Origin of the sequence: Pseudomonas sp. MCal1 (genome assembly GCF_026341415.1) — a bacterium.
In the GTDB taxonomy this organism is placed as follows: domain Bacteria; phylum Pseudomonadota; class Gammaproteobacteria; order Pseudomonadales; family Pseudomonadaceae; genus Aquipseudomonas.
The window spans coordinates 1-57,671 of the sequence record NZ_JAKUMP010000021.1 but is presented as its reverse complement, the minus strand read 5'-3'; the positions used below and the strand labels follow the sequence as shown (position 1 = coordinate 57,671).

Sequence of the window (57,671 nt, the reverse complement as noted above, 5' to 3'; positions counted from 1 at the left end):
GCACCGCGCCGGCGCTCAAGGCCCTGGCCGAACACGGCGTGGCCGTGGAAGTGCTGACCGGCGACAACGAACTGGTGACCGCCAAGATCTGCCGCGAAGTGGGCCTGGCCCAGCAAGGCCTGCTGATGGGCAATGACATCGAACGCATGAGCGATGCTGAACTTGCGGTGGCGGTGGAAACCACCAACGTGTTCGCCAGGCTGACGCCGTCGCACAAGGAGCGCATCGTGCGCATCCTCAAGGGCAACGGTCATGTGGTCGGGTTCATGGGTGACGGCATCAACGACGCGCCGGCGCTGCGCACCGCAGACATCGGGATCTCCGTGGACAGCGCGGTGGACATCGCCAAGGAAGCGGCCGACATCATCCTGCTGGAGAAGAGCCTGATGGTGCTGGAGGAGGGCGTGCTGGAAGGGCGCCGGACCTTCGCCAACATGCTCAAGTACATCAAGATGACCGCCAGCTCGAACTTCGGCAACGTGTTCTCGGTGCTGGTGGCCAGTGCGTTCATTCCGTTTCTGCCGATGCTGCCGATGCACCTGCTGGTGCAGAACCTGTTGTATGACATTTCGCAGATCGCGATCCCGTTCGACAACGTTGACGACGAAATGCTGAAACAGCCGCAGCGCTGGCAGCCGGGTGATGTGGGGCGCTTCATGCTGTTCTTCGGCCCGATCAGCTCGATCTTCGACATCACAACGTTCGCCTTGATGTGGTACGTGTTCGATGCCAACACCCCGGATCACCAGACTCTGTTCCAGTCCGGCTGGTTCGTCGTGGGACTGCTGACCCAGACGCTGATCGTGCACATGATCCGCACGCCGAAGATTCCGTTCCTGCAAAGCCGTGCGGCCATGCCGTTGCTGGTGATGACCGCAATCATCATGGCCGTGGGCATCTTCCTGCCGATGGGACCGCTGGCGCACTACTTCAAATTGCAGGCGCTGCCGTCAATGTACTTCGTGTTCCTGCCGGTGATCCTGCTGGCGTACATGGCACTGACTCAGGCCGTGAAAGGCTTCTACATCCGCCGGTTCGGCTGGCAGTAACAGGCAAGTTTCCCCCCTTGTGGGAGCAAGGGGGGCGGTTTCAAGGAGTTCAACATGCAAGCCATCAACAATCTCAACCTCACCTCATTGCTCGACACCCTGGTCAGTCTCAGCGCGGCCTTCATCCTCGGCGGCCTGATCGGCTTCGAACGCCAGTACCGGCAACGCACGGCGGGTTTGCGCACCAACGTGCTGGTGGCGGTCGGTGCGGCGATTTTCGTCGACATGGCCAACCGTCTGGCCGGTGCCGAAGGTGCGGTGCGGGTGGTCGCCTACGTGGTGTCCGGTATCGGCTTTCTCGGTGCCGGGGTGATCATGCGCGAAGAGGGCAACGTGCGCGGCCTCAACACCGCCGCCACACTCTGGACCTCGGCAGCGGTCGGCGCCTGTGCCGGCGCCGACCTGCTGGCCGAAGCGGTGCTGGGCACCTTGTTCGTGCTCGCCGCCAACACCTTGCTGCGGCCGATCGTCAACAACATCAACCGTCAGCCGCTCGATGTGGTTTCGGCAGAAGTCACCAACATCGTTTACGTCATCGCCCGGCGTTCGCAGCAGAAAGCCGTGTTTGCGCTGCTTGAAGCCGAGCTGGAACGCAGCAATTACCCGGCCAGTGATGTCGATGTGCACGCTTTCGGAGCCGATGAAATCGAGATCGAAGCCACTCTGGCGACGACTTCGGTGGACGGTGATGAGCTGGATGCGCTGGTAGCGCGTATCTCGACCTCGGCGCTGGTGGTGCAGGCGTTCTGGAGTCCGAGTACCACGGAGTAACTTTTTTGTCCGGATGAGTGACATCTTTTTTCGGAAAAGTCCTACAGAGCAAGCCTCGGCGCTTGGGTAGTCTTGCCGCCACTTGAAGCGACTACCCGGACTTTCACGTTGACCGACAAAACCCTGCGCATCCTGATCGCCGACTTGCAGCACTTTCACCGGATGAAGATCGAGCGCCTGTTCAATGGGCTCGATTACTACCGCATTGCCCCGGTGCAAAACCTTGCCGAACTGCTGACGCTGGTCGATTACGGCTGTGAGCCATTCGATGTCCTGGTGATCAATGCCGAACTGGCGGGCGGGATAGCGGATCTTCGTGGTTTCCTGTTTGATCATCCGCAAGTCCGGCGGGCGCTGGTCTACGGTGAACCGGCGGACGCCTCAGGGGTTCCCGAGCACTTTGGCGCAAAGATCATCACCAGTCCTGCGCCTCTGCCTTCAATCCGCGCGATCGAGCAGTTGATGACTTCGGTCGAGGCTTCGTTTGGGCCCTCATCGCGTGCTCAATCACAGATCGCTCTATCGAACAACTGTCAGATCTGACAGGTGATCCAGCGTTCACACCGTGCAACAGTTGTAGCGCGGCTACCAATAGTCCCGTTCATGCAAGATCGGCGGCGTCATGGCATGTATTCGCCTCGGGAGTGGTCATGGGTTCAGCATTGATCGTCGATGATCATCCGGTGGTGGTGGGTGCCCTTCGCCTGGTTCTGGAGTCGGCGGGTTACCAACCGATTCATGTGACTACCAGCGGTGTCGATGTGGTGCCAATGCTCCGGGAGCACGCGCCGGAACTGGTCGTGCTCGACCTGAAGCTCAACGGATTCGGTGGTCTTGAGGTGTTGGCGCGCATCAGGGCCGTCGGGCTGGTCTGCAAGGTGGTGATTTTCACCTCGGCCGATCCTGAACACTATCTGATGCGCTGCCGACGTGCGGGGGCGATGGCTTTTGTCGCCAAGTCCGCCTCGATGCAGCATTTGCAAAATGCAATCAAGGCCGTGCGGTCGGGTTACACCTACTTCCCCGAAATGCCTGCGGTCAATACCGGGCAAACCGAAGCGCATCGCGATGAGCGAGAGCTGATCGCACTTCTGTCCACCCGTGAAATGGAGATCATGCTCAAGCTGGCCAGAGGCGAGTCCAACAAGCACATTGCTCTGGCGATGAACCTCAGTCACAAAACCATCAGTACCTACAAGACCCGCTTGATGCAGAAACTCGGAGTGACCTCGCTGGTGGTGTTGCGAGAGTTCGTCAAACGCAACGGCCTGTTTTGATCGGTTGCCCCATGATAGGTCGTCTGCGGGTTGTGCTTCTGTCGATACTGTTGCTTGCAAGCGCAGTGCACGCCTCCGAGGCGCAAAGGCTGGAAATCGTCTCCCGCACCCGTCTGGAGGGGGTGCAGATTCGTCTGGATGAGCAGGACAGACAGTGGCTGAGCGCGCACCGGGTATTGCGCATCGGTGCCTCCTGGCCGGATTACCCGCCCTTTGAACTGACCCGCAAACGCCATGAACTGGAAGGTCTCACGGCCGATTACGCCGACGCGATCGCCCAGATACTTAACATTGCCGTCGAGGTCTGGTGCTATCCCGACCGCGAAAGCGCCATGGCCGCGCTCAAGGCCGGGGATCTTGACCTGCTGGGCACGTCGAACAACTTCGAAATCGCCGATCCCCAACTGATGCTGTCGCGCGCCTATGCCGAGGATCAGCCGATGTGGCTGACCCGGCTCAATGAGGCGTTGCCGAGTGATCTCAACGGCAAACGCATCGCCATGGTGGACGACTATCTGCCCGCTTCGACCATCGAAGAGGCTTACCCGCAAGCTTCCCTGCAGCGCTATCGATCGATCCTCGATGCCCTCGGCGCCGTCGCGTTTGGCCGGGATGATCTGTACCTCGGCGATTTCATCAGCGCCAGCTACCTGATCAACACCCATTTTCAAAACGACCTGCAACTGGCCGGGCCCTCGGGCCTGGACGCCAACCCCTTCGGTTTTGCCCTGACCCGCAGCAACAACCGCTTGAAACGTCTGGTCGACAAAGCCCTGCTGGCGATTCCCATGGAGCAGCGGCTGGCGATGGAGTTGCGCTGGAGTGCCGGGCGCGCCGACAGGGCGGCGCAGTCGCGGGTAAGCCTGAGCGACAGCGAGCAACAATGGCTGGATCAGCATCCGGTAGTGCGGGTCGGTGCTGTCGATGACTTTGCGCCACTCGCGTTCTTTGACGCCGACGGTCGCTTCAGTGGGCTGGCGGCCCAACTGCTCAACCTGATCAGTCAGCGCAGCGGGCTGACGTTCGAGGTGGTGCGCGGTCAGTCTCTTGATCGTCAGGTCGAACAACTCAGAAGCGGAAAACTGGACCTGTTGTCTGTGATGACACTGAGCCGCGAGCGCGAAACAGAAATGCTGTTCACCCGGTCGTACGTCAACAGCCCCTTTGTGCTGATTGCCGATTCGAAGGCACAGGGGCCGCGTAGCCTGGACGACATGACGGGCAAGCGTGTGGCGCTTTATCGCGGCGATCCGTTGCGTGATTACCTGCTGGAGCATGTGCCGCAGATCAACCTGATCGAGTTGCCGAGTCCGGCCGATGGCACACGGGCGCTGCTCGACGGGCGGGCTGATGCGACATTGAGTTCGTTGTTGGTGGCGCGCTACCAGATCGATCACCAGTACCGCGATCGCTTGCGGATTGTCTCCACGCTGGGCGATCAGCCGGCCCGGGTTGCCATGGCCACGGCGCTCGACTCGCCTCAGTTGCAATCGATTCTGAACAAGGCACTGCTGAGCATCGCGCCGCAGGAAATCGACGGTCTGGTCGCACGCTGGAGTCGTAACGTGGTGCTGCAAGACAGCTATTGGCAGCGTCATCGCGAGCAAATATTGCGCGGGTTTGCCGTTGCTGCCGGGTTGCTGTTGCTGGCATTGGGCTGGATCGGTTTTCAGCGTCGGCAGATCCGCCAGCGTCAGCAATGGCTAAGTCAGTTGCAGGAGGCCAAGGAGGCGGCCGACGAAGCCAATCGTGCCAAAAGTACGTTTCTGGCGACCATGAGTCATGAAATCCGCACACCGATGAATGCCCTGACCGGCATGCTCGAACTGGCGCTCAAACGTGCCGATGAAGGCGTGACCGATCGCCAGGCTATCGAAGTCGCGTCCACTGCCGGGCAGCAATTGCTGGCATTGATCGGCGACATTCTCGACATCGCACGCATCGAGTCCGGGCATTTGTCACTGGCCCCCGAGCGCGCCAATCTGCGCGAAGTGGTCGTGTCGGTGTGTCGGATTTTCGAGGGTCTGGCCCGGCAGAAACAATTGTTGTGGCATGTCGAACTGGATGAGCTCAGCAACGTCGAGGTGATGCTCGATCCCCTGCGTTTCAAGCAAGTGCTGTCGAACCTGTTGAGCAATGCCATCAAATTCACCGACAACGGCGAGGTGAGCCTGCGCTTGCGCGTGTTTTCAGAACGGGACGGGCTGATTGAAGTGGGCGTGATCATCGAAGACAGTGGGCGGGGGATCAGCATTGAGGATCAGCAGCGACTGTTCAATCCGTTTGTACAGGTCGGCGATCATCAGTCCGTGGCGCATGGCGGTTCAGGTCTGGGGTTGGTGATCAGTCGCAACCTGTGCCGGATGATGGGCGGTGATTTGTGGATGAGCAGCGAGTTGAACCGCGGCACTCAGCTCATGCTGCGCCTGGAGCTGCCTGTGCTGGCGCCACTCGGGCAAGAAGCTGCACCGCCACCAGTGGCGACGACGGTGAAGTCGCTGAACGTGCTGGTCGTGGATGACCATCCGGTGAATCGCCTGTTGTTGTGTCGGCAGTTGAGTGAACTGGGGCATCGCGCCGTCGACTCCGGTGGCGGTGAAGAGGGGCTGGTGCTGTGGCGCAGGCAATCCTTCGATGCGCTGATCACCGATATCAACATGCACGGGCTCAACGGTTACGAGCTGGCGCGAGCAGTGCGCCAGGAAGAAGCCGCGACGGGCAGGGCGCCCTGCCTGATCCTCGGCTTTACCGCCAATGCACAGATGGAAGAAAAGCAGCGATGCCGGGCGGCCGGGATGGACGATTGCCTGTTCAAACCGGTGCTGCTGCACGAATTGAACCAGGCCCTGATAGCCGCCGTACCGGAGGGCGCGCAGGCGGCCAGCGTGGACGATTCGGCAGTGGCCGAGTTCGACCTGAGTGCGCTGTTGCAACTGGCAGGCGCCGACAATCCACTGATCGAACAGTTGCGTGGGGAAGTGCTGAGCAGCTTGCGCATCGACCTGCAGCGTCTGGACGAATCAGGCCGACACGGTGATCGCGCGGGATTGCGGGATCTGGCGCATCACGTCACGGGCGGGGCACACATGATCGGTGCCGAGCGCGTGATCTCGGCGTGTCGAGGACTTGAGCAAGCCTGCCATGACGATCAATCCGACGCGGCATTGACGGCCGCCATCGATTTGCTGCGCGTGGCCATGCAAGACCTCGCGCAGCAGCTTCAGGCCTGACCGGTCAGTCCCACTGCGGCGCGATGCCTGTGGGGCTGGTCAGGCGATGGCTGCGATCCAGTGTGGCGATCAGCGCCATGTCGGCGTCGCTCAGGGTCAACGCCGTGGCGCCCAGGTTGCCTTGCAGGTTGGTGCGTTTGGTCGACGACGGAATCACCGCGTATCCCGACTGCATCGCCCACGCCAGGGTGACCTGAGCCGGAGTGGCTAGCAGGCGCTCGGCGATCTGTACGATCAGCGGATCCTTCAGCACTTCACCATAGGCCAGGGTCATGTACGACGTGATCTGAATGCCCTGACTCCGGGCGAATTCCACGACCTTGCGGTTTTGCAGGTACGGGTGCAGTTCGATCTGGTTGGTGGCGATGTTCTGCGCACCGACCGCAGCAATTGCCTGTTTCATCAGGTCGATGGTGAAGTTGGACACGCCGATCTGCCGGGTCAGACCCAGGCGCTTTGCTTCCAGCAGGGCGCCCATGAATTCCTCGACCGATACCTGATCTTCCGGCGACGGCCAGTGGATCAGCGTCAGGTCGAGGTAGTCGGTCTGCAACTTTTGCAGGCTCTCCTTGAGGCTTTCAATCAGGCGGTCTTTGGCGAAGTTGGCGATCCAGATCTTGCTGGTGATGAACAGTTCGTCGCGGGCGATGCCGCTGGCAGCGATGGCCTCGCCCACGTCGGCTTCGTTTTCGTAGATCTGTGCGGTGTCGATGACCCGGTAACCGAGCTCAAGGGCAGTGCTCACCGAATCGATGACCACCTGACCTTGCAGACGAAACGTACCAAGACCGAAAGCGGGAACAGACATGCAGGACTCCAGGGGTTGCAGTGGGAATGAGCAGGAGTATCCGCGTCTGATTCCTTGGGAAAAACCGCTGTCGGCACAAAGTACTGTTGACTGAAAGTCACGAATCACCACGCTTGCTCATCGTTCCATTAATAGAACGATGAGGACGGTTTTGGCCGACTAGTGCTAAATACGTAGCGAATTTATGATCGGCCCCCACGATCAACCTGATGACGGAGTCCACCATGAAAAACCTTATCGGTATCTACACCAGCCCTCGCGGCCACTGGGTCGGCGATGGGTTTCCGGTGCGTACCCTGTTTTCCTACGACAACCTGGGCAAGCACATCAGCCCGTTCCTGCTGCTGGATCACGCCGGGCCTGCGCAATTCACCCCGACCACCGAACGTCGTGGCGTGGGCCAGCATCCGCACCGTGGCTTCGAGACCGTCACCATCGTGTACGAAGGCGAAGTGCAGCACCGCGACTCCACCGGCAGTGGCGGCACCATTGGCCCGGGCGATGTGCAGTGGATGACCGCGGCTTCGGGAATCCTGCATGAAGAATTCCATTCGGAAAATTTCGCCAGAACCGGCGGCAACCTGGAAATGGTGCAGCTGTGGGTGAATCTGCCAGCCAAGGACAAAATGGCCGCGCCGGGTTACCAGACCATTCTGGACAGTGATATCCCGCAAATCGCGCTCAAGGACGGCGCCGGCAGCCTGCGCCTGATCGCCGGCGAGTTCGACGGTCAGAAGGGCCCGTCCCGCACGTTCACGCCTATCGATGTGTGGGATCTGCGACTGAACACCGGCAAGTTGCTTTCGCTGGATCTGCACGAAGGCCGTAACACGGCGTTGGTGGTGTTGAAGGGGTCGGTCCGGATCAACGGTGTGGAGTCGATGCGCGAAGGGCAACTGGCGCTGTTTGAACGTGATGGCAAGCGAATCACCCTCGAAGCCAGCCAGGACGCGGTGGTGTTGCTGCTCAGTGGCGAGCCGATTGACGAGCCGATCGTCGGCCACGGCCCGTTCGTGATGAACACCGAGCAGGAAATCCACCAGGCTTTTGCCGACTTCCAGTCCGGCCGCTTCGGCCAGATGCACGGCTGAAAATCCCGGCAGGCGCCACGCGCGCCTGCCGGTTTTTTTCGCGCGTGCGCAGTGGCACTCATCCGGCCAAATCAATTACTCCTACACTGAGCCCAATCTGTGCGATCTTCTCGCGATTGGCCCCTGTCGGAGTTGTTTGATGCTGTCTCTGCTCACCGATCATCCGTTGTTTTGCGCCTTGATCCTGATCCTGATCGATCTCGGTCTGTGGCGTCTGATCAGCTCCCACGGCAGTGCGTGGAAACTGTTGGTACGGGTGCTGATCTTTGCTCTATTCAGCTTTCTGCTGTTCAACGAAGGGCTCAACCCGATGGAGCCTGCGCCGTGGGCCGACAACGTGCCGTTGCACCTGGCGGCGACCGGGTTGCAGATCGGCTGGTGGCTGTTCGGCGCGCGCACCCTGACGGTGTTGATCGGCGCGGTGATGATGCAGCGGGTCGGGCACACCGGGCGGCTGTTGCAGGATCTGCTGGGTGCGGTGATCTTCCTGATTGCGATCATCGCGGCGCTGGCCTACGTGCTGGACCTGCCGGTCAAAGGCGTACTGGCGACGTCCGGGGCGTTGGCGATCATCGTCGGTCTGGCGTTGCAGAGCACCTTGAGCGACGTGTTTTCCGGGATCGTGCTCAACACCACCAAGCCTTATCAACTGGATGACTGGATTTCCATCGACGGTACGGAAGGGCGGGTCACCGACATCGACTGGCGCGCCACGCGCCTGCAAACCAGTCAGGGCAGCATGGCGGTGATTCCCAACTCGCTGGCGGCCAAGGCCAAGATCATCAACTTCAGCCGGCCGAGCAATATGTTCGGGGTTGCCGTCAGCGTGCAGGTCAGCCCCCATGCGCGGCCCAGCTCGGTGATCGATGCCCTGGAACGGGCGATGCAGGGCTGTCGCCAATTGCTGGAGCGCCCCGCGCCGAGTGTCGCGCTGAAGAGCTCCAGCAGTGCCGGCACCGAATATGAAATCAGCGGGTTTGTCGCCTCGATGAGCGAAAAACGTATGGTGCGCAATCAGCTGTTTGATCTGGCGTACCGGCACCTGCAGGCGTCCGGGGTCAATCTGCTGTCGAGCGTTGAGCCGGGCGTGTCGAGCAATCTCTCGCGGCCACGGGCGTTGCTCGACAGCTCGCCGATTTTCTCTACGCTTCGTCAGGAAGAGAAAGAAACCTTCAGCCAGAACATGACCCTGCAAACTTTCCGTGCCGGCGAGGTGATTCTTGCGGGCGGCGAGGTCAGTGATCACCTGTTCATCATCGAATCCGGTGTGGTCTCGGTGACGCTCAAACGCCACGGCACGCCGTTCGAGTCCGGACGGATGGGACCGGGCGAAGTGATCGGCGAAGCGGGAATACTGTCCGATACGTCATTGCCGGCCGACTTCTCCGCCAAGACCTTCTGTGCGCTGTATCGCATCGAGAAGTCTTATCTCAAACCCTGTCTGGACGCCCGTCACGACATCAACGACGCGATGAAGGCGCTGCTCGATTTCCGCCTGCACAAGGCGCAATCACTGACGGAAGAAACACCGGTGACAGTGCCGAAAAAAGGTTTCCTGCAATGGTTGCGCAACCGCGTGTAAACGGAGGATCCAACGCAACCGTCGCGGTGCGCCTGGTGTCACAGTTTTTATCGGTCAATGGCAGGAACCCGGACGATGAAAAAAATGCGCATTGCCACGTTCAACGTCAACGGCCTGCGGGCCCGTCTGCCGAATCTGCTGGAGTGGCTGAGGCGCGAGCAGCCGGACATCGTCTGTTTGCAGGAACTGAAGCTGGTGGACAGCGCGTTTCCTGCCGCCGATCTGGAGGCCGCCGGTTACGGCGCCATCTGGCACGGTCAGGCGTCATGGAACGGCGTGGCAATTCTTGCCCGCGATGCGCAACCGCTGGAGAGCCGGCGCGGTCTGCCCGGCGATCCCGACGATAAACACAGCCGCTACCTCGAAGCGGCGGTGCACGGGGTGTTGGTGGGGTGCCTGTACCTGCCCAATGGCAATCCGCAACCGGGGCCGAAGTTCGACTACAAGCTGGCCTGGTTCGAGCGCCTGATCAATTACGCCCGGGATCTGCAAAGCAGCGATCACCCGGTGGTGCTGGCCGGCGATTACAACGTGGTGCCCACGGATCTGGATATCTACAACACTCGATCCTGGCTCAAGGATGCGTTGTTGCAACCGCAAAGCCGCGAGTGCTACCAGCGATTGCTGGATCAGGGCTGGACGGATTCGTTGCGGCATCTTTATCCCGAAGATCGGCTGTATACCTTCTGGGATTATTTCCGCCAGCACTGGCAGAAGAACTCCGGGCTGCGGATCGACCATCTGCTGCTCAATCCCAAGCTGAGCCCTTATCTGCATGAGGCCGGTGTGGATGCTTGGGTGCGCAACGAACCGCATGCCAGCGACCACGCGCCGACGTGGATTCGCATCGACTCCCGTAAACGACGCTAAAAAGGTGATTGGTTAATTCAATTGTCGATTCGATGCCCGGATCCCGTATACATGGCGACCATCGGCGGAACGATCCGCGCCCATGCAAAAGGACCCGGCAATGAGCGAGCCACGCCTGACGAATCTGAAACAGTACCTGCAACGCCTGGGATTCGATGCGCCTCCGGCACCGACCCTTGAAACCCTGCGCCTGTTGCAATTGCGCCATACCGGCGCCTTTCCTTTCGAAAACCTGTCGACGCTCAGTGGTGAACCCGTTCTGATCGATCTGCCCTCCATCGAACGCAAGGTCTTTAACGATGCCCGTGGCGGCTACTGCTACGAGCTGAACAATCTGTTTCTGGCGCTGTTGCTGGAACTGGGGTTCGAGGCGCGGGGCATCAGTGGACGTGTGGTCATTAATCGGCCCGAAGGCAGCTGGACGGAGCGCACCCATCGCTTGAGTCTGGTGACCCTCGACGGCGTGCGCTACATCACCGATGTCGGCTTCGGCGGCATGGTGCCGACCGCACCGCTGGTGCTGGATACCGACGCTGAGCAATCCACGCCGCACGAACCGTATCGCATCGAAGTGCAGGCCGATGGCTACATGCTGCGGGCCAGGGTCGCTGGCGAATGGCGGCCGATGTACCTGTTTGACCTGCAACGCCAGGAAGACATCGATTACACCCTCGGCAACTGGTATGTCTCGACTCACCCGGACTCGCCATTCGCCCAGCGCCTGATGGTCGCGCGGACCGGCGACGGCTGGCGACGTACGCTGAACAACGGCAGTTTCGCGATCCACCGCATGGGCGCCGAGAGCGAGCGGCGTGAGGTAACGGATATCGATGAGCTGATCGAACTGCTGGAACGGGAGTTCGGCCTGCGCTTGCCGCACCAGCCCGGTGCACGTCTGGCGCTGGCGCGCTTGATTCAGCCAGTCTGAAACCTAAGGTTTTGCCTCCGGCTCGAGCACCCGCCGGATCTCGTTCACCGCTGCCGACAGTTTTTTCTCGAGGCTCTTGAGGTCGGTGGCGCTGAATTGCCCGATTGAATGTTCGAGTTCCTCAGTGGCGCCACGGCTGTCGAGCAACGCGCGGCGCAGGGTGTTGTTGATTACCGTCTGATAGCCATAGCCCTCGCTCTCAGCGACCTCGCGCGCGGCTTCGATCACTGCGTCATCGAGCATGATGGTGATGCGGGTTTTGCCCTTGGTGGGCGCGATGGCGCCGCGTTTACCTTGGCTGAAATCGTACTCATCCTTCATTGATCACCTCTGCGCAAAGTTGCCCTCGCTTGCTGGGCTCGAATGCGTTGGCAGCATTCTTGCTTTTGTCGAACTGAATCTTGAATGACTTCATTATGCATACTTTATATGTATAAAAAAGGATGCGGCCGCGCCGTCGGTCGCCATGAACACTTCAGCCTGGGCGGATAAAACGTGGACTCGAATGAGGATGTGTTGCCGGATTTGTGGGGGATGAAAGCAGCGGGATAGAAGGTTGGGTGGCTAGCTAACCATTATGTGACTGATAAGTTGTATACAAGTCTATGGACATTTGTCCTGACTCTTGCATACAGTGTGCGCATAACAAAAACCAGGGAACTCCCCCACCATGAAAACGCCCCATGTTTCACACCAACGGCCCGAGGACGAGAATCTCGGGGTCGGCGCGAATATGGCTTACGGCCTGCAACACGTTCTGACCATGTATGGCGGTATCGTCGCGGTGCCATTGATCATCGGTCAGGCCGCCGGGCTTTCGCCTGCGGACATTGGTCTGTTGATTGCTGCTTCATTGTTTGCGGGGGGGCTGGCCACGTTGCTGCAAACCCTGGGTTTACCGTTTTTCGGCTGTCAGTTGCCGCTGGTGCAGGGCGTGTCGTTCTCCGGCGTTGCCACTATGGTGGCGATTGTCAGCAGTGGCGGGGAGGGCGGCTTCCAGTCGGTGCTTGGCGCGGTGATTGCGGCGTCGCTGATTGGCTTGCTGATCACGCCGGTGTTTTCACGAATCACCAAGTTTTTCCCGCCGCTGGTCACGGGCATCGTGATCACCACCATCGGTCTGACGCTGATGCCGGTGGCTGCACGTTGGGCCATGGGCGGCAACAGTCACGCGCCTGACTTCGGCAGCATGCAGAACATCGGTCTGGCGGCGGTCACGCTGGTGCTGGTGTTGCTGCTGAGCAAAGTCGGCAGCTCCACTATCTCGCGTCTGTCGATCCTGTTGGCCATGGTGATCGGCACGGTGCTGGCGGTGTTCCTCGGCATGGCGGACTTCTCCAACGTCACCCAGGGCCCGATGTTCGGCTTCCCGACACCTTTCCATTTCGGCATGCCGACCTTCCACTTCGCTGCAATCCTGTCGATGTGCATTGTGGTCATGGTGACTCTGGTGGAAACCTCGGCGGACATCCTGGCAGTCGGTGAAATCATCGGCACCAAGGTCGACTCCAAGCGTCTGGGCAACGGCCTGCGGGCGGACATGCTGTCGAGCATGTTTGCGCCGATCTTCGGCTCGTTCACCCAGAGCGCCTTCGCCCAGAACGTCGGGCTGGTGGCGGTGACCGGGATCAAGAGCCGTTATGTGGTGGCCACCGGCGGTATCTTCCTGGTGATCCTCGGCCTGCTGCCGTTCATGGGCCGGGTCATCGCGGCAGTACCGACTTCGGTGCTCGGCGGCGCCGGTATCGTGCTGTTCGGCACGGTGGCGGCTAGTGGCATCCGCACGTTGTCCAAGGTTGATTACCGCAACAACGTCAACCTGATCATCGTTGCCACCTCGATCGGCTTCGGCATGATCCCGATTGCCGCGCCGAACTTCTACGATCACTTCCCGAGCTGGTTCGCGACCATTTTCCATTCGGGCATCAGCTCGTCGGCGATCATGGCAATTCTGCTGAACCTGGCGTTCAACCACTTCACGGCGGGCAACTCGGATCAGCAGTCGGTGTTTGCGGCGGCAGAAGAGCGGACCCTGCGTTATCGCGATCTGGCAGCGCTGCGTGAAGGCGACTACTTCAGCGACGGCAAGCTGCATGACTGCGATGGCAATGAAGTGCCGGTGATCGATCCGGATTCGGATCACGTTCATGGCGCGCCAAAGGTACACGCCAAGAGCAGCGAGCACGTCTGACAGCTGTTGCTGAATAGAAAAGGGCCGACTTTTTCAATGCCGACAAAAAAGCCCCTGAATCTTTCGATTCAGGGGCTCTGTATTTGGCTCCACAACCTGGACTCGAACCAGGGACCCAGTGATTAACAGTCACTTGCTCTACCAACTGAGCTATTGCGGAATTGGTGCGTATGTTACTGATTTAAAAAGACTAGTCAAGCATCGGCGTGATTTTTTTACCGAACGGCTTTCAGCCACCGAAGGTAAAGGTCCCCATCAGCAGTTTTGCGTACAACGCCGTGGCCGCCAGTTGCACGAGCCACAAGGCCAGTCCGCCGAGAAACACCCCGGCCGCCACTTGCAGCACCAGGCTCTTTTCGCGTTTGCCCGAGGTGCGGGGTGGATAGTAGTCCAGCTCATCGCGGTCGGCGCGCAGGTCATCGTTTTTCATGTCGGCTCTCTGAAATATCGTCTGTGTGCAGTCTAGAGGGTGTAGCGGCATTTCTTCAGACAAATAAAAAACGGGAAGCCCGAAGGCTTCCCGTTTTCAGTGCGGCGCCGGATCAGATGACCTGAACGATGGCGTCTGTTACGGCTTCGATGTTGCTCTGGTTCAGCGCGGCCACGCAGATGCGGCCGGTGTCCAGGGCGTAGATGCCGAACTCGTTGCGCAGGCGGTGAACCTGTTCGGTGGTCAGGCCGGAGTAGGAGAACATGCCGCGCTGACGACCGACGAAGCTGAAGTCACGCTGCGGGGCTTTCTTTGCCAGCAGAGCAACCATCTGCTCGCGCATGCCGCGAATGCGCAGACGCATCTCGGCCAGTTCGGCTTCCCACTGGGCGCGCAGTTCCGGGCTGTTCAGCACGGCGGCGACCACGCTTGCACCGTGGGTCGGCGGGTTGGAGTAGTTGGTGCGGATCACGCGTTTGACTTGCGACAGGACGCGGGCGCTTTCCTCTTTCGATTCGCTGACGATCGACAGCGCACCGACGCGCTCGCCGTACAGCGAGAACGACTTGGAGAACGAGCTCGACACGAAGAAGGTCAGGCCGGATTCGGCGAACAGGCGCACGGCAGCGGCGTCTTCGGCAATGCCGTCACCGAAACCCTGGTAAGCCATGTCGAGGAACGGCACGTGACCTTTGGCCTTGACCGCCTCCAGCACGTTGTTCCAGTCCGAAGGGCTCAGGTCGACGCCGGTCGGGTTGTGGCAGCAGGCGTGCAGCACGATGATCGAGCCGTTCGGCAGGGCGTTGAGGTCTTCCAGCAGGCCGGCACGGTTCACATCGTGGGTGGCGGCGTCGTAGTAGCGGTAGTTCTGCACCGGGAAACCGGCGGTTTCGAACAGCGCGCGGTGGTTTTCCCAGCTCGGGTCGCTGATCGCCACAACGGCATTCGGCAGCAGTTGCTTGAGGAAGTCGGCACCGATTTTCAGTGCGCCGGTCCCGCCGACGGCCTGAGTGGTGACAACGCGGCCAGCTGCCAGCAGTGGCGAATCATTGCCGAACAGCAGCTTTTGCACGGCCTGATCGTAAGCGGCGATGCCGTCGATTGGCAGGTAGCCGCGCGAGGCGTGCTGAGCGGCGCGAATGGTTTCGGCTTCGATGACGGCGCGCAGGAGTGGAATTCGCCCCTCTTCGTTGCAGTACACACCCACCCCGAGATTGACCTTATTGGTCCGGGTATCGGCGTTGAATGCTTCGTTGAGGCCCAGGATTGGATCGCGGGGTGCCATTTCGACAGCGGAGAACAGGCTCATTTTTACGGCAGCTCTAATGGAGAGTGGAGGGACGTGTGGCGCTCCAGCCGAATGCACTAGAGCGGTGCACAAACGGGGAGCTAGTATAGAGGCCATCATCGATCAATGGCGACAGGCGAATCGGCTTTTAAGGTAAGTTTTTCCGATTATTTCTCGACCGTTAGTCGAATGGATTTGTCAGAAGCTTTACCGGATGTAGGACGTTTGCCTTGAAAGGCGAGGCAATCGGCTCCACATTCAGCACAATCTTCGTTTTTCCTTGCGCGACATCGGTCGTTTGCGGTCTTTCTCGTGGGCCTGCGCTTTGTCGTCGGCGTCGCGACTCCAGAGGTGTTTATGTCTGAATTCCAGCTCGTCACCCGTTTCGACCCCGCCGGCGATCAACCCGAAGCCATTCGCCAGATGGTCGAAGGCATCGAAGCCGGGCTGGCGCACCAGACGCTGCTCGGGGTGACCGGGTCGGGCAAGACCTTCAGCATCGCCAACGTGATCGCCCAGGTGCAGCGTCCGACCCTGGTGCTGGCGCCGAACAAGACCCTGGCTGCGCAGTTGTACGGCGAGTTCAAGTCGTTCTTCCCGAACAACGCCGTCGAGTACTTCGTTTCCTACTACGACTATTACCAGCCCGAAGCCTATGTGCCGTCGTCCGACACCTTCATCGAGAAGGATGCGTCGATCAACGACCACATCGAGCAGATGCGGCTGTCGGCGACCAAGGCCTTGCTTGAGCGCAAGGACGCGATCATCGTCACCACGGTGTCGTGCATCTACGGTCTGGGCAGCCCGGAAACCTATTTGAAAATGGTCTTGCACGTCGATCGCGGCGACAAGCTCGATCAGCGTGCGCTGGTGCGGCGCCTGGCCGACCTGCAATACACCCGCAACGACATGGATTTCGCCCGGGCGACGTTTCGGGTACGCGGCGACGTGATCGACATTTATCCGGCCGAATCCGACCTCGAAGCGATCCGGATCGAGCTGTTCGATGACGAAGTAGAAAGTATTTCCGCGTTCGACCCTCTGACCGGTGAGGTCATCCGCAAGCTGCCGCGTTTCACCTTTTACCCGAAGAGCCACTACGTGACGCCCCGGGAAACCTTGCTCGACGCCATCGAGGGGATCAAGGTCGAGTTGCAGGAGCGCCTGGAATACCTGCGCAATAACAACAAACTGGTGGAAGCCCAGCGGCTGGAGCAGCGCACCCGGTTCGACCTGGAGATGATCCTCGAACTCGGCTACTGCAACGGCATCGAGAACTACTCGCGCTACCTGTCGGGCCGGCCGGCTGGCGCGCCGCCGCCGACCCTCTACGATTACCTGCCGGCCGACGCGTTGCTGGTGATCGACGAGTCCCATGTCAGCGTGCCGCAGGTCGGCGCGATGTATAAGGGCGACCGTTCACGTAAGGAAACACTGGTGGAATACGGTTTCCGCCTGCCATCGGCGCTGGATAACCGGCCGATGCGTTTCGACGAGTGGGAAGGGGTGAGCCCGCAGACGATCTTCGTTTCGGCCACGCCCGGCAACTACGAAGCCGAGCACGCCGGTCGGGTGATCGAGCAAGTGGTGCGACCGACCGGTCTGGTCGATCCGCAGGTTGAAGTACGCCCGGCGCTGACCCAGGTCGACGATCTTTTGTCGGAAATCACCAAGCGGGTGGCGCTGGAGGAGCGGGTGCTGGTCACCACGCTGACCAAGCGCATGGCCGAAGACCTGACCGATTACCTGGCCGACCACGGCATTCGTGTGCGTTATCTGCACTCGGACATCGACACCGTCGAACGGGTCGAAATCATCCGCGACCTGCGTCTCGGCACGTTCGATGTGCTGGTGGGGATCAACCTGCTGCGTGAAGGCCTGGACATGCCGGAAGTGTCACTGGTGGCGATTCTCGACGCGGACAAGGAAGGTTTCCTGCGTTCCGAGCGCTCGCTGATTCAGACCATCGGCCGGGCGGCGCGTAACCTCAATGGCCGGGCGATTCTCTACGCGGATCGCATGACTGGTTCGATGGAGCGCGCCATCGGCGAAACCGAGCGCCGTCGCGACAAGCAGATCGCCTTCAACCTGGCCAATGGCATCACGCCCAAGGGTGTGTTCAAGGACGTCGCCGACATCATGGAAGGCGCCACCGTGCCCGGTTCGCGCAGCAAGAAGCGCAAGGGCATGGCCAAGGCCGCCGAAGAGAGCGCCAAGTACGAAGCCGAACTGCGCTCGCCGAGCGAGATCACCAAGCGCATCCGCCAACTTGAAGAGAAGATGTACCAGTTGGCCCGCGACCTGGAGTTCGAAGCGGCGGCGCAAATGCGCGACGAAATTGCAAAGTTGCGTGAGCGCCTTTTGGCCGTCTGAAGGTTTGCAGTGTTTGGTCGGGCCTCTTCGCGAGCAAGCTCGCTCCCACATTGGAGTTGTGTCGTTCACAAAAAAACTGTGGGAGCGAGCTTGCTCGCGAATGGGGCGACTCGGTCTTAATGAGACTCCCCGGCCTTCAGTCCGGCGGGCAGTTTCTTGGTGAGCAAGATCGCCAACATGCTGATCCCCAACGCAATCCCGACAAAATGAAACGCATCGTTGTAGGCCATGATCAGCGCCTGCTGATGAACGATCTCGCTTAATTTGCCCAACGCCGCCGTGTCACTGCCGAACCGATCGGTCATCGACGCCAGGCGTTCGGCCACCTGCGGATTGGTCGGCACCACCGCTTCACGCAAGTAATCGAAGTAAGTCTTGGTGCGCGCGTCCAGCAACGTCGCAAGCAGGGCGATGCCGATGGCGCCGCCGAGGTTGCGCAAAATGTTGAACAGACTTGACGCCGAGCCCGCGTCCTGCGGCAGGATGTAAGCCGTGGCGATCAGCGAAATGGTCACCATGATCAGTGGTTGACCGAGGGCGCGGATAATCTGGATCTGATTGAACTGCGGCCCGGCAAAATCCGGGTTTAGCACGCCAGATGAAAAACTCGCCAGCCCGAACAGGCCAAAACCGATCGTGCACAGCCATTTTGGCGAGACGAATTTCATCAGCTTCGGCACCAGCGGAATCAGAAACAGCTGCGGCACGCCCATCCACATGATCACCTCACCGATCTGCAGGGCGTTGTAGTTCTGGATCTGTGCCAGGTACAGCGGCAACAGATAGATCGAGCCGTACAGCCCGACGCCCATGCCGAGGCTGGAAATACTCGACAGACCGAAATTGCGGTTGCGCAGGATGCCCAGGTTGATCAGCGGATTGGGCTTGGAGATCTGCACGATCACGAAGGTGATCAGGCTCAGCAGGGCGATGCTGCCCAGCGTCACTATCAGATTCGATTCCAGCCAGTCCTTGCGATGGCCTTCCTCAAGGAAAACCTGCAAGCAACCGAGGCCGACGCCCAGCGTGAGAATGCCGGTGTAATCGGTGCTTTTCAGCAGTTCCCAGTGCGCTTCTTTCTTCTCCAGGCCGTACATCAGCCCGGCGATCATGATCAGTCCCGGCGGGATGTTGATATAGAAGATGTACTCCCAGCCCCAGTTTTCCGTGAGCCAGCCGCCGAGGGTCGGGCCGATGGACGGGGCGAAGGTGGCGGTCATGGCAAACATGGCCATGCCTTTGGCCCGGTGGTGTTCGGGGAGTTTGATCAGCGTCAGGGTGAACGCCAGCGGGATCAGCGCGCCGCCGGTGAAGCCTTGCATGGCGCGAAACACGATCATGCTTTCCAGGCTCCAGGCCATCGAGCACAGCAGCGACGAAATCAGAAAACCCAGCGAAACCCACACCGCCAGCCGCCGGGCCGACAGCAACTGCACCAGCCAGGCGGTCAGCGGAATCATGATGATTTCCGCCACCAGATAAGACGTCGAAATCCACGAGCCTTCTTCCAGCGTCGCCGACAGGGCGCCTTGAATGTCCTTGAGCGATGAGTTGGTGATCTGGATGTCGAGCACCGCCATGAAGGCGCCGAGCATCACGCTCATCACCGCGATCCAGTCCCGCCGGGTCGGTTCGCCGACCGGGCGGATCAGTGAATCACCGGCCATTGTCAGAGGCGTCTTTGATGTTCACGGTGGCGGTGACGGACATGCCCGGACGGATCTTACCGTGCAGCGGGTTATCCGCCTTGAAGGTCAGCTTGACCGGAATCCGCTGCACGACCTTGGTGAAGTTGCCGGTGGCGTTGTCCGGCGGCAACAGGCTGAACTGCGCGCCGGAGGCGGCGAACAGGCTGTCGACCCGGGCTTCAATCGGCGTATCACCATAGGCGTCGAAGAGCAGTTCGGCCTTCTGGCCCGGTTGCATGTGGCCGATCTGGGTTTCCTTGAAGTTGGCCTGGACCCAGATGTCTTCGTCCGGAACGATCGACAAAAGATAGGCGCCGGCCTGCACAACTTGCCCGTTGCGGGCGGCGCGCTGGCCGATCAGGCCGCTGATCGGTGCGTGGATTTCGCTGCGGGTCAGGTTCAGTTCGGCCTGGGCAAGGTCGGCGCGGGCGTTGGCGATCTGCGCGTCGAGGCGTTTGACTTCGGCGGTCAGTGCATTGACCTGCTGGCGCTGGCTCTGGGCATCGGCTTGCGCCTTGGCCACTTGCGAGCGGGCGATGTGGGCTTCGGCAGAAAGGGTGGTGACACGCTCCTCGGAAACGTAGCCGGGTTTGCGCAGGGTTTCTGCCCGCGACAAATCCACCTGCGAGCGGCCGAGTGTCGCCTGGGTGGTGGCCACTTGTGCGTCGCTGGCGGCGATCAGGCTGGCTTGCTGGGTCAGTTTGCTCTGGGCTTGCAGACGCTCGGCCTCGCGGGTGGCGAGGGCGGCGTTGGCCCGATCGACGGCAAGGCGAAAGTCATCGCCTTCGAGACGGATCAGCAATTGGCCTTTTTCCACGTGCTGATTGTCCTGCACCAGCACTTCGTCGATACGCGCGCTCAACTGGCTCGACACACGGGTGATTTCACCCTGGACATAGGCGTTGTCGGTGCTTTCATAAAAGCGGCCCTTGAAAAACCAATGGGCGAAAAAGCCCCCGGCAATCAACAGGACCAGCAACAGGAAAATGAACAGGCGACGCTTGAGTTGGGCAGGCATGGGCAAACTGTAGTCGAGGAATTGTAAGGAAAGTTATCAGCAGGCGAATCTGGCATACAGCCGATGAGCGGTAAATGCCGTCTGTTGATAATCGGCCATTCATCACGGCCAACGGGCGTTCCAGACGCAACCTTGGCTTAAATGCCCTGCCCGCTGGAGCGGGGCGGGTGTCGCCTGTTACCATTCGCCGCTTGATTGTTCTTTGCTTTTCATTCTTTTCGAGACATGCCATGACCACCGTCCGCACTCGCATCGCGCCATCGCCTACCGGGGATCCCCACGTAGGTACCGCTTACATCGCACTGTTCAACTACTGCTTTGCCAAGCAGCACGGCGGTGAGTTCATCCTGCGGATCGAAGACACCGATCAGTTGCGTTCGACCCGCGAGTCCGAACAGCAGATCTTCGACGCTTTGCGCTGGCTGGGTATCGACTGGAGCGAAGGCCCGGACGTCGGCGGCCCGCACGGTCCTTACCGTCAAAGCGAGCGCGGCGATATCTACCAGAAGTACTGCCAGCAACTGGTCGACATGGGCCACGCCTTCCCGTGCTTCTGCACCGCCGAAGAGCTGGACCAGATGCGCGCCGAGCAAATGGCGCGCGGCGAAACCCCGCGTTACGACGGCCGTGCACTGCTGCTGTCCAAAGAAGAAGTCGCCCGTCGCCTGGCTGCCGGCGAACCCCACGTGATCCGCATGAAAGTGCCGACCGAAGGCGTCTGCGTGGTGCCGGACATGCTGCGTGGCGACGTCGAGATCCCGTGGGATCGCATGGACATGCAGGTGCTGATGAAGACCGACGGCCTGCCGACGTACTTCCTGGCCAACGTGGTCGACGATCACCTGATGGGCATCACCCACGTGCTGCGCGGTGAGGAATGGCTGCCGTCGGCGCCGAAACTGATCCTGCTCTATGAATACTTCGGTTGGGAACAACCGCAGCTGTGCTACATGCCGCTGCTGCGTAACCCGGACAAGAGCAAGCTGTCCAAGCGCAAGAACCCGACGTCGGTGACGTTCTACGAGCGCATGGGCTTCATGCCGGAAGCGATGCTCAACTACCTGGGCCGCATGGGCTGGTCGATGCCGGACGAGCGCGAGAAGTTCTCGCTGCAGGAAATGGTCGACAACTTCGACCTCAAGCGTGTGTCGCTGGGCGGGCCGATTTTCGACATCGAGAAGCTGTCGTGGCTCAACGGCCAGTGGCTGCGTGACCTGCCGGTGGAAGAGTTTGCCGCTCGCGTACAGAAGTGGGCGTTCAACTCCGAATACATGATGAAGATCGCGCCGCACGTTCAGGGCCGTGTCGAAACTTTCAGCCAGGTTGCACCACTGGCCGGATTCTTCTTCGCCGGTGGCGTGAATCCGGATGCCAAGCTGTTCGAGTCGAAAAAGCTCTCGGGTGATCAGGTTCGTCAACTGATGCAATTGATCCTGTGGAAACTGGAAAGCCTGCGTCAGTGGGAGAAGGACAGCATCACCGCGACGATTCAGGCGGTGGTCGAATCCCTCGAGCTGAAGCTGCGTGATGCGATGCCGCTGATGTTTGCGGCGATCACCGGTCAGGCGAGCTCGGTGTCGGTGCTTGATGCGATGGAAATCCTCGGGCCGGACCTGACCCGTTTCCGTCTGCGCCAGGCGATTGACCTGCTGGGCGGCGTGTCGAAGAAAGAAAACAAAGAGTGGGAAAAGCTGTTGGGCGCCATCGCCTGATTGGGTTTGACTCTGCAGGATGCGCCGCAGGTCAGGATCTTTTGATCCCGTCCTTCGGCGTTTTCTCCCGAATTTATGGGGGGAGGATGGTAAGTGATTGTTATGCCGACAAAAAATTTTGAAATTTTTCAAAAATAAGTTTGACAGCCTTTCGATACGCCCTTAAGATTCGCCCCGTCCTCAGCGATGACATCAACGATGAGGGGCTATAGCTCAGCTGGGAGAGCGCTTGCATGGCATGCAAGAGGTCGACGGTTCGATCCCGTCTAGCTCCACCAATTTACACTTCGAAGCCTGGCCACACCGGCTTCGAAGCGATCAACACTCAGCGTTGATCAGTTGTATAGAAGGGTTTGCGTCCCCTTCGTCTAGTGGCCTAGGACACCGCCCTTTCACGGCGGTAACAGGGGTTCGAGTCCCCTAGGGGACGCCAGTTTTACAGAAGCGATGTTGCAAGATGTCGCTCCGCCGAGAGGCGAAAAATCCGGGGCTATAGCTCAGCTGGGAGAGCGCCTGCATGGCATGCAGGAGGTCAGCGGTTCGATCCCGCTTAGCTCCACCAATTTACAGTTCAAGGTCTGGCCACACCGGCCTTGAATCGATCAGTACTCAGCGCTGATCAGTTGTATAGAAGGTTTGTGTCCCCTTCGTCTAGTGGCCTAGGACACCGCCCTTTCACGGCGGTAACAGGGGTTCGAGTCCCCTAGGGGACGCCACGATTACCCGCTTTGCGGGATTTTATAAGGGTCATTCAATTATTGAATGGCCCTTTTGTTTGTCTGGCGTTTGGCCAAATCCTCTTTTTCCTTAACACTGTGCTTCAGACCAGCGGTCACGCGTGTGACTTGCGGAATATTATTATGAGAATAATATTGCTATCGTAATATTCGGAGGCGACGATGAACGACAAGAAAGCTCAAACCCGCGAACGCATTCTCAAGGCCGCCAGCGCTGCACTGATCCAGCGCGGCCCCGCTGAACCGAGCGTGGGCGAAGTGATGGGTGCTGCCGGCCTGACCGTCGGTGGCTTCTACGCGCACTTCGAAAGCAAGGACGCAATGATGCTCGAGGCGTTCAAGCAATTGCTCGGTCGCCGTCGCGACCTGATTGCCGACATGGACAGCGAGCTGACCGGTGAAGAGCGCCGCGCCCTGGTGGCTGCGTTCTACCTGTCGCGCAAACATCGCGATTCCAGCGATTCGGCGTGCCCGATTCCGGCCTCCATTGGTGAGCTGGGCCGTCTGCCAGAAGCGTTCCGGATCGCATTGAACGAACACCTGGAATTGATGATTGCGCAGTTGGCCGCAACGCCGGAAGACACCGATAAAGCGTTGGCCGACGTGGCCTTGATGGTAGGTGGTCTGGCGCTCGCGAGGGCGTTGGGTCCTGGGGATTTATCCGATCGATTGCTGCGTGCCGCCAAGTCGGCGGTGCGTTGACCTGAAGGCTACAAGCCCGAGGAGAGAGCGATGAGCACGTTGAAGTGGGTTCGTGGCGTTAATGGCACCTTGGGCTGGTTTGCACCGAAACTGGTGGCGAGCAAAATGCGGCTGGCGTTCATGACGCCGCGCGCGAATGCGCCGCGGGACTGGGAATTGCCGCTGCTGGAGAAATCCGAGCGCATCACGTTGCGTTTCGGTCTCTCGGCCCTGCGTTGGGGGCAAGGCCCGACTGTCTTGCTGATGCACGGCTGGGAAGGGCGGCCCACCCAGTTTGCCGCGTTGATCACGGCGCTGGTTGAAGCGGGTTACACCGTTGTCGCGCTGGATGGCCCGGCCCACGGCCGCTCGCCGGGGCGCGAAGCCAATGTGGTGTTGTTCGCTCGTGCGATGCTTGAGGCCGCTGCAGAGTTGCCACCGTTGCAAGCGGTCATTGGCCACTCCATGGGTGGTGCCAGCGCCATGCTCGCCGTGCAATTGGGCTTGCGCACTGAAACCCTGGTGAGCATCGCCGCTCCGGCGCGAATCCTTGGTGTTTTGCGCGGATTCGCCCGCTACGTCGGTATGCCACCCAGAGCTCGTTCCGCGTTCATTCGTCAAGTCGAGCAGGACGTTGGCATGCGCGCAGCCACGCTCGATGTCGCCCACTATCAACTGGATATGCCAGGCCTGATCGTACATGCCGAGGACGACACTTTCGTCCCGGTCAAGGAATCCCGACTGATCCACGAATCCTGGTTCGACAGCCGCTTGCTGCGTCTGGAAACCGGCGGCCATCAGCGAGTGCTGGCCGACCCTCGGGTGATTGATGGTGTGTTATCACTGCTGGCCGGGCGAAGCCTTCAGGCGCGGCAATCGGCGTAGTCATCCGTTACACTGCCCCGTTTGAATAATCTGACCGGGAGTAGGGCATGGGCTGGGATCGGGCGACGCCGTTTACCATTGATCTGCAAGTGGGCGCCGAGGACATCGACGGGCTGGGCCACGCCAACAACGCGGTGTACGTGACCTGGCTCGAGCGCTGCGCCTGGCGCCACTCGCAGCGCCTGGGTCTGGATCTGGTCGAGTACCGGCGTCTGGATCGGGCAATGGCCGTTGTACGACACGAAATCGATTACCTGGCGGCTGCCTACGAAGGCGACGAGCTGCAACTGGCGACCTGGATCGTCGATTGGGATCAGCGCCTGAAAATGACCCGTCACTTCCAGTTGATTCGCCCTAGCGACAACGCCACGCTGCTGCGCGCCCAGACCACCTTCGTCTGCATTGAGCTGTCGACCGGCAGGCCCAAGCGCATGCCCGCCGAGTTCATCGAAGGCTACGGCCCGGCCATCCAGACAGCGGACATGGGTTTAACCCGCGAAACCCAGTAAACTGCCGCACGTTTTTCCTTGAGTGTGTGTTTCCCATGCAAATTGCTCTGGCGCCGATGGAAGGGTTGGTCGACGACATCCTGCGCGATGTCCTGACCCGTGTCGGCGGTATTGACTGGTGTGTGACCGAGTTCATCCGGGTCAACGATCAGTTGCTGACCCCGGCCTATTTCCACAAGTTCGGCCCCGAACTGCTCAACGGTGCGCGCACGGCTTCCGGCGTGCCACTGCGCGTGCAGTTGCTGGGTTCCGATCCGGTGTGCCTGGCGGAAAACGCGGCACTGGCCTGCGAGTTGGGTTCTGAGGTGATTGACCTGAACTTCGGCTGCCCCGCCAAGACCGTCAACAAGTCCCGTGGCGGTGCGGTTCTGCTCAAGGAGCCGGAACTGCTCAACCAGATCGTCGAGCACGTCCGTCGCGCTGTCCCTGCGCACATTCCGGTCACTGCCAAGATGCGCCTGGGTTTCGACAGCCCCGATGGTTCGCTGGTATGCGCCACGGCGCTGGCCGAGGGCGGTGCCGAGCACATCGTGGTTCACGCCCGGACCAAGATGGACGGCTACAAACCGCCGGCGCATTGGGAGTGGATTCCGCGTGTGCAGGACGTGGTCAAGGTGCCGGTGTTTGCCAATGGCGACATCTGGAGCGTCGAAGACTGGCGTCGCTGCCGGGAAATCAGCGGTGTCGAAGACATCATGCTCGGTCGTGGCCTGGTGTCGCGTCCGGATCTGGCCCGTCAGATCGCCGCCGCTCGTGCCGGCGAGGAAGTCGTCGAGATGACCTGGGCCGAGCTGCTGCCGCTGATCCAGGACTTCTGGCTGCAAGCCAAGGCACAGATGACCGCGCGTCAATCGCCGGGCCGCCTGAAGCAATGGCTGGCGATGCTGACCCGCAATTATTCCGAAGCCACCGAGCTGTTTACCGTGCTTCGCCGCGAAACCGAACCGGATCAGGTCTCGCGTTTGCTGGGCTTGCCGGTCGCCGAAGCGGCCTGAAAAAAATCTTCAAATCGTCTCTTGAAAACAAAATGCAGGTCCCTATCTAAGGGTTACGCGATGCCGAATTCGGGTCGCGGAGACAAAAAAACTTGCTGATTGTTTTCAGGAGATTTGAACCATGAGTACTGCATTTTCCCTCGCTCCACTGTTCCGTTCCTCGGTAGGTTTCGACCGTTTCAACGACCTGTTCGAAACCGCCCTGCGCAACGAGCCAGGCAGCAGCTATCCTCCTTACAACGTCGAAAAACACGGTGACGATCAATACCGCATCGTCGTGGCGGCGGCCGGTTTCCAGGAAGAAGACCTGGAACTGCAAGTCGAGAAAGGTGTGCTGACCATCAGTGGCGGCAAGCGTGACGCGAACGAAGGTGTCACTTTCCTGCACCAGGGCATCGCCCAACGTGCATTCAAGCTGTCCTTCCGCCTGGCCGATCACATCGAGATCAAGGCTGCCGACCTGCGTAACGGTCTGTTGAGCATTGACCTGCTGCGAGTGATCCCGGAAGAAGCGAAAGCCAAGCGCATCCCGATCAACGGGGCGGAGAAGCCGGTCCTGCAATAAGCCGACCGGGAAGAAGGGCGCCGAAAGGCGCCCTTTTTTGTGCCCGTCATTCCAGCAATCCTTTCAACCCCTCCAGCGGCAACGGCCGGCTGTGCAGATAACCCTGATACAAATGGCAACCCAGCCCCTGCAGGAAGGCCAGCTGTTCCGGGGTTTCCACGCCTTCGGCGATCACTTCCAGTTCCAGGCTGCGGGCCATGGCGACAATGGCGCGGATGATTTCGGCGTCGTTGGGGTCGCTGGTGGCGTCACGGATAAACGATTGATCGATCTTCAGCGTGTCCACCGGCAATCGCTTCAGGTAGGTCAGCGATGAATAGCCGGTGCCGAAATCGTCCATGGCAAAGCTCACGCCGAGTTTTTTCAGGCGACGCATTTTGCTGATGGTGTCTTCCAGGTTCTGGATGACGATGCCTTCGGTAATTTCCAGTTTCAGCAGTGAGCAGGGCAGGCCGTGGCTGCTCATGCTGTGCTCGATGCGCTCGACGAAGTCGTTCTGGCGGAACTGCCGGGGGCTGATGTTCACGCACAGGGTGAAGGCCAGAGGATCGATCAGCTGTTCGGCGATCAATTGCTTGAAAGCTTCGCACGCCTCATCGAGGATCCAGGTGCCGACCTCCAGAATCAGCCCGCTGTCCTCCAGGACCTTGATGAATTCGGCGGGCGATTGCGCGCCGAGTTCCGGGTGGTTCCAGCGCACCAGGGCTTCAGCGCCGATGATGCGATTGTCCCGGGCGTCGATCTGCGGTTGGTAATGAACGTCGAATTCCCCCCGGGACAGCGCCAGGCGCAGGTCGGTCTCCATACGCAGCCGTTCGCTGGCCGCTTTCTGCATGGTGTTGTGGTACATCTGCGTGGTATTTCGTCCGGAATCCTTGGCGCGGTACAGCGCAATGTCGGCACGTTTGAGCAGATCGGTCGGCGTCGAGCCGTGATCGGGAATCAGCGCCACGCCGATGCTCGGCGTCACTTGCAGGCGCTGGCCGTCGAGGAACATCGGCTCCGACAGCAACTCGCGAATGGTGTCGGCCAGCTCGCGCACCTGGGCGCTGACTTCATTACGCGTGCCTTCCAGGCCGCTGAGCAGCACCACGAATTCATCGCCACCGAGCCGCGCCACGGTGTCTTCCATGCGTACGCTGGCTTCAAGCCGCGCGGTGATGATTTTCAGCACGGTGTCGCCGACCGGGTGACCCAGTGAGTCGTTGATGTGCTTGAAGTGATCCAGATCGAGAAACAGCAGCGCGCCTCGCAGGTTGTGGCGCTTGAGCAGGGCGATCTGCTGGCTCAGTCGATCCATCAGCAGCGCGCGGTTGGGCAGGTTGGTCAGCGGATCGTGATAGGCCAGGTGGCGGATCTGCGCCTCGGCGTTCTTCAGCAGGCTGACATCCCGGGCCGTGAGCAACAGGCAGGCGGTTTCATTGAGGGTGATCGGTTCGACCGAGACTTCCACCGTCAGTATCTCGCCGCGCTTGTTGCGCCCGAGCATTTCCTGATGATGCACGCGGCCTTTGATCTGAAGTTCGGCGAGCAACGCCGAACGCTGTTTTTCCTCGGCCCAGATGCCGATCTGATACACGGTTTTACCCACCACTTCGTCGGCGCGGTAACCGGTCAGGCGGCAGAAACCGTCATTGACCTCCAGATAGCGCCCGGTGTCGCGTTCGGTGATGGTGATGGCGTCGGGGCTTGAGTGAAACGCCTTGGCGAATTTCTCTTCACTGGCCTTGAGTGCCGCTTCCGAGCGCTGTTGCTGAGTAATGTCGCGCAATGTGGTGACGATGCACGGCTGGTTGCCAACGCTGATCTGGCGGCTGGAAATCACGCAGGTCAGCGACTGGCCGTCTTTGTGCTGGACGATGATCGCGACATTGCTCAGGCCCTGTTCGCGGATCACCCGTTCGATGCGTTGCAGACTTTTCGCCGAGGCGTCCCACAGGCCGATTTCTTCGGCGGTATGGCCGATCACATCGCTGGCGCTCCAGCCGAAAGTCTGGGAAAAGCTGGAATTGATCTCGATGAATTCCCCGGTTTCCTGGCGCGTCACGCATATCGGGTCGGGACTGACCTGGAACAGCGTGGCGAATTTCTCTTCCGAAGCCACCAGTCGTTGTTCGCGCTCGACCTGATCGGTGATGTCCAGCAGGGTGCCGGCCATCCGCAGCGGTACGCCGTTGTCGTCGCGATAGAGGCGGGCGCGGCTTTCCAGGTAGCGCGAGCTGCCATCCGGCAGTTGCACGCGGTAAGTCAGCTGATAATTGCCCGCCGGGCCTTCGCGCAGGCTGCGATAGGCGTCGCGCATGCTGTCGCGCTCTTCGCCGGGGACGCCCTCGAAGAATTCTTCGAACGATTCATGAAATGGTTTCGGCTCAAGACCGTGCAATTGCGCGGCCCGGGCCGAGCCGTAGAGCATGCCGCTGGGAATGTGCCAGTCCCAGGTGCCGAGCTGTGCCGAATCCAGCGCCAGGTCGAGGCGTTCCTGACTGTCCTTCAGGGCATGCTCGGCGGCCTTGCGTTCGGTGGTGTCGAGAAAGGTGCTGAGCAGGTACGGCTGGCCTTCGAGTTCGACCTTTTGCGCGCTGAGGATGCCGTCGTGGATCTGGCCGTTGCTGGCGCGGAACTGCACCTCCATGCTGATCAGTTCGCCCTTGGCCTTGGTCTTCTTGACCAGCTCCGCCCGTTGTTCGGGATGGACCCACAGGCCCAGCTCCAGGGTGGTGCGACCGATGGCGCTCTGCACCGGCCAGCCGAACAAGCTTTCGAAATACTGGTTGGCCTCGCTGATCAGGCCGTCCTCCTGACGGGTCAGCAGCACCATGTTCGGGCACAGGTGAAACAGCGTGGCGAAACGTTTTTCAGAGCTGCTGAGCGCCTGTTCCCTTTGCCTTTGGTGGGTGATTTCGCGGATGACCCCGATCATTCGGGGCCGGCCGTGTTTGTCCGGCAGCAGGCTGCCGTTGATTTCCAGCCAGTGCAGGCTGCCGTCGGGCCAGCGGATGCGGTGGTGCATCGCCTGTTCCAGCGGCGCGCCGGCGATGACCGCGTGGAAGGCGCGAATGGTTTTCGCCCGGTCTTCCGGCGGCAACAAGTCGAGGTATTCCAGGTCTTCGGGCAGCGGTTGCCGCGGGTCGAAGCCGAACAGGGCCTGAGTGCCGCGCGACCAACTGATCTGCCCGCGCTCGATATCCCAATACCAGGCGCCAAGCCGAGCGCCGTTGAGCGCCGCGAGCAATTGCGGCGCGCTCTCCCAGCTCTGCTCGGAACGCCGTGGATCAATGGCCTGAATACGCGGCATCGGCGGAATACGGTCAACAGATTTCGGCATTGTTAAGGGGCCTTGAGCTGATGTGGGCGTTTGGCACAGGGACGGCAGCTCTATAGGAGTAGCACAAGTTAGCCGAGAGTCCCTGGCAGATCGATTTGAGCGTCCAGCAGGGCCATAAATGCCCGTGCAGCATTCGACAGCGTCCTTTCAGTGTGCAGGATATAGCCTAGCTGGCGACGGAGCTGTATGCCCGGTAAAGGTATGCGCGCCACCTGTTCATCGAGCATCGTGCGCGGCAAAACGCTCCACGCCAGGCCGATCGACACCATCATCTTGATGGTTTCCAGGTAGTTGGTGCTCATCGCGATGTTCGGCGTCAGGCCCTGAGCCTCGAACAGCCGTTGGACAATATGGTGGGTGAAGGTGTTGCCGCCGGGGAAAACTGCCGGATGACCGGCAATGTCCGCCAATGTGACGGCGCCGTTGCTGATCAATGAATGTTCGGGGGCGACCACGAAATCCAGCGGGTCATCCCAGACCGGCGTGGCCTTGACCAGCGTATGTGGTTCCGGCGCGAGCGTGATGACCGCCAGTTCCGCCCGGCCGTGAAGAATCTCTTCGTAGGCCACTTCCGAATCGAGGAACTGAATATCCAACGCAACCTGTGGGTAGCGGCGAGTGTATTCCCTTAATAAGGGCGGCAAGCGGTGCAGACCGATGTGGTGACTGGTGGCCAGGGTCAGGCGGCCCGTGACTTCGCCGGTCAGGTTGGTCAGGGCGCGGCGCGTGTCGTCCAGCACGTTGAGAATCTGATAAGCCCGTGGCAACAGGGCCCGGCCGGCCTCGGTCAGGCCCACTTCACGACCGAGCCGGTCGAACAGTCGCACATTCAATTGCTGCTCCAGCCCGGCGATGCGTTTGCTGATGGCCGGTTGCGTCAGGTGCAGGCGTTCACCGGCGCCGGAGAAGCTTCCGGTTTCTGCAATCGCGATAAAAGCATTGAGGTTGGCCAGGTCCATGTTTGTATTCCAGCTGGTTATCCAAAGCATAAAAAATATGAATTTGAGTTATTTAATCTAACCCCATAGGATCGGCCTCACAAGCCAAAGGGTTATTGATAAGCCCAGGGCATAGAAACAAGCTGATGAGGAACCGTCTGATGGCCGGCAAAACGCTCTACGACAAGCTCTGGGATTCGCATTTGGTCAAGCAGCGCGACGATGGCTCGGCGCTGATCTATATCGATCGTCACATCATTCACGAAGTGACCTCGCCGCAGGCCTTCGAAGGCTTGCGTCTGGCCGGGCGCAAGCCGTGGCGCATCGATGCCAACATCGCCACCCCGGACCACAACGTACCGACCACCCCGGAGCGCAAGGGCGGCATCGAAGCCATTGCCGACCAGGTCTCGCGTTTGCAGGTTCAGACCCTCGATGACAACTGCGATGAATACGGCATCGTCGAGTTCAAGATGAATGACGTGCGACAGGGCATTGTCCACGTGATCAGCCCGGAGCAGGGCGCGACCTTGCCGGGCATGACCGTGGTCTGCGGCGACTCGCACACCTCGACTCACGGCGCGTTCGGCGCCCTGGCTCACGGTATTGGCACTTCCGAGGTCGAGCACGTACTCGCCACCCAGTGCCTGGTCGCCAAGAAAATGAAGAACATGCTGGTGCGCGTCGAAGGCCAGTTGCCGTTCGGCGTGACCGCCAAGGACATCGTCCTCGCCGTCATTGGCAAGATCGGCACGGCTGGCGGTAATGGCCATGCCATCGAGTTCGCCGGCAGCGCGATCCGTGATCTGTCGATCGAAGGCCGCATGACCATCTGCAACATGTCCATCGAAGCCGGCGCCCGCGTGGGTCTGGTAGCGGCGGACCAGAAGACGGTGGATTACGTCAAGGGTCGTCCGTTCGCACCGAAAGGCGCCGAGTGGGATCTGGCGGTCGAGTCCTGGAAAGATCTGGTGTCCGACGCCGACGCGCATTTTGACACCGTGGTCGAGCTCGACGCCGCGCAGATCAAGCCGCAGGTCAGCTGGGGCACTTCGCCGGAAATGGTCTTGGCCGTTGATCAGAACGTGCCGGACCCGGCCAAGGAAATGGATCTGGTCAAACGCGACTCGATCGTCCGTGCCTTGAAATACATGGGTTTGACCGCCAATCAGGCGATCACAGATATTCAGCTCGATCGCGTATTCATCGGCTCCTGCACCAACTCGCGCATCGAAGATTTGCGCGCTGCCGCGGTGATCGCCAAGGGCCGCAAAGTTGCGTCGACCATCAAACAGGCCATCGTGGTGCCGGGTTCGGGTCTGGTGAAGGCACAGGCTGAAGCCGAAGGTCTGGACAAGATTTTCCTGGAAGCCGGTTTCGAGTGGCGCGAGCCGGGTTGCTCGATGTGCCTGGCGATGAACCCGGACCGTTTGGAGTCCGGCGAGCACTGTGCGTCGACCTCCAACCGTAACTTCGAAGGCCGTCAGGGCGCCGGTGGCCGTACCCACCTCGTCAGCCCGGCCATGGCCGCTGCGGCGGCGGTGAACGGTCGTTTCATCGACGTTCGTGAATTGATCTGAGGAGCGCAGCATGAAAGCTTTTACCCAGCACACCGGCCTTGTCGCGCCTCTGGATCGTGCCAACGTCGACACCGACCAGATCATCCCGAAGCAGTTCTTGAAATCGATCAAGCGCACCGGCTTCGGCCCGAACCTGTTCGACGAATGGCGTTATCTCGATGTGGGGCAGCCGTATCAGGACAACTCCAAGCGCCCGCTGAACAAGGAATTCGTGCTCAACGCCGAGCGTTATCAAGGCGCCAGCGTGTTGCTGGCCCGCGAGAACTTCGGTTGCGGTTCCAGCCGTGAGCACGCGCCGTGGGCGCTGGAAGAATACGGGTTCCGCAGCATCATCGCGCCGAGCTACGCCGACATCTTCTTCAACAACAGCTTCAAGAACGGTTTGCTGCCGATCATCCTGAGCGACGCAGAGGTCGACGAGCTGTTCAAGCAGGTCGAGGCCGAGCCGGGCTATCAGTTGCAGATCGATCTGCAAGAACAGACCGTGACCAGCCCGAACGGCAAGGTCTATCGCTTCGAGATCGATGCCTTCCGCAAACACTGCCTGCTCAATGGCCTGGACGACATCGGCCTGACCCTGCAGGACGGCGATGCCATTGCCGCGTTTGAAGCCCGGCATCGCGCGAGCCAGCCGTGGTTGTTCCGCGACGCGTGATTGATTCGAGATGATGTAGTCAGGGCTGGCCCCTTCGCGGGCAAGCCCGCTCCCACATTTGAAGTGCATTCCCCTGTGGGAGCGAGCTTGCTCGCGAAAAGGGCAGTTCAAACAACATAGGAATCAGGATGTGACCATGACCAGCACCGCCCACAGTCAGGTTGTACAAAAGCAATTCGGTGAGCAGGCCGCCGCCTACCTGAGCAGCGCCGTTCACGCTCAAGGCACTGAATTTGCGCTGCTGCAGGCTGAGCTGGCGGGGCAGGGCGAGGCGCGGGTGCTGGATCTGGGTTGCGGCGCCGGGCACGTGAGTTTTCACGTTGCTCCGTTGGTGAAGGAAGTGGTCGCGTACGACCTGTCGCAGCAGATGCTCGACGTGGTCGCCGCCGCTGCCGTTGATCGCGGATTGAGCAACGTGTCCACGGTCAACGGCGCCGCCGAGCGTCTGCCGTTTGCCGATGGCGAATTCGACTTCGTGTTCAGCCGCTATTCGGCGCACCACTGGAGCGACCTCGGCGTGGCCTTGCGCGAAGTGCGCCGGGTGCTGAAACCGGGCGGCGTGGCGGCATTCATTGATGTGCTGTCGCCGGGCAGTCCGCTGTTCGACACCTATCTGCAGAGCGTCGAAGTGCTGCGCGACACCAGTCATGTGCGCGATTATTCGGCCGGTGAGTGGTTGCGCCAGGTCAGCGAGGCCGGTCTGCACACACGCAGCACCACGCGTCAGCGCCTGCGTCTGGAGTACAGCAGTTGGGTCGAGCGCATGCGCACGCCAGAAGTGATGCGCGCCGCGATCCGCCAGTTGCAGCAATCGATGGGCAACGAAGTGCGCGAATATTTTGAGATTGAGGCTGATGGATCGTTCAGTACAGATGTACTGGTGCTCTGGGCCGAGAAATAAACTTAGAACGACAAGCATTTTTCCGGGCGCGCCAGTCGATGGGGCACCGATTGAAGACACGAGGAAAGCATGAGCAAGCAGATTCTGATTCTCCCAGGCGACGGTATTGGTCCGGAAATCATGGCCGAAGCGGTCAAGGTGCTGGAGCTGGCCAACGACAAGTACAGCCTGGGTTTCGAGCTGAGCCATGACGTGATCGGTGGCGCCGCCATCGACAAGCACGGCGTGCCGCTGGCCGACGAAACGCTCGATCGCGCTCGCGCTGCCGATGCCGTGCTGCTGGGCGCCGTGGGCGGCCCGAAATGGGACACCATCGAGCGTGACATCCGCCCCGAGCGCGGCCTGCTGAAAATCCGTGCGCAACTGGGCCTGTTCGGCAACCTGCGTCCGGCGATCCTTTACCCGCAACTGGCTGACGCTTCGAGCCTGAAACCGGAAATCGTTTCCGGCCTGGACATCCTGATCGTCCGTGAGCTGACCGGCGGCATCTATTTCGGTGCGCCGCGCGGCACTCGTACCCTGGAAAACGGCGAGCGCCAGTCCTACGACACGCTGCCGTACAGCGAAAGCGAAATCCGCCGCATCGCCCGTGTCGGTTTCGACATGGCCATGGTCCGCGGCAAGAAGCTGTGCTCGGTGGACAAGGCCAACGTGCTGGCGTCCAGCCAGTTGTGGCGTGAAGTGGTCGAGCAGGTGGCCAAGGATTACCCTGAAGTCGAACTGAGTCACATGTACGTCGACAACGCCGCCATGCAACTGGTGCGCGCACCGAAGCAGTTCGACGTGATCGTCACCGACAACATGTTCGGCGACATTCTGTCCGACGAAGCGTCGATGCTCACCGGCTCCATCGGCATGCTGCCGTCGGCCTCGCTGGATGCCAACAACAAGGGCATGTACGAGCCTTGCCACGGTTCGGCACCGGACATCGCCGGCCAAGGCATCGCCAACCCGCTGGCGACCATCCTGTCGGTGTCGATGATGCTGCGTTACAGCTTCAATCTGCACGAAGCGGCGGATGCCATCGAGAAAGCGGTCAGCGTGGTGCTGGATCAAGGCCTGCGCACCGGCGACATCTTTTCGACCGGTTGCACTAAAGTCGGTACGCAGGAAATGGGTGACGCAGTAGTCGCCGCGCTGCGGAATCTGTAATCTCTCGGGCCCGCTGCGAAATTCAATACAAAGCAGCGGCCCACTTTTCAAGAAGGTGTAGTTGCGATGAAACGTGTAGGTCTGATCGGTTGGCGCGGCATGGTCGGTTCCGTGCTCATGCAGCGGATGCTGGAAGAGCAGGATTTCGATCTTATCGAGCCGGTGTTTTTCACCACTTCCAATGTCGGTGGCCAAGGCCCGTCCGTGGGCAAGGACATTGCTCCGCTCAAGGACGCTTACAGCATTGAAGAGCTGAAGACCCTCGACGTGATCCTGACCTGCCAGGGCGGCGACTACACCAGCGAAGTATTCCCCAAGCTGCGCGAAGCCGGCTGGCAGGGTTACTGGATCGACGCGGCCTCGAGCCTGCGGATGAACGACGACGCCGTCATCATCCTCGACCCGGTCAACCGCAAGGTCATCGACCAGCAGCTCGACGCGGGCACCAAGAACTACATCGGCGGCAACTGCACCGTCAGCCTGATGCTGATGGGCCTGGGCGGCCTGTTCGAGGCCGGTCTGGTCGAGTGGATGAGCGCCATGACCTATCAGGCGGCCTCGGGTGCCGGCGCGCAGAACATGCGTGAACTGATCAAGCAGATGGGGGCGACCCACGCCGCTGTCGCCGATCAACTGGCCGATCCGGCCAGCGCGATTCTCGACATCGACCGTCGTGTGGCCGAAGCCATGCGCAGCGACGCATACCCGACCGAAAACTTCGGCGTGCCGCTGGCCGGCAGCCTGATCCCTTGGATCGACAAGGAACTGCCGAACGGCCAGAGCCGTGAAGAGTGGAAGGCCCAGGCCGAAACCAACAAGATCCTCGGCCGCTTCAAGAGCCCGATCCCGGTCGACGGCATCTGCGTGCGCATCGGCGCCATGCGTTGCCACAGCCAGGCGCTGACCATCAAGCTGAACAAGGATGTGCCGATCGCCGACATCGAAGGGTTGATCAGCCAGCACAACCCTTGGGTCAAGCTGGTGCCGAACAACCGTGAAATCAGCATGCAGGAGCTGAGCCCGACGAAAGTCACCGGCACGCTGAACGTACCGGTCGGTCGTTTGCGCAAGCTGAACATGGGTTCGCAGTTCGTTGGCGCGTTCACCGTCGGCGACCAGTTGCTGTGGGGCGCTGCCGAGCCGCTGCGTCGCATGCTGCGGATCCTGCTGGAGCGTTGATCGCTTGACGCAATGAAAGAACCCGCGCCTTGCAAGAGGCGCGGGTTTTTTTGTACCTGTTGATCGTTCCCACGCTCTGTGTGGGAAATGCAGCCATGGACGCTCCGCGTCCGCTCTTCGCGGCGGGCGCGAATTGCCTGTGTGCGACTCACCCGGTAAAGTGCCGCTCCCCCCGTTTCGCCAGAGGTAGCAACATGACCCAGACCCTTGATATTGCCGTGATCGGCGCCACCGGTACTGTCGGCGAAACGCTTGTGCAGATTCTCGAAGAGCGCGACTTCCCGGTTGGCACACTGCATCTGTTGGCCAGCAGCGAATCGGCTGGCAGCTCAGTGTCGTATCGTGGCAAGAACGTGCGGGTGCGTGAGGTCGATGAGTTCGACTTCGCCAAGGTCAAACTGGTTTTCTTTACCGCGGGGCCTGCGGTCACCCTGAGTTACGCGGCTCGCGCTCATGCCGCGGGTTGTTCGCTGATCGATCTGTCCGGTGCCTTGCCGGCCGACCAGGCCCCGCAAGTGGTGCCGGAAGCCAATGTCGAGGTGTTGGCCGGTCTGAAAGCGCCGTTTCAGGTCAGCAGCCCGAGCCCGTCGGCCACTGCGCTGGCCGTGGTGCTGGCGCCATTGCGCGAGCTGATCGAGCTGCAATACGTGCATGTCACCGCCAGTCTGGCCATTTCCGCTCAGGGGCGCGAAGCAGTCTCCGAGCTGGCGCGCCAGACCGCTGAACTGTTGAATCTGCGTCCGCTGGAGCCGAAATTCTTTGATCGGCAGGTGGCATTCAACGTACTGGCCCAGGTCGGTACGCCGGATGCGCAAGGCCATACGCTGCTGGAAAAGCGCCTGGTGCGCGAACTGCGTCAGGTGCTGGCGCAGCCTTCTTTAAAGATTTCCGCGACTTGCATTCAAGCCCCGGTGTTTTTTGGCGATAGCTTTAGCGTGACCTTGCAGTCAGCGAGCGCGGTCGACCTGGAAAAGGTCAATGCTGCGCTTGAAGATGCCGAGGGTATCGAGCTGGTGGAGGCCGGCGATTATCCGACTGCTGTCGGTGATGCGGTCGGGCAGGACGTGGTCTATGTCGGGCGGGTGCGCGCCGGTGTCGACGAGCCGTCGGAACTTAATCTGTGGCTGACGTCAGATAACGTACGCAAGGGTGCGGCCCTCAACGCCGTGCAGGTCGCCGAGTTGTTGATAAAAGACCTGCTGTAAAAGATACTTGGCAACAATTTGTCGACTGATTCTAGGTGAGCGCTATGCTTGCCCCGAGCACTCGATGACGTGTCACCCTCCGGGACTTTCCGGGGCATCAAAGAAATGATCGCGCGCGGCATGCTGTCGTCGTCGCGCGCAATGCCTTACGGCAGCGACAATCAACATCTTCTCGCTGGCCGAGGAACGTTCAAACAAAGGAAGAGGCTATGGTTCAAGTTCGCAAACTGGTGTTAGCAATAGCGGCCGCCTCGGCGCTGTCCTCCGGTATGGCGCATGCCCTCGGGCTCGGGGAGCTGACCCTGAAGTCGACCCTGAACCAGCCGCTGGTGGCGGAAATCGAGCTGCTCGATGTCAAGGATCTGACCGCTGCCGAAGTGGTGCCGAGCCTGGCCTCGCCGGAAGATTTCGCCAAGGCCGGCGTCGATCGCCAGGCCTTCCTCAATGATCTGACCTTCACCCCGGTGCTCAACGCCAGCGGCAAAAGCGTGCTGCGCGTAACGTCGAGCAAGCCGCTGTCGGAACCGATGGTGAAATTCCTCGTGCAGGTGATGTGGCCAAACGGCCGTCTGCTGCGTGACTACAGCGTCCTGCTGGATCCGTCGAAGTTCTCGCCGCAGACCGCTGATGCTGCCGCTCAACCGGCGCCAGCGCAAACCATCACCGCACCGACCACCGGTGCCACGCATTCGACCCACACCACCACGCCGCGCGACACCCTGTGGGAAATCGCCGCCAAGGCGCGCAACGGCGGTTCGGTGCAGCAGACCATGCTGGCGATCCAGGCCCTGAACCCGGACGCGTTCATCGACGGCAACATCAACCGCCTGAAAACCGGTCAGGTGCTGCGTCTGCCGGATCAGGTGCAAAGCACTGCGCTACCGCAATCCAAGGCCATTGCCGAAGTGGCCGCGCAGAACGAAGCCTGGCGTCAGGGCCGTCGTTATGCGGCCAGGCCGGGCACCGGTCAGCAGCAGCTCGATGCGACCAATCGTGGTCGCGCCAATACCGGCGCTGCGCAAAACACCAAGGACAACCTGAGCCTGGTGTCCGCCGAAAGCGCCAAGGCGCGTGGCAAGGGGCCGGCCGGCGATGCCAAGGCCCTGAGCAACAAACTGGCGGTGACCCAGGAAAGTCTCGACACCACCCGTCGCGACAACGAAGAACTGAAAAGCCGCATGGCCGATCTGCAAAGTCAGCTGGACAAGCTGCAGCGCCTGATCGAGCTGAAGAACAATCAACTGGCGAAAATGCAGGCCGAAGGCTCGGGCGCTGCCACTGCCGGCGCTGCCACTGCGCCAGTGGTGCCGGCGATCACCGCGGAACTGGCTGCCACGCCGCCGGCAACTCCGGCAGAGGCTGCTCCGGCCGCGCCTGTGCCTGAGGCTGCTGCTCCGGCCCCGGTCGAGCCGGTTGTCGAGCCTGTGGTTGAAACCACGCCCGCCGCCGATGACGAGAAGAACTTCAATGAACTGCTGACCAATCCGATCCTGCTGGGTCTGGTTGGTGGCGGTGCAGTGGTTCTGCTGCTCCTGCTGTTGCTGCTGGCGCGTCGCCGCAAGGCGCAACAGGAAGCCGAAAAGCACTTGCGTATGGCCCGTGCTCTGGAGGAACAATCCTTCTCCCAGGACCTCGACCTGCCGGAAAGCAGCTTCGAAGGTCTGGAAGTACCAGCCGCCAGCGTCAAGCTGACCCCGGCTCCGGCTCCGGCTCCGGCTCCGGCACCTGCTGCCGCTGCCGTGGTTGCTCCGGTGGTAATGGCCGAGCCGATCGCCGCGCCGTTGGTGGCGCCGGCTGCCGAGCGTTCCGACGACGTGCTGGACAAGGCGCAGTCGCACATCGACGGCGGTCGTCTGAACCAGGCCGCCGCGTTGCTGGAGGAGGGCGTGAGCCTGGAGCCGCAGCGCAGCGATCTGCGTCTGAAACTGATGGAAGTTTACGGTCGCCAGGGTGATCGCGATGCCTTCGTCGGTCAGGAGCGCCAACTGGTTGCCAATGGCGACAACTTCGCCAAGGTCGAAGAGCTGAAAAGCCGCTTCCCGGCCATGGCGGTCGTCGCGGCCAGCGGCCTGGCAGCAGCGGCCATTGCTGCCGAGCTGGACGCGGAATACGTCAAGGAGCTGTTGCTCGATGAGCCTGAAGCGCCTGCTGCGGCAGATAACGAACTGGACAGCGCTTTCGACCTGAGCCTCGACGATCTCGACAACATCACGCCGGTAGAACCTGTGGCTGCTGTCGAGCCGGAAGCGCCGGTCGAGCTGGACGCATTCCCGACTGACGACGATTTGAGCTTCGAGTCGGTTCTGCAACAGCAGACCGACATCAAGGAAAACCTCGACGACCTGTCGGACTTCGACCTGGATCTGGACCTCGGTGCCGATCCTGCGCCTGCGCCGGTCGAGCTGGCGGACGATGATTTCCTGCTGGATCTGGACGAAGGCGTGAAGGATCTGCCGCTGGTCGACACCCCGGCCGTGGCCGACGTGCCGCAGGACGATCTGGAACTGCCAGCCGATTTCGACCTGTCTCTGGCTGACGAAATGGACGCGGCGCCTGCCGAGCCGGATGCGTTCGCCGCCGAACTGGACGACGTCAACGCCGAGCTGGATCGCCTGTCGAGTAGCATCAACGAGCCAAGCTTCACCGAAGCTGATGCCGCGTTGGGCGATGATCTGGGTGAGGATGACTTCGACTTCCTGTCCGGCACCGACGAAGCCGCTACCAAACTCGATCTGGCTCAGGCCTACATCGACATGGGCGACAACGACGGTGCACGGGATATCCTCAATGAAGTCATCAGCGAGGGGAACGACAAGCAGAAGAGCGAAGCGAGCGAAATGCTCTCGCATCTGGCCTGAGTCGGCATTCAGCACTAAACAAAACGGCAGCCCATGAGGCTGCCGTTTTTGTTTGGGTCTGGTTTCCCCGTCCCGCCGCCTTATAATGCCCGCCTTTGTAGATCAGCAGGCTGTACCGACTTGGCAAACATAGATAACCCGGCCGCCGAAATGGCCCCCGAAGGCTTTTTCCGCGTCGCGCTGGGCGTTGAATACAAGGGCTCGCGCTACAGCGGCTGGCAGCGCCAGTCCACCGGTGTGCTCACCGTGCAGGAAACCCTGGAAAACGCCCTGTCGAAGGTCGCCGATTCGCCGATCTCGCTGCAATGCGCCGGGCGCACTGACGCCGGTGTGCATGCCTGCGGGCAAGTGGTGCATTTCGATACCCGGGTCGACCGCTCGCTGAAGGCCTGGGTCATGGGCGCCAACATCAATCTGCCCCACGACATCAGCGTCAGTTGGGCGAAGGTCATGCCGGCGCATTTCCATGCGCGATTCAAGGCAATTGCCCGACGCTATCGCTACGTGATCTACAACGATCAGATCCGCCCGGCGCATCTCAACGAAGAGATCACCTGGAATCACCGTCCGCTGGACGTCGAACGCATGGCCGAAGCCGCGCAGTACCTGATCGGTACCCATGATTTCAGTGCCTTCCGTGCTGGCCAGTGCCAGGCCAAGTCGCCGATCAAGAAGATGCATCACTTGCGCGTGACCCGTCACGGCAAAATGATCGTTCTGGATATCCGCGCTAACGCGTTCCTGCACCACATGGTTCGCAACATCGCCGGCGTGCTGATGACCATCGGTGCGGGCGAGCGGCCGGTGGAGTGGATGAAAGAAGTGCTGGAGAGTCGCGAGCGGCGTTCCGGCGGCGTCACGGCGCATCCGTTCGGTCTGTATCTGGTGCAGGTCGAGTACCACGACGAGTTCCCGTTGCCCGAGCGTTTCATCGGGCCACATTTCCTTACGGGTTTCTCGGAACTTGACGGCTGACGCCCTCGAACGCATTTGTTACCATCCGGGACTTTCTCGGGTTTGCCTTGGGGTTTTTATCGACATGTCAGCCGTTCGCAGCAAGATTTGCGGGATTACCCGCATGGAAGATGCGTTGGCAGCCGTCGAGGCCGGGGCCGATGCCATCGGATTTGTGTTCTACGCCAAAAGTCCCCGGGCGGTGACCGTGCAGCAGGCGCGGGCGATCATCGCCGCCTTGCCGCCGTTCGTGACCACGGTCGGGCTGTTCGTCAATGCCAGCCGCTGCGAGCTTGGGGAAATCCTCGATGCCGTGCCGCTGGATCTGCTGCAGTTCCACGGCGACGAAACCGCCGCCGAGTGTGAAGGCTGGCACCGGCCATACATCAAGGCCTTGCGGGTCAAGGCGGGCGATGACATTGCCGCCGCCTGCGATGCCTACCCGAGTGCCAGCGGCGTGCTGCTCGACACTTATGTCGAAGGCGTGCCCGGCGGAACCGGCGAAGCGTTTGACTGGTCATTGATTCCGCAAGGCTTGAGCAAGCCGTTGATTCTGGCCGGCGGCCTGACGCCGGAGAACGTCGCCGATGCGGTCGCCCGGGTGCGGCCGTATGCGGTGGATGTCAGCGGTGGGGTGGAGGCGAGCAAGGGCATCAAGGATCACGCAAAGATTCGTGCATTCATCAACGCCGTACGCTGATGTGACGGCTGGCAGACTGCCGCCGTCCACAGCTCTGTAGAAAAGAGGCTGAGGGTCTTTTCGGGGTGTACGCAGGTCAGTTCCGCTGACCCGGCAGCCCGGACGATCATCGCCACACATGAATTTAGCTGAAGGGCATACGCGGGGCCGCGAACCAGAGCGTTCGGGCCGCCGGTACTGGAGAAAGAAAGCATGAGCAACTGGTTGGTAGACAAGCTGATCCCTTCGATCATGCGTTCCGAGGTCAAGAAGAGCTCGGTGCCTGAAGGTCTGTGGCACAAATGCCCGTCCTGCGAGGCCGTGCTGTATCGTCCGGAGCTGGAAAAGACCCTGGACGTTTGCCCTAAATGCAACCACCACATGCGCATCGGGGCACGCGCGCGCATCGACATCTTCCTGGATGCAGAAGGTCGTGTTGAGCTGGGTGCCGACCTGGAGCCGGTTGACCGTCTGAAATTTCGTGACGGCAAGAAGTACAAGGATCGCCTGACTGCTGCGCAGAAGCAGACCGGCGAGAAAGACGCGCTGGTTTCCATGAGCGGCACCCTGCTGGGCATGCCTGTCGTGGTTTCGGCGTTCGAATTCAGCTTCATGGGCGGCTCCATGGGCGCCATCGTCGGTGAGCGCTTTGTGCGCGCCGCCAACTACGCGCTGGAAAACCGTTGCCCGATGGTCTGCTTCTCCGCCTCCGGTGGTGCGCGGATGCAGGAAGCCCTGATCTCGTTGATGCAGATGGCCAAGACGTCGGCTGTGCTGGCGCGTCTGCGTGAAGAAGGCATTCCGTTCATCTCCGTGCTGACCGACCCGGTCTACGGCGGCGTTTCCGCCAGTCTGGCGATGCTGGGTGACGTGATTGTCGGCGAGCCAAAAGCCCTGATCGGCTTTGCCGGTCCGCGCGTAATCGAGCAGACCGTGCGTGAAAAACTGCCGGAAGGCTTCCAGCGCAGCGAATTCCTGCTGGAACACGGTGCAATCGACCTGATCATCGACCGTCGCGAGCTGCGTCCGCGTCTGGGCAACCTGTTGGCGCAGCTGACTGGTCAGCCCACGCCGACATTTGTCGCTGCACCTGTTGAGCCGATCGTCGTTCCGCCGGTGCCTGCCAACGTATGACCGAGCGCACCCTTGGCGAGTGGCTCGCCTACCTCGAACAGTTGCATCCATCGGCCATCGACATGGGGCTGGAGCGTTCGCAACAGGTAGCGTCCCGCATGGGACTGGGCCAGCCGGCGCCACGGGTGATTACGGTCACTGGCACCAACGGCAAGGGTTCGACCTGCGCTTTCATGGCTTCATTGCTGCGGGCGCAGGGCCTCAACGTCGGTGTCTACAATTCTCCGCACCTGTTGCGTTACAACGAGCGGGTGCAGCTCAATGGCGTCGAAGCCACTGATGCGCAGTTGTGCGAAGCCTTCGCAGCGGTCGAGGCGGGGCGCGGCGACACTTCCCTGACTTACTTCGAAATGGGCACCCTGGCGGCGTTCTGGCTGTTTCAACAGGCCGGGCTCGACGCGGTGGTGCTGGAAGTCGGGCTGGGCGGGCGCCTGGACACGGTCAACGTGGTCGATGCCGATATCGCGCTGGTCACCAGCATTGGCGTCGATCATGCCGATTACCTGGGCAATACCCGCGAATCCGTGGCTTTCGAGAAGGCCGGTATTTTCCGTCAGGGCAAACCCGCGCTGTGCGGCGATCTGAATCCTCCACAACCCCTGCTGGACAAGGCGCGCGAGCTGGCTTGCCCGTTCTTCCTGCGCGGGCGTGATTTCGATCTGGGTATCACGGATCAGTTCTGGCAATGGCGCGGCACCGATGCTGAGGGTCAGCTCGTCGAGCTGCACGATTTGCCTTTGCTCGATCTGCCGATGGAGAACGCCGCGCTGGCGTTGCAGGCTTATCTGCTGCTCGGTTTGCCATGGAATGCCGGGCAGATTGTTGCGGCGTTGCAGGCGACTCGCGTGGTCGGTCGTCTTGATCGTCGTTCGTTCGAATGGAATGGCAAGCGTCTGAATCTGCTGCTGGACGTTGGCCATAACCCGCATGCGGCGGAATATCTGGCGCGGCGTCTGGCTGCGCGTCCGCCGGTCGGCAAGCGTCTGGCGGTGTTCGGCCTGTTGGCGGACAAGGATCTGGACGGTGTCATCGGTGAATTGAATGCCAGCGTCCAGCATTGGGCGGTGGCGCCGTTGGATTCGCCGCGTGCGCGTCCGGTGGCCGAATTGAATGCTGCACTGCAGAACCTTGGCGCGTCGGTCACGTCTTATGACAGCGTGGCGGCCGCTTTGGAAGGGCAGTGTGCAGTGGCCACCAGCGACGACGAGATCTTGCTGTTCGGATCATTTTATTGTGTCGCCGAGGCCCTCGAATGGCTGTCTCGGCGCTCCACGGAGGAAGCGGCAAATGGCTTTGCTGGATAAAGCGTACAAGCAGCGCATGGTCGGTGCCCTGGTGCTGGTGGCGCTGGCGGTGATTTTCCTGCCGATGCTGTTTTCCCGTCAGGATGAACAGCGTCAGGTAACCGTCGAGGCACCGGCAGCGCCGCAAGCGCCTGCCGTGGCGCAAATCCAGATGGAAACCGTGGCCGTGCCCGAGCCGCAGGTTCTGCCGCAAGAGCCAGTACCAAGCGATGACGAAGTCGCCGAGCAATCGGCGCCAGCAGCGCCGATTGCTTCCGCTGCACCAGCCCCGGCTCCGGCGCCGGTAGCCAAACCGGTTGCGCCGGCTCCGGCTCCCGCTCCGGTGGTAAAACCTGCTACAGCACCTGCTCAGCCGATCGCCGCGCTTTCCACCAAGCCTGATACCACTCAAAGCCGCGTCGACGCCAATGGCCTGTCGGTGAGCTGGTCGGTGCAACTGGCCAGTCTGTCGAGTCGCGCCAGCGCCGAAAGCCTGCAGAAAACCCTGCGTAGCCAGGGCTATAACGCTTACATCCGTTCCGCCGATGGCAAGAACCGGGTGTTCGTCGGTCCGCTGATCGAGCGCGCCGAAGCCGATCGTCTGCGTGATCTTTTGAGCCGCCAGCAGAACCTGAAGGGGTTTGTGGTGCGCTTCCAGCCTGAGCGTGGCTGAAATCTATCGCCCCGATTGAAATGCACTGACATTCGCAGCTTACCGACAGCCCTGCGCTCTGCTAAAATGCGCCGCCTTATCCGTCTGTAGGCTGCACTGTGCCATTTACCTGGGTTGACTGGGCGATCGTTGCAATCATCGCCATCTCCGCTTTGATCAGTTTGAGCCGCGGCTTCGTCAAAGAAGCATTGTCGCTGGTGACCTGGATCATCGCAGGAGTTGTTGCCTGGATGTTCGGTGGCTCACTGTCCGAGTACCTCGCCGGATACATCGAAACACCGTCGGCTCGTGTGATCACGGGCTGTGCCATCATGTTTGTCGCCACACTGATCGTGGGCGCAATGATCAATTATCTTATCGGCGAGTTGGTTCGCGTCACCGGGTTGTCCGGGACCGATCGATTCCTCGGCATGGCCTTCGGCGCTGCGCGTGGCGTGTTGCTGGTGGTCGTGGCGGTCGGGCTATTGAGCCTGGGGCCGGTACAGCAGGACGGGTGGTGGAAAGAATCACAGCTCGTGCCAAAGTTTCTATTGGTCGCAGACTGGTCCAAAAACCTGATTCTTGGGTGGAGCAGTCAGTGGCTTGCCAGCGGAATCAGCGTACCCGCTGATATTCCGTTCAAGGAACAACTCTTGCCGTCGGCCAAAACGCCTCAGTGAGTGTTGTTCAGTTCAGATCCATTAAGTAGGGGTTGCGTCGCATGTGTGGCATCGTCGGTATCGTCGGTAAGTCGAACGTCAATCAGGCGCTGTATGACGCGCTAACCGTGCTCCAGCACCGCGGCCAGGACGCTGCCGGTATCGTGACCAGCCATGATGGCCGGTTGTTCTTGCGCAAGGACAATGGCCTGGTGCGTGACGTGTTTCAGCAGCGTCACATGCAGCGCCTGGTCGGCCACATGGGTATCGGCCACGTCCGTTACCCGACTGCCGGCAGCTCGACGTCGGCCGAGGCTCAGCCGTTCTACGTCAACTCGCCGTACGGCATCACCCTGGCGCACAACGGTAACCTGACCAACGTTGAACAGTTGGCCAAAGAGATCTACGAATCCGATCTGCGTCACGTCAACACCAGTTCCGACTCGGAAGTGTTGCTCAACGTGTTCGCCCATGAGCTGGCCCAGCGCGGCAAGCTGCAACCGACCGAAGAAGACGTGTTTGCCGCCGTGACCGACGTGCACAACCGTTGCGTCGGTGGTTACGCCGTCGTGGCAATGGTGACCGGTTACGGCATCGTCGGCTTCCGTGATCCGCACGGCATCCGTCCGATCGTGTTCGGCCAGCGTCACACCGACGAAGGCGTCGAGTACATGATCGCCTCCGAAAGCGTTTCGCTGGACGTGCTCGGCTTCACCCTGATTCGCGACCTGGCGCCGGGCGAAGCGGTGTACATCACTGAAGACGGCAAGCTGCACACCCGTCAATGCGCGACCAACCCGTCCCTGACCCCGTGCATCTTCGAGCACGTCTACCTGGCGCGTCCGGATTCGATCATCGACGGCGTGTCGGTCTACAAGGCCCGTCTGCGCATGGGTGAAAAGCTGGCCGAGAAGATCCTGCGCGAGCGCCCGGAGCACGACATCGACGTGGTCATCCCTATTCCGGACACCAGCCGCACTGCCGCGCTGGAGCTGGCCAACCATCTGGGCGTGAAATTCCGCGAAGGCTTCGTCAAGAACCGTTACATCGGTCGTACCTTCATCATGCCCGGCCAGGCTGCGCGCAAGAAGTCGGTACGTCAGAAGCTCAACGCCATCGAGCTGGAATTCCGCGGCAAGAACGTGATGCTGGTGGACGACTCGATCGTTCGCGGCACCACCTGCAAGCAGATCATCCAGATGGCCCGTGAAGCCGGCGCGAAAAACGTCTACTTCTGCTCGGCGGCTCCGGCCGTTCGCTTCCCGAACGTTTACGGCATCGACATGCCGAGCGCTCACGAGTTGATCGCGCACAACCGTTCGACCCAGGATGTGGCTGATCTGATCGGCGCCGACTGGCTGATCTATCAGGATCTGCCTGACTTGATCGAAGCGGTTGGTGGCGGCAAGATCAAGATCGAAAACTTCGATTGTGCAGTGTTCGACGGCAAGTACGTCACCGGCGACGTCGACGAGGCTTACCTGAACAAGATCGAACAGGCACGCAACGATGCCTCGAAGGTCAAGACCCAGGCGGTCAGTGCGATCATTGATCTGTACAACAACTGAGTTTCAACCGGCCCTTAGGGGCCGGTTTTGTATCTGGCAAAAGACTTTTTATTTATCGAGAAAAGGGCAAGGAGTGACAGCATGAGTCAGGAATGGGATGCCGGTCGGCTGGACAGCGACCTCGAAGGCGTAGCGTTCGATACCCTGGCCGTACGTGCCGGTCAGCACCGTACGCCGGAAGGCGAGCACGGTGATCCGATGTTCTTCACTTCCAGCTACGTGTTCCGTACCGCCGCTGACGCCGCCGCACGGTTTGCCGGGGAAGTGCCGGGCAACGTTTACTCGCGCTACACCAACCCGACCGTCCGCGCGTTCGAAGAGCGCATTGCGGCGCTGGAAAGCGCCGAGCAAGCGGTGGCCACGGCGACCGGCATGGCCGCGATCATGGCGGTGGTGATGAGCCTGTGCAGTGCCGGCGATCATGTGCTGGTGTCGCGCAGCGTATTCGGTTCGACCATCAGCCTGTTCGAGAAGTACTTCAAGCGTTTTGGCGTGGAAGTCGATTATGTGCCGTTGGCCGATCTGTCGGCCTGGGACGCAGCGATCAAGTCCAACACCAAATTGCTGTTCGTCGAGTCGCCGTCCAATCCGTTGGCTGAGCTGGTGGATATCACCGCGCTGTCGGAAATCGCGCACGCCAAGGGCGCGATGCTGGTGGTCGACAACTGCTTCTGCACGCCTGCCTTGCAGCAGCCGCTGAAGTTGGGCGCAGATATCGTTGTGCACTCGGCCACCAAGTTCATCGATGGCCAGGGCCGTTGCATGGGCGGCGTGGTTGCTGGTCGCAGCGAGCAGATGAAAGAAGTCGTCGGTTTCCTGAGGACGGCCGGGCCGACCCTGAGCCCGTTCAACGCCTGGATCTTCCTCAAGGGTCTGGAAACCCTGAACCTGCGGATGAAGGCGCACTGCGCCAACGCCCAGCAACTGGCTGAATGGCTGGAGCAGCAGGACGGCATCGAGAAGGTGCATTACGCCGGTCTCAAGAGCCATCCGCAACACGAGTTGGCTCGGCGTCAACAAAAAGGCTTCGGCGCAGTTGTCAGTTTTGAGGTGAAGGGTGGCAAGGAGGGTGCTTGGCGTTTCATCGATGCGACCCGTTTGATTTCGATCACCGCCAATCTCGGTGACAGCAAGACCACCATCACTCACCCGAGCACGACGTCCCACGGCCGTCTGGCGCCGCAGGAGCGTGAGGCTGCCGGCATTCGTGACAGCCTGATCCGCATCGCGGTCGGTCTGGAAGACGTGGCTGACCTGCAAGCCGACCTGTCGCGCGGCCTGGCGGCGTTGTGATCGAGTTGCCTACGCCGAAGACTGGCACCCATGGCCGCGTTGCATTGGTCACGGGTGCTGCGCGCGGGATAGGTCTGGGAATCGCAGCGTGGCTGATCAGTGAAGGCTGGCAGGTGGTGCTGACGGACCTGGATCGTGCGCGGGGTTCGAAAGTGGCAAAGGTGCTGGGCGAAAACGCCTGGTTCATCGCCATGGACGTGGCGGACGAAAGTCAGGTGGCGCTCGGAGTCGCGGAAGTGCTCGGGCAGTTTGGCCGCCTGGACGCGCTGGTGTGCAATGCTGCCGTGGCCGATCCGCACAACATCACGCTGGAAAGCCTCGATCTGGCTTACTGGAATCGGGTGCTGGCAGTGAACCTCGGTGGGCCGATGTTGCTGGCCAAGCACTGCGCGCCGTATCTGCGTGCGCACAACGGGGCGATCGTCAATCTGGCCTCGACCCGTGCGGCGCAGTCGGAACCGGATTCGGAGGCGTATGCAGCGAGCAAGGGTGGTTTGCTGGCGCTGACGCATGCGCTGGCGGTCAGTCTGGGGCCGGAGATTCGCGTCAATGCGGTCAGCCCGGGCTGGATCGATGCGCGGGACCCTTCTGCCCGACGCGCGGAACCGCTGAGCGATACCGATCATGCCCAGCATCCTGCGGGCAGGGTAGGTACGGTCGAGGACGTTGCGGCGATGGTGGCGTGGTTGCTGTCGAAGAATGCAGGGTTTGTGACCGGGCAGGAATTCGTGGTCGATGGCGGCATGACCAAGAAGATGATTTATACGGAATGAAGCAATTTCGTCTTTTTTAGAAAAACTTCAATCCTGCTATTGACTTAGGTTCGCTACCTGCGTAAATTTCGCGGCCTCGGAGATGCAAACGGGTGATTAGCTCAGCTGGGAGAGCGTCTGCCTTACAAGCAGAATGTCGGCGGTTCGATCCCGTCATCACCCACCACTCCCGAGATACTTGCGTAAGCAAGAACGTAGGCTGAAAGTGCCTGCACCGACGCGCAGCGGTAGTTCAGTCGGTTAGAATACCGGCCTGTCACGCCGGGGGTCGCGGGTTCGAGTCCCGTCCGCTGCGCCATATTTAACGAATCAGGCACTGTCTGGTTCGCGATTGAAAAGCACCGAAGCTTTCAGTCAAACGAGTTACTTGAGTTCAAGCTCAAAGCGATACGCAGCGGTAGTTCAGTCGGTTAGAATACCGGCCTGTCACGCCGGGGGTCGCGGGTTCGAGTCCCGTCCGCTGCGCCATATCTGTTTCAAGGACTACTGAACGCCTTGAGACACCGAAAGCAACCTCTGGTTGATTCGGAATCGATAGCAAAGACCCTGGTCGAAAGACCGGGGTTTTTTGTGTCTGAAATTTGACCTTTCCCACACTTCTCCTCTGTAGCCGGCGATGAGCGCGAGCCGTGGCTCGTTCGATGCTGTCGCGCAATCTGGCCTGCGGCCACGGGCCGCTGCGCTGCAATGCCGCATTGATTTTTGATTCTTTGGTCAAATTTTTGTAACTGGTTGTTTGCTGCGAGCCCAGAAACCTTTAAAGTTAACCTTTCGGTCAGCTTTGCACTGTCATCACGCCCTTTGTTTAGCCAAAAAGGGCTTCTGCAAGACTCGAGATTCCCAGTAGATAACCAGAAGGGCGGATCCATAACCGTCCAGAGGATGATCCATGTCCAACCGTGAAATATCCCGGCGCTCGTTCCTTCAGGGCGGGCTGGTGGCGGGTGTGAGCGTTACACTCACACCGCTCAGCAGTCAGGCGCTCGGTGCCTTGATGGAAAACAGCGTGACCGTGCCGTCCGAGCAGTGGCTCGGCAACAATGGCAAGGCACGCCAGCGTAACGATGCCTTGTCCAAGGTCTGCGGCAGCAAGGTATTTGCCCGCGACATCCGTTCCAAGGACATGCCGGGCTGGCCCCAGCAGCAAGGCCACGCCATGTTGCTGAAAACCATCAAGGCCGACCGCATCTACGACGGATACGACCTGTCGTGGCTCGGCGCCGATCTGCAGCCTGATCGTATCGTTACCGCCGCCGATCTGGACAAGGACGGCATCGTGTTCCCTGAAGAGCACGCGCCGGATCCTCTACTGCCGGAAGGCAAGGTACCGATGTTCATCGGTCACCCGGTCGCGATCCTGATCTGGAACGACTTCGAGCGTTTCCGCCAGGCCAAGAACAAACTCAAATTCAATGACAAGGCAATTCGTTACGGTGCCCAAGTACCGTTCTACGAAGGCGATCCCTATGGCAGTTTCCGCTACGTGCGCGTCGGTGGCCCGACGTCGGCGGACGAGGATGAGTTCGCCAGCCTCAAGGACTCGATCCTGTTCCCGATGCTGAAAAACCGTCGTCCGGTGTGGAATTCCCAACCGAACCTGCACGGCAACCTGACCGAGCGCGGCCTGTTTTACGCCGACCGCATGAAGAAAGAGATCGACATCCCGCCGGACAACTGGCTGGTGTTCGACGAGCGCTACAAAACCCCGTCGATCGAACCGGCCGCAATGGAACCGGACAACGGTAACGGCTGGTACGACCCGGCGACCAAGACCCTGCATTTCGTCGTCGCCACCCAATGTCCGCTGGAAACCGCTACCGAGACCGCGAAGATGATCGGGCCGTCGCGTTTCGGCCTGGCGAACCTGAACATGCACCCGGGTTACACCGTCGGTTACGGTTCCAAGGACCACAACATTTTCGTCTACTACGCGGCTCTGGCGGCGTTGTACGGCGCAGGTGTGCCGATTCGCCTGGCCAACGACCGCTACGAGCAGTTCCAGAGCGGCATCAAGCGTCACCCGTTCGACATTCGCTACCAGTTGGCAGTGGACAAGACCGATCACAGCTTCAAGATTTTCCGTGCCGAGATGAGCGTCGACGGTGGCGGCCGGATCAACTACAGCCCGTCGGTAGCGGCCGTTGGCGCCACGGCGGCGCAGTCTATCTACTACATGCCGCAGAACGACCTGCAGGTCACCGCTTACCATTCTCGCGCGGTTGAGGCGGGTTCGATGCGCGGCTACGGCACGCTGCAGAGCATGGCTTCCACCGAGATGATGGTCGACGAAATTGCCGATCGCCTTGGTGTCGACGCGATTGATCTGCGCCGCAAGAATGCGTTGCGTTCTGGGATGAAAAACACCCAGGGTGCGATCCCGGCCGGTGCGTTGCGCCTGCACGAAATTCTCGACAAGGCTTCGCTGCACGAAGTCTGGAAAAACCGCGACGCGATCAAGAAACAGCGTGAAGCGGCAGACCCGGACAACTGGTATGGCGTAGGTTTCGCCATTTGCCAGAAAGACTTCGGCACCGGTTCCGAAGCGCCGATGGCCAGCATCGAGTTCACCGCCGACGGGCGCATTTCCCTGCGGCACATCGGTATCGAGATCGGTACCGGCATGTCCACCTCGCAAGCGTTGGTGGTGGCTGACTTCCTCGGCAGCGCGGCTCACGATGTGAAGACCGGTGAAACCGAGTGGGATGAACTGCAGCTGGTGACCGCCGGCAACCCTTACATCATGAGCCAGGCCGAGCAGGACAACTTCCTGCGCAATCCGCGTTGGGTCGGCAAGCTGGCTTCCGCGTCGTCCGCGACCAACTCTGCCTACTACTTCAGCCACGCCACTCGTGAAGCGGCGCGCGTGCTGTTCAACCACGGTCTGTGGCCGGCAGCGCTGGAGATCTGGCGTCAGGGCCCATACGGCGGCCAGGCCAACCCCTACGTGGTACGCCGCGAAGATGCGCATTGGGTTGACGGCAAACTCACTGCCAACGGCATGCAGCCGCTGACCTTCGAAGAGCTGGCCAAGCGTGCTCACGAGCGCGGTCTGGTCACTGGCGCCACGGTTCACGGTTTCAACCGCTGGAGCTGGGCAGAAGCTGAATACAGCATCGACGGCGTGCGCGAACGTCTGCCGCTCGACGGTCTGGCGGTGAAATACGGTGATGGTGCGCCAAAAGCGAAAAAGGCACAGATGACCAGTGCCGGTTTCCACCTGCTGGATCGGCAGAACATCGCCTATCCGGTGGTTCAACTGAACAACGCCGCCGTGACCTACTACAGCCCGGTCGCAACGCTGGTCGAGTTGAAGGTCAACAAAGGTTCGGCAGAAGTCGAAGTGCTCAACCATCACTCGTGGCTGGAATGCGGTCGAGTACTGGTCGAAGAACTGGTGCGTGGCCAGCTCGAAGGCGGAATCGCCATGGGCATCGGTCACGCCTTGATGGAAGAGATGCCGCTGTACGAAGGCGGGCCGGGGGAGGGTGACTGGAACTTCAACCGTTATCGCCTGCCGATGGCGCGCCATGTGGCGGTGTGGAAGCAGACGTCGGAAATCCTGCCGCCGCTGTCCTCAAGCGACCCGTCAAAAGGCATCGCCGAAGTGGTGATGATCCCGGTGGTCGGTGCCATCGGTAACGCCGTGGCCCACGCCATCGGTAAACGTGTTCGCGATCTGCCAATCACTGCTGCGCGCATCAAGGAGGCCCTCAATGGCTAACCGTCCGCTTCAACTGACCCTCAACGGTCAATCCGTCGGCCCGGTGGACATCCCTGATGACCTGCCGATGATCGATTACCTGCACGAATACAAGAACCTCACCGGCTCGCGCCTGGGTTGCGGGCAAGGCATCTGTCACGCCTGCGTGGTGATCGTCGACAACCCGGACGGCACCAGCGAAGAAGTGCGCACCTGCATCACCGGCGCGCATTACTTCGAGGGCAAGAAAGTCCGCACCATCGAAGGCCATGCCAAACGTGACGAGCAAGGCCAGGTCACCGAGCTGAACCCGATCCAGCAGCGTTTCGTCGACGAATTCGCCTTCCAGTGCAGCTACTGCGCCCCGGGCTTCATCAACGCCGCAACCGTGCTGGTGGAAAAGCTGCAACGCCAGCCGATCGTCAAAAGCAAACTGGAACAAGTCATCGAGGACAGCCTCGGGCATCACGTCTGCCGTTGCACCGGGTACGTGCGTTACTACAACGCCACCCGCAACGTGCTGACCGATCTCGGCCTGGTCAAGGAGGGTTAAGCATGAAGCAATTACTGACCCGCCTGACCCTGGCGGTCGGGCTGGCCGTGCCTGTGTTGGCGGTGCACGCGGATGATCAGGTCAAGCGCGGCGAATACCTCGCCCGCGCTGCCGACTGCATGGCTTGTCATACAGCACCAGGCGGCGCGCCGTTTGCCGGCGGCCTGCCGATCGTATCGCCGTTCGGCACGATCTATGGCACCAATATCACTCCAAGCAAGGAGCACGGTATCGGTCTTTACACCGATGAAGAGTTCTTCGCCGCGCTCACCGAAGGCAAGCGTCGTGACGGCGCCAATCTGTACCCGGCGATGCCGTATACCTCGTATCACTTGATGCCGCGTGCCGATTCGGATGCGATTCATGCGTATCTGAAAACCATCGAGCCGATTGAGCGTGCAGCGCCGGTGACGAGTCTGAGCTTTCCGTTCAACGTCCGTCCGGGCTTGATCGGCTGGAACATGATGTACGGCAAAGCCTTGAAGCTGGAGCCGGCCGAAGGCAAAAGCGACGCCTGGAAACGCGGCCAGTACATGGTCGAAGTGCTCGGGCACTGCGGCGAATGCCACACACCACGCGGCCTCCCTGGCGCGATGCAGTTGGACAAGCGCCTGACCGGCGGCATCCTCAATGGCTATCTGGCACCGAGCCTGCTGGCCACTGATCTGGCGGCGCGCGGCTGGAATCATCAAGATCTGAGCACGTTCCTCAAGCACGGCATGAGCGCCCAGGGCACGATGTTCAACGAGATGTTCCCGGTGTTCCACAACAGCACTCAGGGCCTGAATGATCCGGATCTGGCAGCGATGGCAACCTTCCTGCTCGGCGACAAGCCGCCGGCGGCAAAAGAACTGACCGAAGTGCCCCTGGAAAAACTCAGTGCCAGCGCTCAACGCGGCCGACAGGAATACTTGAACGTCTGCGCCGGCTGTCACGCGGCCGGGGGCGAGGGCAAGCCGCACATCGCGGTGGCCATGCGCGGCAACACTACGCTGCGCCTGGAAGACCCGCGCAACCTGTTGCGAGTGATTGAGGATGGTATCGGCGAACAGAAATTCGCCGGGTTCGAACACATGCAGCCAATGCCGGGTTTTGCCGACAAGCTCAGTGCCGAACAGCTGACCGATCTGCTGAACTATCTGCGCCAGGGTTGGGGTGGTCAATCGGCCGAGTTGGCGGTCGGCGATGTGCAGAAGCTTCAGGCTGACGCCCCGTCCATCGAACACAAGGCGCACTGATCATGCAGCATCTCGATCTGCAGGTCGTGCGTCGGGCGCTGGAGTGGTCGACGGCGGGGCAGCGCATCTGGTTCTGCACCGTCCTGACGACCTTCGGTTCGGCGCCGCGCGCGCCGGGTTCGCTACTGGCGGTGAACGACGGCGGGCAGTGGATCGGGTCGCTGTCCGGTGGTTGCGTCGAGGAAGACTTTCTCGAGCGCGTCGCCGAAGGTGCGTTTCTCGATGCGATCAACGTCGTGCGTTATGGCGAAGGTGACGATCCGCGCTCGCGGGTCAGCCTGCCGTGCGGTGGCATTCTCGACGTGCTGGTAGAGAAATTTGACGCCGACTGCGATGTGCAAGCGCACCTGCGTGAACTCGAATCGGCATTGCTGGGGCAGCGTCGATTGATTCGCGAGGTCGATCTGGCCACGGGCGCGCGTAGCCTGTTTGCCGATCGCGAGCAAGGTGCACGGATCGAGCGTGAAATCGACCGGGTGCGGATTCGCATCGGTGCCGCTCAGCGTTTGCTCCTGGCGGGGTATTCCAGCGTGGCGCAGGCCTGTGCGGAATTCGCGGTCGGTCTCGGCTTCGAAGTGATTCTCTGCGACCCGCGTGATGAAGTACTGGAAGGCGTATCGCTCAGCGGTGTGGAGATTCGCCGGCAACTGCCGTCGGTGTTCATCGCCGATGGCGGGTGCCACCGTGATACGGCGGTGGTGGCGTTGACCCACGATCCGCGCATCGACGATCTGGCGATGATGGAGGCCGTACGCACCGAGGCTTTCTACATCGGCGTGATGGGTTCGTTGCAGACGTCACAGAAGCGCTTCGAGCGCTTGCGCCGGATCGGTAGTCTGGGGGAGGGCGAGCTGGCGCGGATTCATGCGCCGATCGGCCTTAATCTGGGCAGCAAGACCCCGTCTGAAATCGCTTTGGCGGTGCTGGCGGATATCCTGCGGATTCGCAACGGGATCGCGCGGGATCAGTTGTGATTGATGCCGGATGTTAAAAGGGCCGCTGTTCAGCGGCCCTTTTTTTGCTCATCAGAAACCGAGCTTGTCGCGCAGTCCGTAGTACCACGCGCCCAGTGCGGCAAATGGTGTGCGCAGCAGTTGCCCGCCGGGGAACGGGTAGTGCGGCAGATCGGCAAATGCATCGAAGCGCTCGGCTTGTCCGCGCAGTGCCTCGGCCAATACCTTGCCGGCCAGATGCGTGTACGTCACGCCGTGGCCGCTGCAACCCTGGGAGTAATAGATATTGTCGCCCAGGCGTCCGACCTGCGGCAGGCGCGACAGGGTCAGCAGGAAATTGCCGGTCCAGGCGTAGTCGATCTTCACGTCCTTGAGCTGCGGGAAGGCCTTGAGCATTTTTGGGCGGATGATCGCCTCGATGTTCGCCGGATCCCGCGCGCCATACACCACGCCACCGCCGAAGATCAGGCGTTTGTCGCCGGTCAGGCGGTAGTAGTCGAGCAGGTAATTGCAGTCTTCGACGCAGTAGTCCTGTGGCAGGAGCGATTTCGCCAGCTCATCGCCCAATGGCTCGGTGGTGATCACCTGAGTACCGCACGGCATCGATTTGGCCGCCAGCTCCGGCACCAGATTGCCGAGGTAGGCGTTGCCGGCGACGATGATGAATTTGGCCCTGACTTTGCCCTGCGGCGTGTACACGATCGGATTGGCGCCACGTTCGATGCGCACGGCCGGCGACTGTTCATAGATGGCACCGCCCAGGGATTCCACGGCAGCGGCTTCGCCCAAAGCAAGGTTAAGCGGGTGGATGTGGCCGCCGCTCATGTCGAGCATGCCGCCAACGTATTGATCGCAAGCCACCACTTCGCGGATGCGGCGTTGATCGAGCAGTTCCAGTTGGGTGTGGCCGAAGCGTTCCCACAAGCGCTTCTGCGATTCCAGGTGGCCCATTTGCCTGGCGGTGAGGGCGGCGAATACGCCACCGTCCTTCAAGTCGCACTGAATGTTGTACTTGCTGATGCGCTCACGAATGATCCGGCCGCCCTCGAACGCCATCTGCCCGAGCAGTTGTGCCTGTTTTGGGCCGACGCTACGTTCGATCACGTCGATGTCACGGCTGTAGCTGTTGACGATTTGCCCGCCATTGCGCCCCGAAGCACCGAAGCCAACCTTGGCGGCCTCCAGCACGGTCACGCGAAAACCGTTCTCAAGCAGGAACAGAGCCGAGGACAGTCCCGTATAACCAGCACCGATCACACAGACATCCGTCTCCACGTCATCCTGCAGGGCAGGGCGTGGTGGTACGGCGTTGGCCGACGCAGCGTAATAAGACTCTGGGTAAGGGGTGTTCGCCATCCTGCAGCCTCTGTTTAATATATTTTACGAGTGAGGCGATCCTACCCCAGTTGAAAAACCTCCGCCAGCCACCGGGAAATCTTCTTGTGGCGGGTCGAAATTAAATATTTTGCATATTCATAGGGTTAGGTGAAAAAAAGGTGTTGACACCCCTCCGGAATTCCGTAGAATGCCGCCTCACAGCAGGCACGTAGCTCAGTTGGTTAGAGCACCACCTTGACATGGTGGGGGTCGTTGGTTCGAGTCCAATCGCGCCTACCAAACAAAATCCGCTCTGCTGGGCGGTCTGAAAGGGCTCACCGAAAGGTGGGCCCTTTTTTGTTGTCTGTGTCTCGTCCTGAATAAGGTTTACACCTTCTGACCCATTCTCAGGAGGGAGTAATGAATACAGGAAAAAGGCGCAGT

General features: G+C 60.7%; 46 protein-coding genes and 9 tRNA genes (1 of these 55 running past the window's edge). 45 read left to right on the top strand and 10 right to left on the bottom strand.

Annotated elements, in window-relative coordinates; genetic code table 11:
• The 5 genes from mgtA to MKZ87_RS27375 form a co-directional block, all read left to right on the top strand.
• Window positions 1-1,049 carry the final stretch of a magnesium-translocating P-type ATPase gene (mgtA, locus tag MKZ87_RS27395; RefSeq protein ID WP_266202173.1) on the top strand. Its footprint begins 1,651 nt before the window's first position, so 1,049 of the gene's 2,700 nt are visible here — the last part of the coding sequence; the start codon falls outside the window, past its left edge; the stop codon is at window positions 1,047-1,049.
• A gap of 54 nt (window positions 1,050-1,103) precedes the next feature.
• Window positions 1,104-1,820, top strand: coding sequence for an MgtC/SapB family protein (locus MKZ87_RS27390; protein WP_064594791.1), 717 nt, complete (start codon window positions 1,104-1,106; stop codon window positions 1,818-1,820).
• A gap of 108 nt (window positions 1,821-1,928) precedes the next feature.
• Window positions 1,929-2,363: a chemotaxis protein CheY gene (locus MKZ87_RS27385; protein ID WP_085703511.1), complete on the top strand. Its 435-nt coding sequence runs from the start codon at window positions 1,929-1,931 to the stop codon at window positions 2,361-2,363.
• Between the two features lie 107 nt (window positions 2,364-2,470).
• Complete coding sequence (locus MKZ87_RS27380; protein ID WP_085700176.1) at window positions 2,471-3,097, top strand: response regulator transcription factor; 627 nt, start codon at window positions 2,471-2,473, stop codon at window positions 3,095-3,097.
• Window positions 3,098-3,108: 11 nt separating this feature from the next.
• Window positions 3,109-6,327, top strand: coding sequence for a transporter substrate-binding domain-containing protein (locus tag MKZ87_RS27375; RefSeq protein WP_085703510.1), 3,219 nt, complete (start codon window positions 3,109-3,111; stop codon window positions 6,325-6,327).
• Window positions 6,328-6,331: 4 nt separating this feature from the next.
• Here the strand turns inward: MKZ87_RS27375 and dkgB are convergent, their stop codons facing one another.
• The gene (dkgB, locus tag MKZ87_RS27370; protein ID WP_085703509.1) at window positions 6,332-7,135 is read right to left on the bottom strand and encodes a 2,5-didehydrogluconate reductase DkgB; all 804 of its coding nucleotides are present in this window, start codon (window positions 7,133-7,135) and stop codon (window positions 6,332-6,334) included.
• Between the two features lie 224 nt (window positions 7,136-7,359).
• Between dkgB and MKZ87_RS27365 the strand changes: the two genes are divergently transcribed.
• The 4 genes from MKZ87_RS27365 to MKZ87_RS27350 all read left to right on the top strand — a co-directional run bounded on the left by MKZ87_RS27365 (window position 7,360) and on the right by MKZ87_RS27350 (window position 11,606).
• The gene (locus tag MKZ87_RS27365) at window positions 7,360-8,226 is read left to right on the top strand and encodes a pirin family protein (RefSeq protein WP_085700173.1); all 867 of its coding nucleotides are present in this window, start codon (window positions 7,360-7,362) and stop codon (window positions 8,224-8,226) included.
• A 139-nt stretch (window positions 8,227-8,365) separates the two neighbouring features.
• Window positions 8,366-9,808: a mechanosensitive ion channel family protein gene (locus MKZ87_RS27360; RefSeq protein ID WP_266202172.1), complete on the top strand. Its 1,443-nt coding sequence runs from the start codon at window positions 8,366-8,368 to the stop codon at window positions 9,806-9,808.
• 75 nt (window positions 9,809-9,883) lie between these two features.
• Window positions 9,884-10,678, top strand: a complete 795-nt coding sequence (locus MKZ87_RS27355; RefSeq protein WP_085703508.1) for an exodeoxyribonuclease III — start codon at window positions 9,884-9,886, stop codon at window positions 10,676-10,678.
• Between the two features lie 100 nt (window positions 10,679-10,778).
• On the top strand, window positions 10,779-11,606 hold the full coding sequence (locus tag MKZ87_RS27350) for an arylamine N-acetyltransferase family protein (RefSeq protein WP_085700170.1): 828 nt from the start codon (window positions 10,779-10,781) through the stop codon (window positions 11,604-11,606).
• A 3-nt stretch (window positions 11,607-11,609) separates the two neighbouring features.
• Here MKZ87_RS27350 and MKZ87_RS27345 read toward each other — a convergent pair whose 3' ends face one another.
• A complete protein-coding gene (locus MKZ87_RS27345) occupies window positions 11,610-11,927 on the bottom strand; it encodes a BrnA antitoxin family protein (protein ID WP_085700169.1) in 318 nt (105 codons plus the stop codon).
• 349 nt (window positions 11,928-12,276) lie between these two features.
• Here MKZ87_RS27345 and MKZ87_RS27340 point away from each other — a divergent pair, with 349 nt between their 5' ends.
• The gene (locus tag MKZ87_RS27340; RefSeq protein WP_085703507.1) at window positions 12,277-13,797 is read left to right on the top strand and encodes a nucleobase:cation symporter-2 family protein; all 1,521 of its coding nucleotides are present in this window, start codon (window positions 12,277-12,279) and stop codon (window positions 13,795-13,797) included.
• 84 nt (window positions 13,798-13,881) lie between these two features.
• On the opposite strand, the gene MKZ87_RS27335 is transcribed toward MKZ87_RS27340, so the two are convergent.
• The 3 genes from MKZ87_RS27335 to MKZ87_RS27325 all read right to left on the bottom strand — a co-directional run bounded on the left by MKZ87_RS27335 (window position 13,882) and on the right by MKZ87_RS27325 (window position 15,536).
• Window positions 13,882-13,957 (bottom strand) — tRNA-Asn (locus MKZ87_RS27335).
• A 69-nt stretch (window positions 13,958-14,026) separates the two neighbouring features.
• Window positions 14,027-14,227 carry a hypothetical protein gene (locus tag MKZ87_RS27330; RefSeq protein WP_065257405.1) on the bottom strand — a complete coding sequence of 67 codons (201 nt, stop codon included), beginning with the start codon at window positions 14,225-14,227 and terminating at the stop codon, window positions 14,027-14,029.
• 112 nt (window positions 14,228-14,339) lie between these two features.
• Window positions 14,340-15,536, bottom strand: coding sequence for an amino acid aminotransferase (locus MKZ87_RS27325; protein ID WP_085700167.1), 1,197 nt, complete (start codon window positions 15,534-15,536; stop codon window positions 14,340-14,342).
• Window positions 15,537-15,872: 336 nt separating this feature from the next.
• On the opposite strand from MKZ87_RS27325, the gene uvrB reads away from it, so the two are divergent.
• On the top strand, window positions 15,873-17,888 hold the full coding sequence (uvrB, locus tag MKZ87_RS27320) for an excinuclease ABC subunit UvrB (protein ID WP_085700166.1): 2,016 nt from the start codon (window positions 15,873-15,875) through the stop codon (window positions 17,886-17,888).
• Window positions 17,889-18,004: 116 nt separating this feature from the next.
• On the opposite strand, the gene MKZ87_RS27315 is transcribed toward uvrB, so the two are convergent.
• The gene (locus MKZ87_RS27315) at window positions 18,005-19,495 is read right to left on the bottom strand and encodes an MDR family MFS transporter (RefSeq protein ID WP_170929767.1); all 1,491 of its coding nucleotides are present in this window, start codon (window positions 19,493-19,495) and stop codon (window positions 18,005-18,007) included.
• Window positions 19,496-19,544: 49 nt separating this feature from the next.
• Entirely contained in the window at window positions 19,545-20,594 is a 1,050-nt protein-coding gene (locus MKZ87_RS27310) for an HlyD family secretion protein (RefSeq protein ID WP_085703505.1), read from the bottom strand.
• A 230-nt stretch (window positions 20,595-20,824) separates the two neighbouring features.
• Between MKZ87_RS27310 and gltX the strand changes: the two genes are divergently transcribed.
• From gltX to MKZ87_RS27260, 10 genes are all read left to right on the top strand, one after another.
• Window positions 20,825-22,306, top strand: coding sequence for a glutamate--tRNA ligase (gltX, locus tag MKZ87_RS27305; RefSeq protein ID WP_085700163.1), 1,482 nt, complete (start codon window positions 20,825-20,827; stop codon window positions 22,304-22,306).
• 202 nt (window positions 22,307-22,508) lie between these two features.
• Window positions 22,509-22,584, top strand: a tRNA-Ala gene (locus tag MKZ87_RS27300).
• Between the two features lie 79 nt (window positions 22,585-22,663).
• Window positions 22,664-22,739, top strand: a tRNA-Glu gene (locus MKZ87_RS27295).
• Window positions 22,740-22,792: 53 nt separating this feature from the next.
• Window positions 22,793-22,868 (top strand) — tRNA-Ala (locus MKZ87_RS27290).
• Window positions 22,869-22,946: 78 nt separating this feature from the next.
• Window positions 22,947-23,022 (top strand) — tRNA-Glu (locus tag MKZ87_RS27285).
• A gap of 183 nt (window positions 23,023-23,205) precedes the next feature.
• On the top strand, window positions 23,206-23,745 hold the full coding sequence (locus tag MKZ87_RS27280; RefSeq protein WP_011333341.1) for a TetR/AcrR family transcriptional regulator: 540 nt from the start codon (window positions 23,206-23,208) through the stop codon (window positions 23,743-23,745).
• A 30-nt stretch (window positions 23,746-23,775) separates the two neighbouring features.
• Complete coding sequence (locus MKZ87_RS27275; protein WP_085700162.1) at window positions 23,776-24,609, top strand: alpha/beta fold hydrolase; 834 nt, start codon at window positions 23,776-23,778, stop codon at window positions 24,607-24,609.
• A gap of 47 nt (window positions 24,610-24,656) precedes the next feature.
• On the top strand, window positions 24,657-25,118 hold the full coding sequence (locus tag MKZ87_RS27270; RefSeq protein WP_011333342.1) for an acyl-CoA thioesterase: 462 nt from the start codon (window positions 24,657-24,659) through the stop codon (window positions 25,116-25,118).
• 35 nt (window positions 25,119-25,153) lie between these two features.
• Window positions 25,154-26,113, top strand: coding sequence for a tRNA dihydrouridine synthase (locus MKZ87_RS27265; protein WP_085703504.1), 960 nt, complete (start codon window positions 25,154-25,156; stop codon window positions 26,111-26,113).
• 121 nt (window positions 26,114-26,234) lie between these two features.
• Complete coding sequence (locus MKZ87_RS27260) at window positions 26,235-26,678, top strand: Hsp20 family protein (protein ID WP_065261390.1); 444 nt, start codon at window positions 26,235-26,237, stop codon at window positions 26,676-26,678.
• A gap of 46 nt (window positions 26,679-26,724) precedes the next feature.
• Here MKZ87_RS27260 and MKZ87_RS27255 read toward each other — a convergent pair whose 3' ends face one another.
• Window positions 26,725-30,003, bottom strand: coding sequence for a PAS domain S-box protein (locus tag MKZ87_RS27255; protein WP_085703503.1), 3,279 nt, complete (start codon window positions 30,001-30,003; stop codon window positions 26,725-26,727).
• Between the two features lie 68 nt (window positions 30,004-30,071).
• On the bottom strand, window positions 30,072-30,962 hold the full coding sequence (locus MKZ87_RS27250; protein WP_085701270.1) for a LysR family transcriptional regulator: 891 nt from the start codon (window positions 30,960-30,962) through the stop codon (window positions 30,072-30,074).
• Between the two features lie 140 nt (window positions 30,963-31,102).
• Here MKZ87_RS27250 and leuC point away from each other — a divergent pair, with 140 nt between their 5' ends.
• The 23 genes from leuC to MKZ87_RS27135 all read left to right on the top strand — a co-directional run bounded on the left by leuC (window position 31,103) and on the right by MKZ87_RS27135 (window position 55,931).
• Window positions 31,103-32,521 carry a 3-isopropylmalate dehydratase large subunit gene (gene leuC, locus MKZ87_RS27245; protein ID WP_074687686.1) on the top strand — a complete coding sequence of 473 codons (1,419 nt, stop codon included), beginning with the start codon at window positions 31,103-31,105 and terminating at the stop codon, window positions 32,519-32,521.
• Window positions 32,522-32,531: 10 nt separating this feature from the next.
• Window positions 32,532-33,176, top strand: coding sequence for a 3-isopropylmalate dehydratase small subunit (gene leuD, locus MKZ87_RS27240; protein WP_085701269.1), 645 nt, complete (start codon window positions 32,532-32,534; stop codon window positions 33,174-33,176).
• A gap of 136 nt (window positions 33,177-33,312) precedes the next feature.
• Window positions 33,313-34,077, top strand: coding sequence for a class I SAM-dependent methyltransferase (locus MKZ87_RS27235; RefSeq protein ID WP_085701268.1), 765 nt, complete (start codon window positions 33,313-33,315; stop codon window positions 34,075-34,077).
• Window positions 34,078-34,146: 69 nt separating this feature from the next.
• The gene (gene leuB / locus MKZ87_RS27230) at window positions 34,147-35,229 is read left to right on the top strand and encodes a 3-isopropylmalate dehydrogenase (protein ID WP_085701267.1); all 1,083 of its coding nucleotides are present in this window, start codon (window positions 34,147-34,149) and stop codon (window positions 35,227-35,229) included.
• Window positions 35,230-35,295: 66 nt separating this feature from the next.
• The gene (gene asd, locus MKZ87_RS27225) at window positions 35,296-36,408 is read left to right on the top strand and encodes an aspartate-semialdehyde dehydrogenase (protein WP_011333354.1); all 1,113 of its coding nucleotides are present in this window, start codon (window positions 35,296-35,298) and stop codon (window positions 36,406-36,408) included.
• Window positions 36,409-36,602: 194 nt separating this feature from the next.
• Window positions 36,603-37,613, top strand: coding sequence for an aspartate-semialdehyde dehydrogenase (locus MKZ87_RS27220; protein WP_085701266.1), 1,011 nt, complete (start codon window positions 36,603-36,605; stop codon window positions 37,611-37,613).
• Window positions 37,614-37,822: 209 nt separating this feature from the next.
• Window positions 37,823-40,471 (top strand): FimV/HubP family polar landmark protein, encoded by a 2,649-nt coding sequence (locus tag MKZ87_RS27215; RefSeq protein ID WP_266202171.1) that lies wholly within the window; start codon window positions 37,823-37,825, stop codon window positions 40,469-40,471.
• A 150-nt stretch (window positions 40,472-40,621) separates the two neighbouring features.
• Window positions 40,622-41,446 (top strand): tRNA pseudouridine(38-40) synthase TruA, encoded by an 825-nt coding sequence (gene truA / locus MKZ87_RS27210; protein ID WP_085701264.1) that lies wholly within the window; start codon window positions 40,622-40,624, stop codon window positions 41,444-41,446.
• Between the two features lie 64 nt (window positions 41,447-41,510).
• Entirely contained in the window at window positions 41,511-42,125 is a 615-nt protein-coding gene (locus MKZ87_RS27205) for a phosphoribosylanthranilate isomerase (RefSeq protein ID WP_085701263.1), read from the top strand.
• Window positions 42,126-42,317: 192 nt separating this feature from the next.
• Window positions 42,318-43,238 carry an acetyl-CoA carboxylase, carboxyltransferase subunit beta gene (gene accD / locus MKZ87_RS27200; protein ID WP_085701262.1) on the top strand — a complete coding sequence of 307 codons (921 nt, stop codon included), beginning with the start codon at window positions 42,318-42,320 and terminating at the stop codon, window positions 43,236-43,238.
• Entirely contained in the window at window positions 43,235-44,542 is a 1,308-nt protein-coding gene (folC, locus tag MKZ87_RS27195; RefSeq protein WP_085701261.1) for a bifunctional tetrahydrofolate synthase/dihydrofolate synthase, read from the top strand. The genes accD and folC overlap by 4 nt, the downstream gene beginning before the upstream one ends.
• Window positions 44,526-45,194: an SPOR domain-containing protein gene (locus tag MKZ87_RS27190; protein WP_085701260.1), complete on the top strand. Its 669-nt coding sequence runs from the start codon at window positions 44,526-44,528 to the stop codon at window positions 45,192-45,194. Before folC ends, MKZ87_RS27190 begins: the two co-directional genes overlap by 17 nt.
• Window positions 45,195-45,292: 98 nt before the next feature.
• Window positions 45,293-45,853 carry a CvpA family protein gene (locus tag MKZ87_RS27185; protein ID WP_085701259.1) on the top strand — a complete coding sequence of 187 codons (561 nt, stop codon included), beginning with the start codon at window positions 45,293-45,295 and terminating at the stop codon, window positions 45,851-45,853.
• A 41-nt stretch (window positions 45,854-45,894) separates the two neighbouring features.
• Window positions 45,895-47,400, top strand: a complete 1,506-nt coding sequence (gene purF / locus MKZ87_RS27180; protein ID WP_007956466.1) for an amidophosphoribosyltransferase — start codon at window positions 45,895-45,897, stop codon at window positions 47,398-47,400.
• A gap of 81 nt (window positions 47,401-47,481) precedes the next feature.
• Window positions 47,482-48,693, top strand: coding sequence for an O-succinylhomoserine sulfhydrylase (locus MKZ87_RS27175; RefSeq protein ID WP_085701258.1), 1,212 nt, complete (start codon window positions 47,482-47,484; stop codon window positions 48,691-48,693).
• Complete coding sequence (locus MKZ87_RS27170; protein ID WP_085701257.1) at window positions 48,690-49,466, top strand: SDR family oxidoreductase; 777 nt, start codon at window positions 48,690-48,692, stop codon at window positions 49,464-49,466. Before MKZ87_RS27175 ends, MKZ87_RS27170 begins: the two co-directional genes overlap by 4 nt.
• Before the next feature lie 90 nt (window positions 49,467-49,556).
• A tRNA-Val gene (locus MKZ87_RS27165) sits at window positions 49,557-49,632 on the top strand.
• A gap of 55 nt (window positions 49,633-49,687) precedes the next feature.
• Window positions 49,688-49,764, top strand: a tRNA-Asp gene (locus MKZ87_RS27160).
• Between the two features lie 93 nt (window positions 49,765-49,857).
• A tRNA-Asp gene (locus tag MKZ87_RS27155) sits at window positions 49,858-49,934 on the top strand.
• 421 nt (window positions 49,935-50,355) lie between these two features.
• A complete protein-coding gene (locus MKZ87_RS27150; protein WP_234204799.1) occupies window positions 50,356-53,187 on the top strand; it encodes a xanthine dehydrogenase family protein molybdopterin-binding subunit in 2,832 nt (943 codons plus the stop codon).
• On the top strand, window positions 53,180-53,719 hold the full coding sequence (locus tag MKZ87_RS27145) for a (2Fe-2S)-binding protein (protein WP_234204800.1): 540 nt from the start codon (window positions 53,180-53,182) through the stop codon (window positions 53,717-53,719). Before MKZ87_RS27150 ends, MKZ87_RS27145 begins: the two co-directional genes overlap by 8 nt.
• Before the next feature lie 2 nt (window positions 53,720-53,721).
• The gene (locus MKZ87_RS27140; protein ID WP_234204801.1) at window positions 53,722-54,957 is read left to right on the top strand and encodes a c-type cytochrome; all 1,236 of its coding nucleotides are present in this window, start codon (window positions 53,722-53,724) and stop codon (window positions 54,955-54,957) included.
• Window positions 54,958-54,959: 2 nt separating this feature from the next.
• Window positions 54,960-55,931 carry an XdhC family protein gene (locus MKZ87_RS27135; protein WP_266202170.1) on the top strand — a complete coding sequence of 324 codons (972 nt, stop codon included), beginning with the start codon at window positions 54,960-54,962 and terminating at the stop codon, window positions 55,929-55,931.
• Window positions 55,932-55,982: 51 nt separating this feature from the next.
• On the opposite strand, the gene MKZ87_RS27130 is transcribed toward MKZ87_RS27135, so the two are convergent.
• Window positions 55,983-57,266, bottom strand: a complete 1,284-nt coding sequence (locus MKZ87_RS27130) for an NAD(P)/FAD-dependent oxidoreductase (protein WP_234204803.1) — start codon at window positions 57,264-57,266, stop codon at window positions 55,983-55,985.
• A 184-nt stretch (window positions 57,267-57,450) separates the two neighbouring features.
• On the opposite strand from MKZ87_RS27130, the gene MKZ87_RS27125 reads away from it, so the two are divergent.
• A tRNA-Val gene (locus MKZ87_RS27125) sits at window positions 57,451-57,527 on the top strand.
• Window positions 57,528-57,671 lie beyond the last annotated feature (144 nt).

What these genes read in the sequence shown, in the direction of transcription:
- accD (WP_085701262.1), top strand. Translation starts at nt 42,318, where the DNA reads ATGAGCAACTGGTTGGTAGACAAGCTGATCCCTTCGATCATGCGTTCC.
- MKZ87_RS27135 (WP_266202170.1), top strand. Translation starts at nt 54,960, where the DNA reads ATGCAGCATCTCGATCTGCAGGTCGTGCGTCGGGCGCTGGAGTGGTCG.
- leuD (WP_085701269.1), top strand. Translation starts at nt 32,532, where the DNA reads ATGAAAGCTTTTACCCAGCACACCGGCCTTGTCGCGCCTCTGGATCGT.
- MKZ87_RS27205 (WP_085701263.1), top strand. Translation starts at nt 41,511, where the DNA reads ATGTCAGCCGTTCGCAGCAAGATTTGCGGGATTACCCGCATGGAAGAT.
- MKZ87_RS27390 (WP_064594791.1), top strand. Translation starts at nt 1,104, where the DNA reads ATGCAAGCCATCAACAATCTCAACCTCACCTCATTGCTCGACACCCTG.
- MKZ87_RS27325 (WP_085700167.1), bottom strand. Translation starts at nt 15,536, where the DNA reads ATGAGCCTGTTCTCCGCTGTCGAAATGGCACCCCGCGATCCAATCCTG.
- uvrB (WP_085700166.1), top strand. Translation starts at nt 15,873, where the DNA reads ATGTCTGAATTCCAGCTCGTCACCCGTTTCGACCCCGCCGGCGATCAA.
- MKZ87_RS27190 (WP_085701260.1), top strand. Translation starts at nt 44,526, where the DNA reads ATGGCTTTGCTGGATAAAGCGTACAAGCAGCGCATGGTCGGTGCCCTG.
- MKZ87_RS27145 (WP_234204800.1), top strand. Translation starts at nt 53,180, where the DNA reads ATGGCTAACCGTCCGCTTCAACTGACCCTCAACGGTCAATCCGTCGGC.
- MKZ87_RS27345 (WP_085700169.1), bottom strand. Translation starts at nt 11,927, where the DNA reads ATGAAGGATGAGTACGATTTCAGCCAAGGTAAACGCGGCGCCATCGCG.
- MKZ87_RS27280 (WP_011333341.1), top strand. Translation starts at nt 23,206, where the DNA reads ATGAACGACAAGAAAGCTCAAACCCGCGAACGCATTCTCAAGGCCGCC.
- MKZ87_RS27365 (WP_085700173.1), top strand. Translation starts at nt 7,360, where the DNA reads ATGAAAAACCTTATCGGTATCTACACCAGCCCTCGCGGCCACTGGGTC.
- MKZ87_RS27150 (WP_234204799.1), top strand. Translation starts at nt 50,356, where the DNA reads ATGTCCAACCGTGAAATATCCCGGCGCTCGTTCCTTCAGGGCGGGCTG.
- MKZ87_RS27140 (WP_234204801.1), top strand. Translation starts at nt 53,722, where the DNA reads ATGAAGCAATTACTGACCCGCCTGACCCTGGCGGTCGGGCTGGCCGTG.
- leuC (WP_074687686.1), top strand. Translation starts at nt 31,103, where the DNA reads ATGGCCGGCAAAACGCTCTACGACAAGCTCTGGGATTCGCATTTGGTC.
- purF (WP_007956466.1), top strand. Translation starts at nt 45,895, where the DNA reads ATGTGTGGCATCGTCGGTATCGTCGGTAAGTCGAACGTCAATCAGGCG.
- gltX (WP_085700163.1), top strand. Translation starts at nt 20,825, where the DNA reads ATGACCACCGTCCGCACTCGCATCGCGCCATCGCCTACCGGGGATCCC.
- MKZ87_RS27350 (WP_085700170.1), top strand. Translation starts at nt 10,779, where the DNA reads ATGAGCGAGCCACGCCTGACGAATCTGAAACAGTACCTGCAACGCCTG.
- MKZ87_RS27220 (WP_085701266.1), top strand. Translation starts at nt 36,603, where the DNA reads ATGACCCAGACCCTTGATATTGCCGTGATCGGCGCCACCGGTACTGTC.
- leuB (WP_085701267.1), top strand. Translation starts at nt 34,147, where the DNA reads ATGAGCAAGCAGATTCTGATTCTCCCAGGCGACGGTATTGGTCCGGAA.
- MKZ87_RS27340 (WP_085703507.1), top strand. Translation starts at nt 12,277, where the DNA reads ATGAAAACGCCCCATGTTTCACACCAACGGCCCGAGGACGAGAATCTC.
- MKZ87_RS27380 (WP_085700176.1), top strand. Translation starts at nt 2,471, where the DNA reads ATGGGTTCAGCATTGATCGTCGATGATCATCCGGTGGTGGTGGGTGCC.
- MKZ87_RS27360 (WP_266202172.1), top strand. Translation starts at nt 8,366, where the DNA reads ATGCTGTCTCTGCTCACCGATCATCCGTTGTTTTGCGCCTTGATCCTG.
- MKZ87_RS27255 (WP_085703503.1), bottom strand. Translation starts at nt 30,003, where the DNA reads ATGCCGAAATCTGTTGACCGTATTCCGCCGATGCCGCGTATTCAGGCC.
- MKZ87_RS27235 (WP_085701268.1), top strand. Translation starts at nt 33,313, where the DNA reads ATGACCAGCACCGCCCACAGTCAGGTTGTACAAAAGCAATTCGGTGAG.
- asd (WP_011333354.1), top strand. Translation starts at nt 35,296, where the DNA reads ATGAAACGTGTAGGTCTGATCGGTTGGCGCGGCATGGTCGGTTCCGTG.
- MKZ87_RS27130 (WP_234204803.1), bottom strand. Translation starts at nt 57,266, where the DNA reads ATGGCGAACACCCCTTACCCAGAGTCTTATTACGCTGCGTCGGCCAAC.
- MKZ87_RS27310 (WP_085703505.1), bottom strand. Translation starts at nt 20,594, where the DNA reads ATGCCTGCCCAACTCAAGCGTCGCCTGTTCATTTTCCTGTTGCTGGTC.
- MKZ87_RS27375 (WP_085703510.1), top strand. Translation starts at nt 3,109, where the DNA reads ATGATAGGTCGTCTGCGGGTTGTGCTTCTGTCGATACTGTTGCTTGCA.
- MKZ87_RS27215 (WP_266202171.1), top strand. Translation starts at nt 37,823, where the DNA reads ATGGTTCAAGTTCGCAAACTGGTGTTAGCAATAGCGGCCGCCTCGGCG.
- MKZ87_RS27250 (WP_085701270.1), bottom strand. Translation starts at nt 30,962, where the DNA reads ATGGACCTGGCCAACCTCAATGCTTTTATCGCGATTGCAGAAACCGGA.
- MKZ87_RS27330 (WP_065257405.1), bottom strand. Translation starts at nt 14,227, where the DNA reads ATGAAAAACGATGACCTGCGCGCCGACCGCGATGAGCTGGACTACTAT.
- dkgB (WP_085703509.1), bottom strand. Translation starts at nt 7,135, where the DNA reads ATGTCTGTTCCCGCTTTCGGTCTTGGTACGTTTCGTCTGCAAGGTCAG.
- MKZ87_RS27275 (WP_085700162.1), top strand. Translation starts at nt 23,776, where the DNA reads ATGAGCACGTTGAAGTGGGTTCGTGGCGTTAATGGCACCTTGGGCTGG.
- folC (WP_085701261.1), top strand. Translation starts at nt 43,235, where the DNA reads ATGACCGAGCGCACCCTTGGCGAGTGGCTCGCCTACCTCGAACAGTTG.
- MKZ87_RS27175 (WP_085701258.1), top strand. Translation starts at nt 47,482, where the DNA reads ATGAGTCAGGAATGGGATGCCGGTCGGCTGGACAGCGACCTCGAAGGC.
- MKZ87_RS27355 (WP_085703508.1), top strand. Translation starts at nt 9,884, where the DNA reads ATGAAAAAAATGCGCATTGCCACGTTCAACGTCAACGGCCTGCGGGCC.
- truA (WP_085701264.1), top strand. Translation starts at nt 40,622, where the DNA reads ATGGCCCCCGAAGGCTTTTTCCGCGTCGCGCTGGGCGTTGAATACAAG.
- MKZ87_RS27270 (WP_011333342.1), top strand. Translation starts at nt 24,657, where the DNA reads ATGGGCTGGGATCGGGCGACGCCGTTTACCATTGATCTGCAAGTGGGC.
- MKZ87_RS27265 (WP_085703504.1), top strand. Translation starts at nt 25,154, where the DNA reads ATGCAAATTGCTCTGGCGCCGATGGAAGGGTTGGTCGACGACATCCTG.
- MKZ87_RS27260 (WP_065261390.1), top strand. Translation starts at nt 26,235, where the DNA reads ATGAGTACTGCATTTTCCCTCGCTCCACTGTTCCGTTCCTCGGTAGGT.